The organism is Celeribacter litoreus (genome assembly GCF_020165855.1).
Classification (GTDB): domain Bacteria; phylum Pseudomonadota; class Alphaproteobacteria; order Rhodobacterales; family Rhodobacteraceae; genus Celeribacter; species Celeribacter litoreus.
Window position 1 is genome coordinate 114,152 of the sequence record NZ_JAIUFY010000007.1, and the last position, 57,421, is coordinate 171,572.

Annotated in this window: 52 protein-coding genes and 1 pseudogene (2 of these 53 cut by a window edge); 30 read left to right on the forward strand and 23 right to left on the reverse strand. The window is 60.5% G+C overall.

Annotated features, from left to right (window positions below):
* The 10 genes from LA304_RS07895 to LA304_RS07940 form a co-directional block, all read left to right on the forward strand.
* Positions 1-223 carry the end of a class I adenylate-forming enzyme family protein gene (locus LA304_RS07895; RefSeq protein ID WP_224502596.1) on the forward strand. 1,394 nt of this gene lie to the left of the window's left edge, so 223 of the gene's 1,617 nt are visible here — the last part of the coding sequence; its start codon lies beyond the left edge, outside the window; the stop codon is at positions 221-223.
* Between the two features lie 3 nt (positions 224-226).
* On the forward strand, positions 227-997 hold the full coding sequence (locus LA304_RS07900) for an enoyl-CoA hydratase/isomerase family protein (protein WP_224502597.1): 771 nt from the start codon (positions 227-229) through the stop codon (positions 995-997).
* Positions 990-1,694, forward strand: a complete 705-nt coding sequence (locus tag LA304_RS07905) for an SDR family NAD(P)-dependent oxidoreductase (RefSeq protein ID WP_224502598.1) — start codon at positions 990-992, stop codon at positions 1,692-1,694. The genes LA304_RS07900 and LA304_RS07905 overlap by 8 nt, the downstream gene beginning before the upstream one ends.
* Positions 1,695-1,699: 5 nt before the next feature.
* A complete protein-coding gene (locus tag LA304_RS07910) occupies positions 1,700-2,860 on the forward strand; it encodes an acyl-CoA dehydrogenase family protein (RefSeq protein ID WP_224502599.1) in 1,161 nt (386 codons plus the stop codon).
* A complete protein-coding gene (locus LA304_RS07915) occupies positions 2,857-4,365 on the forward strand; it encodes a 3-hydroxyacyl-CoA dehydrogenase NAD-binding domain-containing protein (RefSeq protein ID WP_224502600.1) in 1,509 nt (502 codons plus the stop codon). Before LA304_RS07910 ends, LA304_RS07915 begins: the two co-directional genes overlap by 4 nt.
* Entirely contained in the window at positions 4,362-5,495 is a 1,134-nt protein-coding gene (locus LA304_RS07920) for a CaiB/BaiF CoA transferase family protein (RefSeq protein ID WP_224502601.1), read from the forward strand. Before LA304_RS07915 ends, LA304_RS07920 begins: the two co-directional genes overlap by 4 nt.
* 12 nt (positions 5,496-5,507) lie before the next feature.
* Entirely contained in the window at positions 5,508-6,512 is a 1,005-nt protein-coding gene (locus tag LA304_RS07925) for an NADPH:quinone oxidoreductase family protein (protein ID WP_224502602.1), read from the forward strand.
* Between the two features lie 6 nt (positions 6,513-6,518).
* The gene (locus LA304_RS17890; RefSeq protein ID WP_224502603.1) at positions 6,519-7,943 is read left to right on the forward strand and encodes a 3-hydroxyacyl-CoA dehydrogenase NAD-binding domain-containing protein; all 1,425 of its coding nucleotides are present in this window, start codon (positions 6,519-6,521) and stop codon (positions 7,941-7,943) included.
* 24 nt (positions 7,944-7,967) lie between these two features.
* Entirely contained in the window at positions 7,968-8,534 is a 567-nt protein-coding gene (locus LA304_RS07935) for a carboxymuconolactone decarboxylase family protein (RefSeq protein ID WP_224502604.1), read from the forward strand.
* A 230-nt stretch (positions 8,535-8,764) separates the two neighbouring features.
* Positions 8,765-10,195 carry an aminotransferase class V-fold PLP-dependent enzyme gene (locus LA304_RS07940; RefSeq protein WP_224502605.1) on the forward strand — a complete coding sequence of 477 codons (1,431 nt, stop codon included), beginning with the start codon at positions 8,765-8,767 and terminating at the stop codon, positions 10,193-10,195.
* A 47-nt stretch (positions 10,196-10,242) separates the two neighbouring features.
* On the opposite strand, the gene LA304_RS07945 is transcribed toward LA304_RS07940, so the two are convergent.
* From LA304_RS07945 to LA304_RS07975, 7 genes are all read right to left on the reverse strand, one after another.
* Positions 10,243-10,704, reverse strand: a complete 462-nt coding sequence (locus tag LA304_RS07945; RefSeq protein WP_224502606.1) for an Lrp/AsnC family transcriptional regulator — start codon at positions 10,702-10,704, stop codon at positions 10,243-10,245.
* 178 nt (positions 10,705-10,882) lie between these two features.
* Positions 10,883-11,674, reverse strand: coding sequence for an ABC transporter permease (locus LA304_RS07950; protein ID WP_224502607.1), 792 nt, complete (start codon positions 11,672-11,674; stop codon positions 10,883-10,885).
* A 1-nt stretch (position 11,675) separates the two neighbouring features.
* Positions 11,676-12,518 (reverse strand): ABC transporter permease, encoded by an 843-nt coding sequence (locus LA304_RS07955; protein ID WP_224502608.1) that lies wholly within the window; start codon positions 12,516-12,518, stop codon positions 11,676-11,678.
* A 53-nt stretch (positions 12,519-12,571) separates the two neighbouring features.
* Positions 12,572-13,612 (reverse strand): ABC transporter substrate-binding protein, encoded by a 1,041-nt coding sequence (locus LA304_RS07960; protein WP_224502609.1) that lies wholly within the window; start codon positions 13,610-13,612, stop codon positions 12,572-12,574.
* Between the two features lie 42 nt (positions 13,613-13,654).
* Positions 13,655-15,646, reverse strand: coding sequence for a hydantoinase B/oxoprolinase family protein (locus LA304_RS07965; RefSeq protein WP_224502610.1), 1,992 nt, complete (start codon positions 15,644-15,646; stop codon positions 13,655-13,657).
* Positions 15,643-17,709: a hydantoinase/oxoprolinase family protein gene (locus LA304_RS07970; RefSeq protein ID WP_224502611.1), complete on the reverse strand. Its 2,067-nt coding sequence runs from the start codon at positions 17,707-17,709 to the stop codon at positions 15,643-15,645. Before LA304_RS07970 ends, LA304_RS07965 begins: the two co-directional genes overlap by 4 nt.
* Positions 17,710-17,727: 18 nt before the next feature.
* A complete protein-coding gene (locus LA304_RS07975) occupies positions 17,728-18,816 on the reverse strand; it encodes an ABC transporter ATP-binding protein (RefSeq protein ID WP_224502612.1) in 1,089 nt (362 codons plus the stop codon).
* A gap of 132 nt (positions 18,817-18,948) precedes the next feature.
* Between LA304_RS07975 and LA304_RS07980 the strand changes: the two genes are divergently transcribed.
* Positions 18,949-19,956: a LacI family DNA-binding transcriptional regulator gene (locus tag LA304_RS07980; RefSeq protein ID WP_224502613.1), complete on the forward strand. Its 1,008-nt coding sequence runs from the start codon at positions 18,949-18,951 to the stop codon at positions 19,954-19,956.
* A gap of 24 nt (positions 19,957-19,980) precedes the next feature.
* Here the strand turns inward: LA304_RS07980 and LA304_RS07985 are convergent, their stop codons facing one another.
* A complete protein-coding gene (locus LA304_RS07985; RefSeq protein WP_224502614.1) occupies positions 19,981-20,934 on the reverse strand; it encodes a LysR family transcriptional regulator in 954 nt (317 codons plus the stop codon).
* 175 nt (positions 20,935-21,109) lie between these two features.
* Here LA304_RS07985 and LA304_RS07990 point away from each other — a divergent pair, with 175 nt between their 5' ends.
* The 9 genes from LA304_RS07990 to LA304_RS08030 all read left to right on the forward strand — a co-directional run bounded on the left by LA304_RS07990 (position 21,110) and on the right by LA304_RS08030 (position 29,324).
* The gene (locus LA304_RS07990; protein WP_224502615.1) at positions 21,110-21,898 is read left to right on the forward strand and encodes a transporter substrate-binding domain-containing protein; all 789 of its coding nucleotides are present in this window, start codon (positions 21,110-21,112) and stop codon (positions 21,896-21,898) included.
* A gap of 80 nt (positions 21,899-21,978) precedes the next feature.
* The gene (locus LA304_RS07995) at positions 21,979-22,626 is read left to right on the forward strand and encodes an amino acid ABC transporter permease (RefSeq protein WP_224502616.1); all 648 of its coding nucleotides are present in this window, start codon (positions 21,979-21,981) and stop codon (positions 22,624-22,626) included.
* Between the two features lie 42 nt (positions 22,627-22,668).
* Positions 22,669-23,325 (forward strand): amino acid ABC transporter permease, encoded by a 657-nt coding sequence (locus tag LA304_RS08000; RefSeq protein WP_224502617.1) that lies wholly within the window; start codon positions 22,669-22,671, stop codon positions 23,323-23,325.
* Between the two features lie 17 nt (positions 23,326-23,342).
* The gene (locus tag LA304_RS08005; protein ID WP_224502618.1) at positions 23,343-24,122 is read left to right on the forward strand and encodes an amino acid ABC transporter ATP-binding protein; all 780 of its coding nucleotides are present in this window, start codon (positions 23,343-23,345) and stop codon (positions 24,120-24,122) included.
* The gene (locus LA304_RS08010) at positions 24,119-25,480 is read left to right on the forward strand and encodes an aminotransferase family protein (RefSeq protein ID WP_224502619.1); all 1,362 of its coding nucleotides are present in this window, start codon (positions 24,119-24,121) and stop codon (positions 25,478-25,480) included. The genes LA304_RS08005 and LA304_RS08010 overlap by 4 nt, the downstream gene beginning before the upstream one ends.
* Positions 25,477-26,169, forward strand: a complete 693-nt coding sequence (locus tag LA304_RS08015) for a CoA transferase subunit A (protein ID WP_224502620.1) — start codon at positions 25,477-25,479, stop codon at positions 26,167-26,169. Before LA304_RS08010 ends, LA304_RS08015 begins: the two co-directional genes overlap by 4 nt.
* Positions 26,150-26,836 (forward strand): 3-oxoacid CoA-transferase subunit B, encoded by a 687-nt coding sequence (locus LA304_RS08020; protein ID WP_224502621.1) that lies wholly within the window; start codon positions 26,150-26,152, stop codon positions 26,834-26,836. Before LA304_RS08015 ends, LA304_RS08020 begins: the two co-directional genes overlap by 20 nt.
* Positions 26,837-26,844: 8 nt before the next feature.
* Positions 26,845-28,137 carry an ArgE/DapE family deacylase gene (locus LA304_RS08025; protein ID WP_224502622.1) on the forward strand — a complete coding sequence of 431 codons (1,293 nt, stop codon included), beginning with the start codon at positions 26,845-26,847 and terminating at the stop codon, positions 28,135-28,137.
* 11 nt (positions 28,138-28,148) lie between these two features.
* Positions 28,149-29,324: an acetyl-CoA C-acyltransferase gene (locus LA304_RS08030; protein ID WP_224502623.1), complete on the forward strand. Its 1,176-nt coding sequence runs from the start codon at positions 28,149-28,151 to the stop codon at positions 29,322-29,324.
* A 396-nt stretch (positions 29,325-29,720) separates the two neighbouring features.
* On the opposite strand, the gene LA304_RS08035 is transcribed toward LA304_RS08030, so the two are convergent.
* From LA304_RS08035 to LA304_RS08045, 3 genes and pseudogenes are all read right to left on the reverse strand, one after another.
* The gene (locus tag LA304_RS08035) at positions 29,721-30,521 is read right to left on the reverse strand and encodes a glycosyltransferase family 32 protein (protein ID WP_224502624.1); all 801 of its coding nucleotides are present in this window, start codon (positions 30,519-30,521) and stop codon (positions 29,721-29,723) included.
* A 147-nt stretch (positions 30,522-30,668) separates the two neighbouring features.
* Positions 30,669-30,803 (reverse strand): annotated as a pseudogene (locus tag LA304_RS08040) (helix-turn-helix domain-containing protein); the annotation flags it as partial.
* Between the two features lie 249 nt (positions 30,804-31,052).
* The gene (locus tag LA304_RS08045; protein ID WP_224502626.1) at positions 31,053-31,985 is read right to left on the reverse strand and encodes a LysR family transcriptional regulator; all 933 of its coding nucleotides are present in this window, start codon (positions 31,983-31,985) and stop codon (positions 31,053-31,055) included.
* A gap of 65 nt (positions 31,986-32,050) precedes the next feature.
* Between LA304_RS08045 and uraD the strand changes: the two genes are divergently transcribed.
* From uraD to LA304_RS08070, 5 genes are read left to right on the forward strand one after another with little or no spacing between them, the layout of a single operon-like run.
* The gene (gene uraD, locus LA304_RS08050) at positions 32,051-32,659 is read left to right on the forward strand and encodes a 2-oxo-4-hydroxy-4-carboxy-5-ureidoimidazoline decarboxylase (protein ID WP_224502627.1); all 609 of its coding nucleotides are present in this window, start codon (positions 32,051-32,053) and stop codon (positions 32,657-32,659) included.
* Complete coding sequence (locus LA304_RS08055) at positions 32,656-33,645, forward strand: TRAP transporter substrate-binding protein (protein WP_224502628.1); 990 nt, start codon at positions 32,656-32,658, stop codon at positions 33,643-33,645. The genes uraD and LA304_RS08055 overlap by 4 nt, the downstream gene beginning before the upstream one ends.
* A 1-nt stretch (position 33,646) precedes the next feature.
* Positions 33,647-34,132, forward strand: a complete 486-nt coding sequence (locus LA304_RS08060) for a TRAP transporter small permease (protein WP_224502629.1) — start codon at positions 33,647-33,649, stop codon at positions 34,130-34,132.
* Positions 34,129-35,409, forward strand: a complete 1,281-nt coding sequence (locus LA304_RS08065) for a TRAP transporter large permease (RefSeq protein WP_224502630.1) — start codon at positions 34,129-34,131, stop codon at positions 35,407-35,409. The genes LA304_RS08060 and LA304_RS08065 overlap by 4 nt, the downstream gene beginning before the upstream one ends.
* Complete coding sequence (locus LA304_RS08070) at positions 35,409-36,164, forward strand: aspartate/glutamate racemase family protein (RefSeq protein WP_224502631.1); 756 nt, start codon at positions 35,409-35,411, stop codon at positions 36,162-36,164. Before LA304_RS08065 ends, LA304_RS08070 begins: the two co-directional genes overlap by 1 nt.
* A gap of 65 nt (positions 36,165-36,229) precedes the next feature.
* Here LA304_RS08070 and LA304_RS08075 read toward each other — a convergent pair whose 3' ends face one another.
* From LA304_RS08075 to LA304_RS08095, 5 genes are all read right to left on the reverse strand, one after another.
* Entirely contained in the window at positions 36,230-37,267 is a 1,038-nt protein-coding gene (locus tag LA304_RS08075; protein ID WP_224502632.1) for a DUF475 domain-containing protein, read from the reverse strand.
* Positions 37,268-37,289: 22 nt separating this feature from the next.
* The gene (locus LA304_RS08080) at positions 37,290-38,912 is read right to left on the reverse strand and encodes an ABC transporter ATP-binding protein (RefSeq protein WP_224502633.1); all 1,623 of its coding nucleotides are present in this window, start codon (positions 38,910-38,912) and stop codon (positions 37,290-37,292) included.
* Positions 38,905-39,846 carry an ABC transporter permease gene (locus LA304_RS08085; protein ID WP_224502634.1) on the reverse strand — a complete coding sequence of 314 codons (942 nt, stop codon included), beginning with the start codon at positions 39,844-39,846 and terminating at the stop codon, positions 38,905-38,907. The genes LA304_RS08080 and LA304_RS08085 overlap by 8 nt, the downstream gene beginning before the upstream one ends.
* A gap of 10 nt (positions 39,847-39,856) precedes the next feature.
* Positions 39,857-40,771 carry an ABC transporter permease gene (locus tag LA304_RS08090; RefSeq protein ID WP_224502635.1) on the reverse strand — a complete coding sequence of 305 codons (915 nt, stop codon included), beginning with the start codon at positions 40,769-40,771 and terminating at the stop codon, positions 39,857-39,859.
* A 69-nt stretch (positions 40,772-40,840) separates the two neighbouring features.
* Complete coding sequence (locus LA304_RS08095) at positions 40,841-42,337, reverse strand: ABC transporter substrate-binding protein (RefSeq protein WP_224502636.1); 1,497 nt, start codon at positions 42,335-42,337, stop codon at positions 40,841-40,843.
* Between the two features lie 324 nt (positions 42,338-42,661).
* Between LA304_RS08095 and LA304_RS08100 the strand changes: the two genes are divergently transcribed.
* Positions 42,662-43,837 (forward strand): sialidase family protein, encoded by a 1,176-nt coding sequence (locus LA304_RS08100; protein WP_224502637.1) that lies wholly within the window; start codon positions 42,662-42,664, stop codon positions 43,835-43,837.
* A gap of 12 nt (positions 43,838-43,849) precedes the next feature.
* Complete coding sequence (locus tag LA304_RS08105) at positions 43,850-44,974, forward strand: iron-containing alcohol dehydrogenase (protein ID WP_224502638.1); 1,125 nt, start codon at positions 43,850-43,852, stop codon at positions 44,972-44,974.
* Positions 44,975-45,046: 72 nt separating this feature from the next.
* Here the strand turns inward: LA304_RS08105 and LA304_RS08110 are convergent, their stop codons facing one another.
* Together LA304_RS08110 and LA304_RS08115 are read right to left on the reverse strand one after the other, a co-directional pair.
* Positions 45,047-45,781 carry a FadR/GntR family transcriptional regulator gene (locus LA304_RS08110; RefSeq protein ID WP_224502639.1) on the reverse strand — a complete coding sequence of 245 codons (735 nt, stop codon included), beginning with the start codon at positions 45,779-45,781 and terminating at the stop codon, positions 45,047-45,049.
* 7 nt (positions 45,782-45,788) lie between these two features.
* Positions 45,789-46,823: a four-carbon acid sugar kinase family protein gene (locus LA304_RS08115; protein WP_224502640.1), complete on the reverse strand. Its 1,035-nt coding sequence runs from the start codon at positions 46,821-46,823 to the stop codon at positions 45,789-45,791.
* A 178-nt stretch (positions 46,824-47,001) separates the two neighbouring features.
* Here LA304_RS08115 and pdxA point away from each other — a divergent pair, with 178 nt between their 5' ends.
* A complete protein-coding gene (gene pdxA, locus LA304_RS08120; protein WP_224502641.1) occupies positions 47,002-47,976 on the forward strand; it encodes a 4-hydroxythreonine-4-phosphate dehydrogenase PdxA in 975 nt (324 codons plus the stop codon).
* Between the two features lie 3 nt (positions 47,977-47,979).
* On the forward strand, positions 47,980-48,864 hold the full coding sequence (locus LA304_RS08125) for a dihydrodipicolinate synthase family protein (RefSeq protein ID WP_224502642.1): 885 nt from the start codon (positions 47,980-47,982) through the stop codon (positions 48,862-48,864).
* Between the two features lie 84 nt (positions 48,865-48,948).
* Here the strand turns inward: LA304_RS08125 and LA304_RS08130 are convergent, their stop codons facing one another.
* The 5 genes from LA304_RS08130 to LA304_RS08150 form a co-directional block, all read right to left on the reverse strand.
* Positions 48,949-50,001, reverse strand: coding sequence for a 2,3-butanediol dehydrogenase (locus LA304_RS08130; protein WP_224502643.1), 1,053 nt, complete (start codon positions 49,999-50,001; stop codon positions 48,949-48,951).
* Between the two features lie 67 nt (positions 50,002-50,068).
* Entirely contained in the window at positions 50,069-51,868 is a 1,800-nt protein-coding gene (locus tag LA304_RS08135; RefSeq protein ID WP_224502644.1) for an NAD(P)/FAD-dependent oxidoreductase, read from the reverse strand.
* A gap of 140 nt (positions 51,869-52,008) precedes the next feature.
* Entirely contained in the window at positions 52,009-53,757 is a 1,749-nt protein-coding gene (locus tag LA304_RS08140) for a sigma-54-dependent Fis family transcriptional regulator (protein WP_224502645.1), read from the reverse strand.
* Positions 53,758-53,845: 88 nt separating this feature from the next.
* Entirely contained in the window at positions 53,846-54,094 is a 249-nt protein-coding gene (locus LA304_RS08145) for a DUF4242 domain-containing protein (RefSeq protein ID WP_224502646.1), read from the reverse strand.
* Between the two features lie 23 nt (positions 54,095-54,117).
* On the reverse strand, positions 54,118-57,099 hold the full coding sequence (locus LA304_RS08150) for an ATP-binding protein (RefSeq protein WP_224502647.1): 2,982 nt from the start codon (positions 57,097-57,099) through the stop codon (positions 54,118-54,120).
* A 101-nt stretch (positions 57,100-57,200) separates the two neighbouring features.
* Here LA304_RS08150 and LA304_RS08155 point away from each other — a divergent pair, with 101 nt between their 5' ends.
* A protein-coding gene (locus LA304_RS08155) for a class I SAM-dependent methyltransferase (protein ID WP_224502648.1) crosses the window boundary here: on the forward strand, positions 57,201-57,421 show its start. 637 nt of this gene lie beyond the right edge of the window; only the first 221 of its 858 coding nucleotides appear in the window; it begins with the start codon at positions 57,201-57,203; its stop codon lies off the right edge, out of view.

A 57,421-nucleotide genomic window follows, 5' to 3' on the forward strand; every position in this document is an offset into this window, starting at 1 on the left:
AAAGGTCTGTCTGGCGGTCATCGGTGACGTCGAGGCAGGGGACATGCTGCGCCACCTCGCGCATGAAGGCCTGTCCAAGTTCGACATGCCGGAATGGTATCTCGCCGTGGATAGCCTGCCGCTCACCGCCAGCGGCAAAATTCTCAAACGCGAACTGACCGAGATGGTCAAACGCGGTGAAATCACGCCCGAGCCGGTGCGTTATGTCGAAGAAAAGGTCTGATTGATGGCAGTTGAACTGACACGGAGCGGCGATTGCGCCGTTCTCACTCTGAACCGTCCCGAGGCGCTCAATGCATTGAGCTTTGCGATCCTGCGCGAAATCGGCGCGGCGATTGACGAAGTGGCGGCCATGACCGACGTGCGGGCGCTGCTCGTGACGGGGGCAGGCGAAAAGGCGTTTTGCGCCGGTGCGGACATCAAAGAACTGCGCAACCGTCCGCTGATGGATCAGCTCCGCGGCGCGGAACTCGGCCAGTCCGTCTTTGCGAAACTCGACACGCTGCCGGTGCCGTCTGTGGCGCTCGTGAACGGGTATGCGTTTGGTGGCGGCTCCGAGTTGGCATTGGCATGCACCTTCCGTCTCGCGGCGCCGAACGCGATTTTCGGCTTGCCGGAGATCAAGCTCGGCCTCATCCCCGGATATGGCGGCACCCAGCGTCTGCCGCGCCTGATCGGTGAGGGCCGTGCGCTCGAAATCATCATGACCGGCCGCAACGTGAAGGCCGACGAAGCGGAACGCATCGGTCTCGTGAACGCGGTCGTCGAGGGCGACCTGATGGAAGCCGGACTGGAATTCGCTGGCAAGTTCACACGCTACAGCCTGCCTGCGCTCGGATTTGCCCGCAGCGCCGTGCAGCGCGCCGCCGATCTGTCGCTGACAGAGGGTCTGCGGGTGGAGGCGGAGCTGTCGACGCTCGCCTACCGGACCGAGGACGCCGAAGAGGGCATGGCGGCCTTTGAAGAGAAACGTAAACCGGAGTTCAAAGATGGCTAACGGGCAGATTATCGTAACAGGCGGCTCCAAAGGGATCGGGGCCGCGATCGCAGAGGAGCTGCAGGGCCGTGGCTTTGACATCGTGTGTCTGTCCCGCTCCGGCGGCGGCAGCATCGGCCACCAGATCGCCTGCGACATGACTGACGAGGCGGCGGTGAAAGCCGCGTTTGAGGAGGCCGCCGCGCGTGGTCCGATCGCGGGTCTCGTGAACAATGCGGGTGTGCATATCGGCGGCTCGATTGCGGATCTGACTGTGGAGAGCTTTGACAAAACCATCGCGCTCAACGCGACCGCCGTCATGGTCGCCGCGCGCGAGGTCTATCCGCACCTGCGCGAAAGCGGCGGAACCATCGTCAATATCGGCTCTTTCTTCGACAAACTCGGCGTGCCCGACAACCTCGCCTACTGCGCCTCCAAGGCGGCGGTGGCGGCGATGACGCGCTGCATGGCGGTCGAATGGGCCCGTGACGGCATCCGCGTGATGAACGTCGCGCCCGGCTACATCGAAACCGATCTCAACCGTGATTTTCTGGCGCGCGAAAAGGTCAAGGCATGGATGGCACAACGCATCCCGACCGGCGCACCAGGCAAGCCTGAAGACGTGTCCAAACTCGTGGCCGCGATCTTTGACGAACAAATCAACTTCCTGACCGGCGAGACAATCTACATCGACGGCGCACAAGGGATGAACCACTGATGAATATGTATGAACGCTTACTGAGCTACCGTAACTGGAGCGACGACGAACAGGCCATTCTCGATCAGGTCCAGCGCATGACCAATGAGGTCATCGCCCCCAACGCAGAACACATCGACGCAACCGGCGAATTTCCGTGGAAGAACGTCGAGGCGATCAACGCGCTCGGCCTCAATGCCGTGTTCGTGCCTGAGGAATATGGTGGGATGCCGATGCGCTTCCGTCTCTACCTCGAGATCGTGTCGATCATCTCCGAGGCCTGCGCCTCCACAGGCATCATCTATGCCACGAACTATCACGGTATGAAGCCGCTGATCGAATACGGCAACGACGAACAGAAAGAGCGCCTGCTGCCCTGCATCGCAGAGGGTGGTCTTGGCGCGCTAGCCATCACGGAGCCGACCGCAGGGTCCGATGCGACGGGCATGAAGACCTCCTTCACGCCGGATGGTGACGACATTATCCTGAAGGGCAACAAGGTCTTTATCTCCAACGGCGATGTGGCCGACCGCTATCTCGTCTTCGGAAAATGGTCCGAGATCGACGACCCAAAACGCGCGATTTCCGCGCTGATCCTCGAAAAAGGGTCCGAAGGGTTCAGCGTCATCAGCAAAGAGAAAAAGATGGGTCACAATGGCTCGTCCACCTGTGCGCTCGCGTTCGACAACGTGCGCGTGCCGCGCAAGAACCTTTTGTGCGAACCGGGCGACGGTCTCAAAATCCTGCTCGGTTCTCTCAACCGCTCGCGTCCGTCTGTCGCGGCCCATGCCCTCGGCATCGCGCGCGCCGCGTTCAAGGACATGGTCGCATACGGCAGCGACCGCGTGCAGAGCCGCAAGAAAGTGCTCGAATTCCAGGGCAACCAATTCACGCTCGCTGACCTCGCGGGTGAATTGCTCATGGCGGAGAAGTGGCTCGATTACGTCGCTGACCTCATTGAAGCGGGTGAAACCGACTTCGGCATGGAAGCCTCTCTCGCGAAACTGCGCGCCTCTGATCTCGCCATGAAGATGGCGACCGAATGCGTCCAGTTCCACGGCGGCTACGGCTACTGCCGCGACTACCGCGCGGAACGGCTCATGCGCGACGCCAAAATCACCCAGATCTGGGAAGGCACCAATCAGGTTCACCGCCAACTCATCGGACGGAGTTTCATTCAAAAATGACCAATATCAAGAAAGTCGCCGTCTGCGGCGCAGGCGGCACCATGGGTGCGGGGATTGCCATCGTGGCGGCACGTGGCGGGTTTGAAACGATCTGCTTTGACATGTCTGCCGAGGGTCTCGCACGCTCGCGCAAGAACGCGGAGAAGTTCTTTGGCAAGTCGGTTGCCAAGGGCCGGATGAGCCAGGAGGACGCCGATGCCGCTCTCGGGCGCATGTCGGATTCCACCGATCTCAACGACCTCGCCGATTGCGACCTGATCATTGAGGCGATCTTTGAGAGCCTTGAGGTCAAAAAGGATCTGTTCGGCAAGTTGAACGGCATCTGCAAAGCCGAGACAATCTTTGCTTCGAACACCTCGACCCTGTCGATCACCGAGATTGCGGGCGGCTCCGGTCGTGACGACCGTGTGGTCGGCATGCACTTCTGTCTGCCAGCGGAGGTGATGAAACTCATCGAGATGTCGCGCGGCATCAACACCTCTGCGGAGACCTTTGACACCGCATGGGCATGGACCGAGGCCTGCAAACAGATTCCGGTGGAAACGCAGGACAAGCCGGGCTTCATCCTCAACGCGCTCTTGGTTCCGTTCAATAACGACGTGATCCGTGCCATCGAGGCGGGCCTTTGCTCTGCCGAGGACATCGACCTCGCGATCAAATCGGGCCTTGGCTACAAGATGGGGCCGTGCACTCTGTTGGACCTGATCGGTCTCGACACGCAGGTGCGTCTGGGGGAAGCGTTCTATCCGATCACGCTCGACACCCGCGCCTCCGTGCCGCCGCTCTGCCGCCGTATGGTGGCTGCCGGTCGTCTGGGCAACAAATCCGGCTCCGGCCTGCTCACCGCACCGGCTGCGGAGAAGGCCACAGAAGCCCCCGCCTATAGCATCGCGTCTGCGGGCGAGAGCCGTTCCTTTGCGGAGGGTGACGCCTTCCTCGGCGGTGCGAGTGATGGGGCGCCTGTCACGATCCACCTCGGCGGTGGGTTTGCGCCGGACGACAGCAAAACCGCCGTTCTGGTCGAACTCGACACCGAATGCCTCGGCGTTCACACGGGTGAGGACATGGGGCGCGAAGGCTCCAATGCAGTGGGCTTTGCCCGCTACCGCAACGGCAATGATGCGCCGTCGAACCTCATTGAACTCGTCAAGCAGCCGAACACCGATGCCGCCGCGCTCGCCGCTGCGCGGGCTGTGTTCGAGGTCGCGGGCTTTGACGTCGTGGTCTGCGCCGACCAACCGGGCCGCATCGTGGACCGCCTTGTCCGTCCGAAATACAACGACGCGCTGCGCTTCCTCGATGAGGGTCTCGCGAGTGCGGCGGATATGGACAAGACCTGCTGCATGGGTCTCGGCTATCCGGACGGTCCGATCGAGCGCGTCGTGCGCGGCGGTCTTGCCCGTCACTTCGACGTGACCACCGCCATCGCGGACATGACCGGCCAGAAGGGCTATGCCCCCGCGCGTGCCGCTGTCGTGGCCAAAGCGCGCGAGGCTGCGGAATGAAAGGGGCTCTCGACGGAATTCGGGTGCTCGATTTCTCGACGCTTTTGCCCGGGCCGATGGCCACGCTGATCCTCGCCGAAGCAGGCGCAGAGGTCATCAAGGTCGAACGCCCCGGTCGCGGCGAAGAGATGCGCAGCTATGTTCCGAAATGGGGCGGGAGTGACAGTTCCAACTTTCACCTCCTGAACCGTGGTAAAAAGAGCATCGCGGTCGACCTGAAAGACCCTAAGTCCCGCGCCAAACTCACGCCGCTGATCGAGAGCGCCGATATCGTGATGGAGCAATTCCGCCCCGGTGTCATGGCGCGTCTCGGCCTGTCCTACGACGACATGCGCGCGATCAATCCGGACATCATCTATTGCTCGATCACCGGCTACGGCCAGACGGGTCCAAAGGCGATGGTCGCGGGTCATGACCTCAACTATCAAGGCGACGCTGGCATGGCCGCGCTGAGCCTCGGCACGCCCGAGGTGCCCGTCATGCCGCCTGCGCTCACCGCCGACATTGCGGGGGGCACGTATCCGGCGCTGGTCAACATCCTCATGGCGCTTTGGCGGCGCGAGAAGACCGGCGAAGGCGCGCAGATCGACATTGCGATGGCCGAAAACCTCTTTCCCTTCCTCTACTGGGCGCAGGGCGAGGGTCAGGTCACGGGCGATTGGCCGGGCAATGGTGATGCGCTCGTCACCGGTGGCACGCCACGCTACCGCCTCTACCCGACGTCTGACGGTCGCTTTGCAGCCATTGCGCCGATTGAGCAGAAGTTCTGGGAAGGGTTCTGCGCCGCGATCGACCTCGATCCCGCGCTCCGCGACGATGCGAAGGATCCGGCGGCAACAACCGCGCGTGTGGCCGAGATTCTGGCCAGCAAACCCGCGAGCCACTGGGCCCCGATCTTTGAGGCGGCTGATTGCTGCTGTTCCATTGTGAACGGTCTCGATGAGGCCATGTCCGACCCGCATTTCCGGGCGCGTGGGGTGTTCGATCATCAGATCACCGGCCCGGACGGATCGCAGATGCCTGCGCTCCCCGTGCCTGTGGCGCCCGCCTTCCGCGCGGCCACTGACGAGGCCCGCTCTGCCCCCGCGCTCGGGGCGGATAACGCGGCCTGTCTCGGATCAACGGACTAAAGGGGGATCGCCATGAAAGCCGTCATCGTCCGCGAATTCACGCCTTTCGATCAGGCGCAGTATGGCGATTTGCCCGATCCGGAACCTGCCGAGGGCGAGGTCGTCGTCGATCTCGCCACGGCGGAAGCAAACTTTCCGGACATCCTCTATATCGAAGGAAAGTATCAGAAAAAGCCGCCATTTCCCTTTTCCCCCGGTCTTGCGGGGGCAGGGGTCGTGTCAAAACTCGGTGCGGGTGTCAGTGATCTGACGGTCGGGCAACGGGTGATGGTTCTGCCCTATTACGGGACTTACGCGGAAAAGATTGCGCTCCCTGCGGGCTACTGTTTTCCGATGCCGGACGAGATGCCGTTCGACGTCGCGGCGGCCTTTGGCCTCGTCTATCAAACCGCGTGGTTCGCGCTCACGGACCGCGGTGCGATGAAGGCGGGGGATACGGTCCTCGTGCTTGGCGCGACGGGCGGGGTCGGCATGGCGGCGGTGCAAATCGCCAAGGCGCTCGGCGCGGGCAAGGTGATCGCAGCCACCCGTGGCGAAGAGGGGGCCAAGACCGCCCTCGGGTTCGGCGCGGATGCGACCATTGATACGAGCGCGGGTGATCTGCGCAGTGAACTGCGCGACCGTGTGAAGGAACTCACCGACGGACAGGGTGCGGATGTTGTCATTGATCCGGTCGGCGGCGATGTGACGGGTGCTGCACTGCGCGCGATGGCGTGGCAGGGGCGGCTCGTGGTTGTGGGCTTTGCCTCCGGCACCATTCCGCAGATCGGAGCCAATTATCTCCTCGTGAAAAACATCTCGGTGGGCGGTGTCCAATGGACCGACTACCGCGCCCGCCAACTCGACCGCGTGCATGACGCGCAAACGCAGATGTTCGACCTTTGGCGCGCGGGCAAACTCGCCCCGCATATCGTCCGGCGTCTGCCGCTCGCCGACTTTGCCGAGGCGCTGCGCGCGCTTCAGCAGGCCAAGGTCGCGGGCAAAATCATTCTGACAATTCAAGAACCAGAGGAGTAAATCCCGGTGACAGCACTCAGCACATCCTGCAGCATTGGCGTGATCGGCGCCGGAACCATGGGCGCAGGGATCGCGCAACTCGCGGCTGCCGCGGGCCATCCGGTCCTGTTGTTCGACGCCATGGACGGCGCCGCCGCGACAGGGAAGGCGAAGATCGGCAAGGGTCTCGAAAAACTCGTCGCACGGGGCAAGATGACCGAAGGTGACGTTGCCGCGCTCCTCGACCGGATTTCTGTCGCAGGGTCGCTGGAGGATTTCGCAGGGGTGTCTCTCGCCGTTGAGGCCATTGTCGAAAACCTCGACATCAAACGCAAAGTGTTCGGCCAGCTCGAAGAGATCATGGCGGAGGATGCGATCCTCGGGACCAACACGTCTTCGATCTCCGTCACCTCCATCGGGCGCGACCTAAAACGTCCGGGGCAGTTGGTCGGCATGCACTTCTTCAACCCCGCGCCGGTGATGAAACTCGTCGAAGTGATTTCCGGCGTGTCCACCGATCCGGCGGTCGCGGAGACCGTGTTTGACACCGCGGAGGCCTGGGGCAAGGTTGCGGTCCATGCGAAATCGACGCCCGGGTTCATCGTGAACCGCGTTGCGCGGCCCTATTATGCAGAGGCGCTGCGTCTCTATGAAGAACAGGTGGCCGATCCCGCCACTCTGGACGCGCTCATGACCGAGGGGGCAGGGTTCCGCATGGGGCCGTTCACGCTCATGGACCTGATCGGGCATGACGTGAACTATGCCGTGAGCACCTCCGTCTTTGACGCCTACTATCAGGAACCGCGCTTCCGCCCGTCGATTGCGCAGCTCGAACTCGTCAACGCGGGCCGTCTCGGTCGCAAGACGGGGCAGGGGTTCTATGACTACCGCGATGGTGCGGAAAAGGGCGAACCGCGCGCCGAAGCTGTGGCGGATGACGTGGACCAATTCGCGGGCTTTACGTTCGAAGCTCCGTTCGATTGCGGCACAGTCATGATCCAGCCCACCGATGGCCGCACGGCAAAAGCCGTCGCGCAGACCACGGGCAAAGCGACCATCGTTTATGACCTCGTGGACAAGGCCTCCGGCAGCACCCGCGTCGCATTCGCCGCCTCTCCCGACGTCGCGCCGGACCAGATCGAGCGCTTTGTCGCCACGATGTATCTACAGGGCCTGACCGCGACCCATCTACCGGACTGGCCGGGTCTCGTGGCGCTGCGCACGGTCGCGATGCTCGCCAACGAAGGCTTCGAAGCCATGCTTCAGGGCGTGGCGGACGAAGACGGGATCGACAAGGCGATGCGCTTTGGTGTGAACTACCCCAAAGGGCCAATCGCATGGGCCAAAGAGATCGGTCTGACCCGCGTGCTCTCTGCCCTTGACGCCCTGCACGATATCACCGGCGACCCGCGCTACCGTGCCTCCATGGCACTGCGCATGGCCGCGAGCTAAGCCAGACGACGAGAGGAGGCGCGCGTGCCCCATCTTCCCTTCCTGCCCGAAAACGCAGGCCCGCCGAATGTGTTCAAACGCTACAAAGAGATCTACGGCCCGTTTTCCGAAATGAGCCAGGCTCTCATGAACGGGCCGTCGCCCCTGACGCCAGCGCAGCGCGAAATCATCCTCGCGTTCGCGGCGGGGGTGTCGGGGAACAACTTTGTTTTCACGGGCCACAGTGCGGTCGCCTATGCCCACGGGGTTGAGGAGGGTCTGTTGGAGGCGCTCGTTGCGGATCTCGACACCGCCAATGTCGCGGATGATTTCCGCGAATTGCTGCGCTTTGTCCGCAAACTGATGCTCACCCCGTCAGAGATGGAACAGGCGGACGCCGATGAGGTATTTGCCGCCGGTTGGGACGAAGACGCCCTCCACAGCGGCATCGCCGTCGCAGGCCGCGCCGCCTTTATGCACCGCCTGATCGCCGGATGCGGCTTTGCCCCCCTCGATCCCGAAGTCGCCGCCAAACACGCCGCGAAACGGGTGCAAAACGGCTACGTCCAGATGTACGGGTTCCTGAAGGACAAGAAAGAGCGGTCGGCTTAAGCTCCGCCGCGTGTCTTGGGCCAACTCTGTAACGCTTTGCGGTGGCCCTTTGGTGCGCACGGTCTCCTCTGACGTGGCATGATATTGCGTGGAAAGGGCTAGCAAATTCTTTCCCGTTTTTCGGGTCCCGCAGAAAATTTTTGCCGAATATCGTGATTGCGTTCGGAAGAACGAAAAAGAGGTGCGCGGTGCTTCGGGTAGAATGGGGCTGACCACTTAGGAAAAGGCCCATGGACGCACAAAACCAACATCCCCTGCTGACCCAATTCCGCGATGCGATGCCCAAAGGGGCGGACCTCGCCGCGCATCTCGTCGGGAAGGGCGCGGAGTTCGACGGGCCGTTCGGCACGAAAAAGATCGTCTATGCAGACTATGTGGCGTCTGGCCGTGCGCTGATGTGTGTTGAGCAATTCATTCTGGAAAACGTGCTGCCTTTCTACGCCAACAGCCACACCGAAGCCTCCCATTGCGGTGGCTTTATGACCCGGTTGAGGAATGCGGCCCGTGCGACGGTTGCGGCGCATTGCGGCGCGGATGAACGTCATGCCGTCGTGTTCGCCGGATCGGGCGCGACCGCCGGTATCAATCGGCTGGTGCGGCTCTTCGAGGCAGATACAGGGCGGGTGAAAGTCATCATTGGCCCGTATGAACATCACTCCAATATTCTTCCGTGGCGCGAGAGCGGGGCGGAGGTGGTCGAGCTGCCCGAAGCTCCGACGGGCGGTCCCGACATGGACGCGCTTGATGCCGAACTGCGAAATGCCGACGCCTATGACCGCGTCATCTGCGCGTTTTCTGCGGCCTCTAACGTGTCGGGCATCATTGCCGATGTTGAACAGATCACCCGCAAAGTCAAAGCGGCGGGGGCCAAGATCATCTGGGATTACGCCGGAGGCGGCCCCTACCTGCCGATGAATATGTCACCGGCGAAGGACGCCGAAATTGATGCGTTGGTCTTCTCTCCGCACAAATTCATCGGCGGGCCGGGCGCGTCCGGTGTGCTTGTCCTGCGTCGCGATGCCGTGATGTCCGACCGCCCGACCTGGGTTGGCGGCGGCACTGTGCGGTTCGTGTCTTCAGAGACGCATGACTACAGCAGCCAGATCGAACACCGTGAAGAAGCCGGAACGCCGAATGTCATTGGCGATATCCGCGCGGGTCTGGCGGTGATTGTCAAAGAGGAGATCGGGCAGGATTTCATGTTTGAGCGCAATCGCCACCTCGCGAAACGTGCGCTCGCCGAGCTTGAGAAATCGCCGATGATCGAACAGCTCGGATTGACCGAGCCTGACCGCCTTCCGATCCTGTCTTTCCGTGTGCGTCATCCGGAGGGTGGCTTCGTCCACCATCAGTTCGTGACCAAATTGCTGAGCGACCGATACGGGGTGCAAGCGCGCGGCGGCTGCGCCTGTGCTGGTCCTTATGTCCTGCGGCTGCTCGGTCTGAGCGATGTTGCTGCGGATTTGCGCGACGAAATCCTCGCAGGGCATGAGATGGAGAAGCCGGGCTTTGTGCGGTTCAATCTCTCCGTGCTGATGAGCGACGCCGAAGTGGCGTTCATTCTGGAAAGCGTGCGCGCCATTTCAGAGGAGGCGCACCGCTTTTCCGACTCCTATTGCGTGGACCCCTCACGGGCGATTTTCACGGCGCAAGCGGCCTAAGACATCGGAACGAAGACACATGGCTGGTCCGCGACCGATCATGTGCTTTAGGCGTAGTCCAGCGGCAGTTCCGTGGAGGATCGGATGGTCTCCATCGCGAACATGGAGGACACGTCGTAAATGTCGACCTTATCAATGAGGCGCTGATACACCATGTCAAAGGTTGCAATGTCCGGCACGACGGCGCGGAGCATGTAGTCAACATCTCCGGCGAGCCGGAACACATCCACGATTTCGGGGATTTGGTTCACCGCATCCACAAAATCCTTTGCCCATTTTTTCGTGTGCTGATTGGTGCGCACCGCCATAAAGACAGAGACGCCGACGTTAAGCTTGGCTTCATCCAGAAGCGCGACGCGCTTTTTGATATACCCTTGCTCCTCGAGCTTTCGGATGCGGCGCCAACAGGGCGTCACGCTCAATCCGATCTCATCGGCGATTTCAGCGACCGATTGCTCGGTACTTCTCTGCAAGAGCATCAAGATCTTTCGATCATAGCTATCAAGCATAGGGGTCTCCTGACTGCCTTGTTCACACCTGACGTTTATGGATTATTTTACCCCGTTTATGCTTAAGCGTGAGAAAAATTTTCTATTATTTCGAAGTCTGGCGCATAACATGCCGCGCTCAACCCGTGTTGTCTAGGGCCGTGTGCGTCCGGCCAGACCTGTCTCAGGGCGCATCTGCTCAGGTGGCGACGGTCATCTTTTCGATCCCGTAGAGCCTGTCTGCCACGACGAGCGCGATCACAGCCAGAGCGAGTTGCAGGGTCGAAAGGGCTGCGATGGAGGGATCAAACTGATGCTCCATGTAGGCCAGCATCACGACCGGAAGCGTGTTGGTCTGCGCAGAGCCGAAGAAGTAGCTGACCGGCAGGTTGTCAAAGGAGGTCAGGAAGGAAAAGAGCGACCCCGCGGCGATACCTGGCCGGATGAGGGGGAGGGTCACCTCCTGAAATGTCCGAAAGCGCGACGCGCCGAGGATCATCGCAGCCTCTTCATAGGCAGGCGGCACGGCGCGGTAGACGGCGGCGACAGTGCGGATGACATAAGGCAGGCAGATCACCGTGTGCACGATGGCGAGTGCGAGGAACGAGATGCCGAAGCCCATCCATGATAGGAAGAAGAGCGAGGCGAACCCGATCACGATCATCGGCATCGACAGGGGCGAGAGCAGGAAGGTGGTGATTGTTGTCGCCCAGCCGGAGCGCGAGCGCGACAGATAGAGCGCCGCCGGAATGCCGAGGACGCAGGAGGCGACGGTGGCCACGACTGCGAGTTTGAGACTGACCCAAAGGCTGTCGATGAAGGGTTCGTATTCAAAGATGCGGGCGAACCACTTGAGCGACCAGCCGGGGATCGGGAAGGCCGCAAAGCCCGCCGAGGTGAAGGAGATCACCACGACAACCGCGATCGGCAGGATCATGAAGATAAAGAAGGCAACGGTGAACAGCCAGAGGGCCCAGTCAGTGAGACGCATGTTACGCTCCTTGTCTGCGCACAAGGCGCAATTGCAGCCAGAGACAGGCCAATGCGATCACCAACAGGATCGTGCTCATCGTTGAGGCCAGTGCGAAGTCGCGCGTGGTGTTGAACTGCTGGTAGATCAGTAGCGGCAGCGTCTGGAACCCGCCGCCCAGAAGAACGAGTGTCACGAAGGACCCGTTCGCGATCATGAATACCAGAATGGCGCCGGTCCCGATGCCGTCCAGCGTGAGGGGCAACGTGACCTCAAAGAACGTGCGGAACCGCGACGCGCCGAGCACAAGTGCGCCTTCTTCCAGCCGCCGGTCAACGCCCTGAAGGACGGAGGCGATGGAGAGGACGGCGAAGGGGACGAGGACGTGAACAAGGGCGGCAATGGCCAAGCCCGGCGTGTTCAGCCAGCGCAGCGGCGTGTCGAGAAGTCCGAGATCGGTCACGAGCCACTGATTGATCAACCCGCGCCGCGCGAACAGCACCTGCCACCCGAAGGTGCGCATGATGATCGAGGTCAGCAGCGGGGCGATCAGCAGGAAGATGATCAATCCGGAAAACCGACCGGCCTTGCGCACCAGCACGTAGGCAACGGGGTAGGCGATGACGACCGAAATCACCGTGACAGCGGCCGAGAGGACCACCGTTTCGAGGATGACGCCCAGATAGAAACTGTCGGTGAGGAAAGCCGTATAGCGGGCGAGGGTGAAACTGCCATCCTCACCAATGAAAGAGCGTGCCGAGTTGTCGACGAGTGGCATAACGAAGAACACCGCGAGGAAGATCAGCGCGGGGGCCAACAGGAGGGCGCGGCGCGTGCGCTCCGAGATTTGTGCGGTCTTCGACATGATCTACCTCATCATAGGGGTCTCCCGCCAGCGAACCGGCGGGAGCACTGGCATTACATGCCGATTTCGCGGTTCCAGCGGTCCACCCACTCGTTGCGGACCCGTGCGATATCCGCGTAGGGCGGCAGGTTCGCTTCGGAGAGCGGCGTCACGCGGCTCGCGAGTTTTTCGCTGTAGACGACTTCGGTGTTGGTCACGCCGTAGTTCAGAATCTCTGCGAACTTCGACTGGTTCTCGGGGGCGAGCACCTCGTTGAGGTAGTCCCATGCGAGATCAGAGGCGTTCTTCGGCTTCTGGATCGCGACGGCGGTCATCGCACCACCTTCTTCCGGGTTGATGAAGTCGATCCAGTCGATGCCCTGATCGACGTGGTTCCATGTGCGGCCGTCGAAGTAGATGCCGAGATCCGCTTCGCCGGAGGCCAGATGGTTGAAGAAGTCGTTCGGGCCAGCCCAGAACACGAGGTTGTCTTTCATCTTCGCCATAGCTTCGAAGAACGGATCCACGTTGTCGACGGTTCCGCCGAGCGCATTGTTCAGAGCCCAGATAAAGAAGACAGGGGTGACGCCATACTGGATCGACGGCACGGAGGCGACGAACTCGCCCGAGGCGACACGATCCACGAAAGCGGCAAAGCTTTTCGGAGCGTCGGATACAACCTGTTTGTTGTAGGTGATGCCGCCGACGCCGTAGTCGAAATAGGTGCCTTTGCCGAGGCAGGCGTCGGTGAACTCCTGCGGGATGTTGGCGAGGTTCGGCAGTTTCTCAACCGTGAAGTCGTCCATCAGATCGCCTTCGGCGGCGATCACGGCGAGGTCGGGCGTCATGATGAGGACGTCGAGCGGCGGGTTTTCGGGGTTGGCTTCGACTTGGGCCAGCCATTGAGCCGGTCCGCCGAGCGACACGGTCGCGGTTGCGCCGGTCTTGGCCTCGAAGGGAGCGACGAAGCAATCGCGGATTGCTTGTTCCCAGACGCCGCCATAGGCGGTGACATTGAGAGTATTCTGCTGTGCGCGCAGAGGCATGCCGTTCAGGCCGATCAGGCCTGCGGCGGCAGCGCCGGTGCCGAGGAATTTACGTCTGTTCAGTGTCATTGTGGTCTCTCCATTGGGGTTGTGCCGTTTCCCGGTTCTTACTCAGATGTTGCTCAGGGCGCGTTCGAGGCGACGGATGGCCGTCTCGCGCTGGGTGTCGTTGGCGGGGCTTCGGGGGAAACTCGACGGGAGATCCTCCAGCACCGTTTCAAAGATTTCCCGACGTTTGCTTTGGCGGTGCGACACGGGGACTGTGAGGAGCGCGGCGTTCAGGCGATCCATCAAGGCGGGGGCGAAGATGCTGTCCCATGTGTCGCGTTCGGGGCCAAAGACCGTCCCGACATTCTTGCCCGCCGCGGTGCGAAGCGCGGACGTAGCGTCATGATCGACGCGACCGTCACACAGGACGACACCGTAGGCGCGCCGCGCATGGTCTGCCGTGACAAAGCCCGCTTCGACATCCGCCAGAACGGCCTCAGGGTCACGGAGCATCGGATCACCCCATCCACCTGCTCCCGGAGTGCGGAAGGTCACGATGTCACCTGCACGAACTTCGAGGACGTCGATCTTGCCGAGGCGGTGCTCACGCGGGTGGCCTTCGTTGATCACGAGAGAGCCCGGTTCGCCGGGTTGTCCGCCTGCCTGCCCCCACGGGCGGAACAGCAGACGTTCCATACCGCGTCCGAGAACATGGGAGCCATCGGTCAGCACGCGGAAGGACAGGACCATCCCACAGCCGCCGCGCCACTGGCCCGCACCGCCGGAGTCAGGGCGCAAACCGTAGTGCAGCACTTCAACGCCCAGTTCGGCCTCAACCGTTTCGACAGGGTTGTTGGCGAGGTTGGAGATACCGCTGTCGCGTCCGTCCACGCCATCGTGTCCGCGTCGTGCGCCGGTGCCGCCGATGAGGGGTTCGATCACCTGAACCATACGCCCGCCGGTGGGGCTTGGTTCGCTCATCACGATCGGGATCACGGTGCCGGAGGCCGCAGCCGGAAGGACGTCGGGGAGGGCGAGGCCGAACGCGCCGTTCAGCACATCGTTCACGCGGATCGCAGCGGCGTGTCGCACACCGGTTGCGGCAGGTTCCTCAGGGTTCACCAAAGAGCCGAGCGGGGTGTTGATGCTCAACGGGCGGAGCAATCCGGCATTGAGCGGCGCAGAGTGGTCAATCGTCTGGACAAGGGCCAGCATCCGCAGCGTCAACCACGCGTGAGGGCGCCCGCAGGACGGGATGTTCATCGCGGTGGCAACCTGAGGGTCGGTGCCGGTGAAGTCGAGGTGAACGCGACCGTCCTTGATTTCCACCGTCACAGAGAGGCGGACGGGCAGGCGGCTCGCGGCATCGTCATCGAGGTAATCCGAGAAGCTGTATTTGCCCTCGGGCATCTGGCGCAGCACCGCTTCGGCCTTGCCTGCGGCGTAGCTCATCAGGGCTTCCTGCGCGCTGACCAGTTCGGCAGAGCCATGCTGACCCAACATCTGCGCCACGCGGCGGCGGCCGGTGGCCAGTGAGGCGAGCATCGCGCGAATGTCACCCATGTTGGCCTCGGGTGTCCGCGAGTTCGCATCGAGGAAAAGGCGCACTTCAGGGGACATCTCGCCTTTGCGCATCAGCTTGACGGGGGGGATGCGAAGGCCTTCCTGGAAGATCTCTGTATTCACAGGCGAGATCGACGAGGGAACGCGCCCGCCCACGTCGGAGCAGTGCACAAAGCACCAGCCATAGGCGATGATTTCACCGTCATGGAAATACGGCTCGATCATGTGCAGGTCCGGCAGGTGCGTGGCCAGACCCGTCGAGCGGTAAGGATCGTTGGTCAGGATCACGTCGCCGGGTTCGAGCGCACCTTGGGTGGCGATGACAGATTCGATAGCGGGCAGACATTCCAAGCCGACAAACCCCGAGACGCCGATGGAGCGCGGGTAGGCGAAAAAGCGACCGTCCAGTCCGGCAAGTGCGCAGGCGAAGTCCGCGGTTTCTTTCACATAGAGGGTGCGGCCCGTGCGTTGCAGCGTCAGGCACATCTCTTCGGTGACAGAGGCAAACTTGTTGCCGAGGATTTCCAGCAGGACGGGATCGAGGGTGCTCATGCCGGGCTCCTTTCAATGATCAGGTTCCCGAGCTCGTCCACCGTGGCGGTCCAGTCGGGCAGAATGATGGTCGTCGTTTCGGCCTGTTCGACGACGGCAGGGCCGGACAGGATCGCATCCTTGCCGAGCGTGGTCCGGTCGTAGACGGCGGCTTCGTGCCATGCACCCTTGTGGAAGATGTTCCGGCGGGTGCGAACGGGGGCGCCGTCACCCGTGGCTTTGGAGGCAGACAGCGGTTGCCCGACGCCGATCATGGCGAGCCGGATGGTGCCGATTTCGACCAGTGCCTCGGCATCGCGGAAGCCGTAGATGCGCTCGTGCTCCTGGTGGAAGGCTTCGGCGTAGCTCGCGGCATCTGCGCCCGCGTCCAAGGTCACGCGCAGCTCGTAGGCTTGCCCAGTATAGCGCATATCGGCGGACCGTTCGACTCGGCGGTCCGCAATGTCCGGCAATTCGTTGTCCAGCCAGGCATCGCCTTCGGCCTGAAGTGCCACAAAGGTGCTTTCGGCGGCGGCTGCACTTTCTTCTGTGAGTTCAACGCGGAGAGAACGGACGAAATCGCGGCGGAGGTCCGCGCCTGCGGCGCCCATTGCGCAATAGGCACCGGCGGCTTGCGGGACGAGAATGCGGGCGATGCCGATCTCTTCGGCCAACAGGTTGGCATGGGTTGGTCCCGCGCCACCGAAGGGCAGGAGCACGAAGTCACGGGGATCAAGCCCGCGTTCGGCCATCGTGCGGAAGAGCGAGCCAGCCATTTCCGCAGAGGCCACGGCGAGCGCGCCTTCAGCCAAACGGACAGCGCGGTCGTCGCCCTCGATGCCGACTTGCGTGGCGACCGTATCGAGCGCGGCGCGCGCAGCGTCGCCGTCGAGCGGCATCGAGCCACCGCCAAAGTTGGCCGGATCAATGAAGCCGCACGCGATGAAGCAATCCGTCACGGCAGGTTCCGTTCCGCCGCGCCCGTAGGAGACGGGGCCGGGGTGGGCGCCGGCGCTGTGGGGGCCGACCTTGAGCACACCTTGGGCGTCGCCCCAGATGATAGACCCGCCGCCCGCACCAATGGCGTTCACGTCAACCACCGGCAGGACGAGCGGCAGCCCGCCAATGTCGGTGCGTGTCGCGATCCCTGCGGTGCCGCCGGTCGCGACGGCCATGTCGGAGGAGGTGCCGCCCATGTCGAAGGTGATGATGTTTTCCATGCCCGACTGGCTCGCCTGACGCACAGCAGCCATCACGCCGGAGGCCGGTCCCGACAGGATCGTTTCGACCGGACGCGCAACAGCGGACCCGACGGATAGAGAGCCACCATTCGAGGCGGTCACCAAGAGCGGCGCGTGCACGCCGATCCGTTCCAGCCCCGTCAAAAGGCGTGCGAAGTAGGTGTCCATCAGCGGCTGGATATACGCATTGAGGCAGGCCACCAGCGTGCGTTCATATTCGCGGATTTCCGGCCAGATTGTTGCCGCAGAGGAGATCGCGAAGGACTCGAGCCGTGCGGAGAGGGCGGCGGCGATCTCACCTTCTGCTTCCGGATTTGCGTAGCCGTTGATGAGCATGAGTGCAGCCGCATCAAGGTTCAGCGCGGCCAGCTCACGCGCCACGCGGTCCAGCTCTGCCTCATCCGGTTCGGAGGTCAGTTTTCCGTTGCGGTCAAAGCGCGCATCGATCTCGATCACGCAGGATCGGGGGACCAGAGGCACTTCTTTCTCTGCGTGCAAATCGAACGAGGACGGCATCCGGCACCGCGCGATTTCGAGAATGTCGCGGTATCCCTTCGTGACGATCAGGCCGATACGGGCGCCGCGGCGCTGGATGATCGCGTTGAGGCCAATGGTCGTGCCGTGCATCAACCCGCCAACATCCTGAGGGGCCATGCCTTCACGGGCCAGAAATTTGTCCAGCCCTTCGATCAGCGCGCGTGACGGGTCGTCAGGGGTGGATGGCTCTTTGTAGAGCGTGATCTTGCCGGTTTCGGCGTCGGCCATCACAAAGTCCGTAAACGTCCCGCCGACATCAATGCCGATACGCAGTCGTCCGGTGGAACCCTGGGTGAAATCTTTCATGTCTGTCTCCTGACCCGATCAGTTCCGGGTGTCCTGAGGTGCCACGACGACGCCGTGTTCGACGGGCCAGCCCACGGGGACCCTGTCGCCCAACACAAGACTCGTTTGTCCCAACGATGCGTCGGCCTGACGGTAGGCGGTGAGCTCCACGTCGGTGCCATCGAGCGCAATACGATAGGCGGCATAGGAGCCGCGGAACGACGCCGCGACGATGCGGCCCATGAGACCTTGGCTCAGCGGGCCTGCGGCCTCGCCCAAGACGATCCGTTCGGGGCGCACAGAGAGGGTCGCGCGTGTGCCGGGGGTGGCTTTCGTCGGAAGTGTCAGCGTGCCGGCCTCTGTCTTCAGCATCCCGTCCGGCGTGACATCTCCGTCAAACAGGTTCGATGTGCCAAGGAAGGTCGCAACAAATGCCGTTTCCGGATGGTCGTAGATGTGGTTCGGCGCACCAAGTTGAAGAATTTTCCCGCCCTGCATCACGGCGATCTGGTCCGACATGGACATCGCTTCTTCCTGATCGTGCGTGACGAGGAGCGTGGTGATTTCCAGCCGCTGCTGCATTTCACGGATCTCGAATTGCATCGACTCTCGGAGGGCTTTGTCGAGCGCACCGAGCGGTTCATCCAGGAGCAGCACGCGTGGATTGACGACGAGGGCACGTGCCAATGCCACGCGTTGCTGCTGGCCGCCAGAGAGTTGGGAGGGGAACATCTCCTCGCGGCCTTGCAGATGGACCATGTCGAGCATACGCCGCACTTCGTCCAACTGCGTTTGTTTCGAAGCACCGAGCATCCGCAGCCCGAAGGCCACGTTTTCCGCCACGGTGCGATGCGGGAACAGGGAATAGCTCTGGAACACCATGCCAAGCCCGCGCTTGTTGGGCGGCAGGTGGGTCACGTCATCGTTGCCGATCCGGATTTCCCCGCTGTCGGGCGTCTCAAAGCCCGCGACCATGCGCAATGTCGTGGTTTTCCCGCAACCGGAGGGCCCGAGAAGCGACACGAGAGAACCGGGTTCGACCTGCAAATCGAGGTTGTCCACGGCCAAGAGGTCCCCGAACCGCTTGCGGATTGTCGTGAGACTCAAGTTGGAAGGGGTGTCGTTCATGGCAACTCCGATCTGTTAAGACTAGAATTGTAGCGCTACAATTATTTGTAAAGAAGAAATTACATTTTATGGCGTGCCGCTTGCCAAACCTTAAAAAGCAGGCCATTTTTTTCGAGAGCCAAGAGAGCGATTATGAGCGAACCGGACCGAATCTCCTCGAAGAACCTGACAATGCAGGACATTGCGAAGGCGGCCGGCGTGTCTCCGATGACGGTTTCGAATTGCTTTCGCTATCCTGACCGTGTGCGCCCCAAAACCCGCGAAACAGTGATGAACGTCGCCGCACAGCTCGGGTATGTGCCGAACATGTCGGCCGGACTGCTTGCTGCCGGATCGAGCCAGGTGATCGGTGCGGTGTTGCCCTCCATCCGGAACTCGGCGTTCTACCGATATGTCGCGGGCCTGCGACAGGCGGCGACTGAGCGCGGGCACGAACTCATCACCATGATCGCAGAAACGCCGGAAGAAGAGCTGTCCGCCGTGCAAACTCTGTTGGGCTTACGGGTCGCGGGGATTGCATTGGTCGCCGGCCCTCATGTCGCTGACCTGAGGCAGTTGCTCGCCCTCTCCGGCACCCCTGTTGTCGAAAGCTGGGGCGGAGAGGACGCGATAGGATGCGGTGTCGCCTACGATGTCGGTGCCGCCAGCCGTGAGTTGACCCAACACCTGATCAAACAGGGCCGTAGGCGGATCGGTTTCGTTCAGGTTCTGGGCGGCGGGGAACAACGTTATACAATGCGGTTTCCCGGTTTTCAGAAGGTGATGTTTGATGCGGGACTAGCCGACAATCTCGTTTTGACGGTCCGTGCCGCAGACGGGTTCGGGTCCGGCGCGCGGATTCTCAACGAGTTTCTGAGCTTGGAGCCGCGACTGGATGCGATCCTGTGCCCGACCGACGTTGTCGCGGCGGGGGCACTGTTTGAATGTCAGCGGCGTGGCTTGGACATCCCCGGTGACATCGCGATTGCGGGATGGGGGGACTATGATATCGGTCGCCAACTCAGCCCGACCCTGACAACTATCACGCCTTTCTCTTTCGACATTGGGGCGGGGGCCGTGAAGATGCTGCTCGAAGGTGGCGCTGAACGGCCCAATTCGCTACTCACACCCTATGCGTTGGAGGTGCGGGAGAGCACCTAAACTTGCCTCCGAGGGTGGGCGCGATCAGGCGTAAGTGCGCTGCTCGATGTCGACGGTTTTCACCATCTCGTCGAGTTGAGAGAGAAACGCGGCTTCCGCCTCGGACAGTTTTCGTTTCGGGTTGTTCAACAGATAGATGTTGATGAGCGGAAGCTCGTTGTACGGCGGCAGTTGCCGTAGGAGGCCGAGGCCCGTATCACGTTTGGCGACGTGAAGGGGCAGGGCGCCGATGCCGATATTCGTCACAATCATGCGCCGCAATTCCAACAGGTTCGACGACACGCCCCGCCAATTGGTCGCCATCTTGGCGCGCAGGCGCAGCTTGGTCACGGGTTCAAGGGCGCCGCCTTCTGTCTCTGTCTGGAACGAGACGGAGGGTTCGCCCTCCAGTTCGGATAGAGACACCGAGTCGCGGTGGAACAGTCGGTGTTTCGGCCCGCAAAACAGGCCGAATTTTTCGCGATAGAGCACAGTTGCTTTCAGGTCTGACGGAATTTTATGCAGAAGGCAGAGGCCCAAAGAGGCTCTATTCTGCGCAACGCGGGTGACAACGTCGTCACTTTCAGCAACAGCCACGGAAAAACTGACCTTCGGATGCGCCTCCGCGAAGGTGTTGAGAACGTCATCAAAATGCTCTGAAATCACGTGGGACGTGGTCACAATCGTGATGTGCCCGCGCAGTTCCGAGCCACCTTCTTCGAGCAGCGAAGGCAGTTGAGAGACCGCGCCGAAAATCGAGGAACACTCGGAATAGAGCCTCTGTCCGGCGCGGGTGACTTTGAATTCATTAGGTTTTCGTATAATCAACTGATGACCTGTCGTGTCCTCAAGGCGTTTGAGCGCTGAGGAAATGGTCGGCTGTTTCAGGCCGAGAAAACTCGCCGCACGGGAAATGCCGCGCTGTTCGACGACGACCATGAAGGTGCGGAGCAGGTTCCAGTCGAGATTCCACGGGAACCGTTGTTCGTAAGGTTTCATTATAGACCAAACCTATGATGGAAATTCTTATTATTTATTTGCGTGATGCATGGGTGCATGCAAGCCTTTTGTGAGAGGGGGATTTGAGCGCCAGTTTGCGAACGCCCGAACCACCCAAGAAAAATCAGAACATTTGCGCCGCCCGAGAGGAGGCGCGCCATCAGGAGAGAGACTTATGACCGAACGCAGAAGCCTGCTTAAAATGTCCATCGCTGCCGCCAGCCTTGCCTTGACCGGCATGACGATTGCCGTGCCCGTGGCGGCAGAGGAACTTGATACGCTGAAGGAAAAGGGCGTGATGCGCATTGCCATGTCTGGCGCCTATCCTCCGTTCAACTTCGTGAACGACAAAAACGAGGTCGTGGGCTTTGACCCCGCCATCGGTGAGGAGATCGCAGAGCGTATGGGCCTTGAGGTCGAGATCATCACCACCGCATGGGACGGTATCATCGGCGGTCTGCTCGCCAACAAATACGACGCTATTGTCGGGTCGATGTCGATTACGGACGAGCGCAAGGAAGTCGTGGATTTCGTCGGGCCGTATTACCGCATGAGCCGCGGGATTTTCGTCACAGAGGACACGGAAATCACCTCTCTCGACGATCTGAAAGAGGCGACACTCGGTGTCACCCTCGGCGAAACGCATGAACAGTGGGCGCGCGACGAGGGCTACAAAGTCCGCACCTACAAAGGCCTGCCTGAACTCATGCTCGAACTGGAAAACGGTCGTGTGGACGCTATCGTGAACGACGACATTCCGGTGCTTCTCGCGATTGGATCCAAAGATGTGCCGATCAAGCAGCTCGATGTTGATCTGCCTGGCGTCGCAGACGAGGCCGGTATCGCCATTCGCAAAGGCAACCCGGAGCTGATGGCCGCGATGCAAGAGGCGCTCGACGCTATGCAGGAAGACGGCACCTATCTCGAGATTGCCAAGGAGTGGGTCGGCGGCGACATCCGCTAAGACTTTCCCTGTCACCGGCTGCGGCATGAGGCGGCGGCCGGTGGATTGCTTTGCACGTTTTTAGAACGGGGCGTAACGCCATGGACATAGATCTCATTCTGAGGGTCTATCCCTATTTTCTCGAAGCTGCCGTCGTGACGGTCGAACTGTCCGTTCTGACGATCCTGCTCGGGCTCATCTGCGGCGCTCTTGGCGCAGCGGCGCGCCTGTCACGCTTTTCTTTTGTTCGCTTTCTCGGGGCGGCCTATGTCAGTGTCTTTCGCGGCACGCCGGCCCTGATCCAGTTGTTCATTTTGTATTTTGGCGGGCCACAGATCGGCATCCAACTCGATGCTTTCGAAGCCGGTGTCATTGGGTTGGGCGTCAACATCGGGGCCTATATGACCGAGACGATGCGCGGCGCGATTATATCCGTCGATCACGGGCAGGCCGAAGCGGCCCGCACTCTCGGACTGTCGCGGGTGCAGGCCTTTCAGAAAGTCGTTCTGCCGCAGGCGATGCGCCTCATGATCCGTCCGCTCGGTGTGAACATCAACGCGCAGATCAAGGGCACCGCCCTCGTCGCGGCGATCTCTGTGGTGGAGCTGACCTATACGGCGCAACGCTACATCGGATCGACCTACAAACCGTTCGAAATGTTCCTGCTCGCAGGGGTGCTCTACCTCATCATCATCACGATCACGGGCAAGTTCATCTCCTATCTCGACCGCCGGGTGCGTCTGCCATGAGCTGTTATCTGTCCGTTCTCCCGAACCTGAAAGGCGTGTGTCATGGGTCTTGATTTCTCAGTTGTCCCCTCTTACGCCGACGCGCTTTTGCTGGGCGTGATCTGGACCATCGCGATCACCGTCGCCTCTGCTGTTCTGAGCTTTTTCGGCGGCATCCTTTTCGCGGTCATCGCGCTCTACGCGCCGCTCGTGCTGCGCCTGCCGTTCCGCTTTTTTGCTTGGCTGTTCATGGGCACGCCGCTGCTGTTGCAGCTGTTCCTTATCTATTTCGGGCTTGTCGAACTGGGCATCGATCTGCCGGCCTTCGTCGCGGGGGTGATCGGCCTCGGCCTGCACTTTGCGGTCTATAATTCGGAGCTCATCCAGACCGCGATCCTCGCTGTGGACAAGGGCCAGATGGAGGCCGCGCGCACGCTCGGTCTGTCACGGGGTCAGGCGCTCGTGCGTGTGGTCATTCCGCAGGCCGTGCGCGATGTGATCCCTCCCATCGGCAACAACATGATCGCCCTTCTCAAAGACTCCGCACTCGTGTCCGTCATCGGGGTCTCGGAACTGACCCTGTCCGCGCAGCTCGCGATCGGGCGCACCTATCGTCCGTTCGAATTCTACGCCGTCGCCGCTGTTCTCTACTACGTTATCAACCTCGGGATGGAAGCGGTCTTGCGTCGCATCGAACGCCGCACCCAGCTCTCCCGCTAATCCGACAAGGATCTGACATGACCGATACGCCATTCGTTCAAATCCGCCATGCCCAAAAGGCCTATGGTGAGCTTGAGGTTCTCAAGGACATTTCCCTGACCGTCGAGCGCGGCGAGATTGTCGCCATCATCGGCCCGTCGGGGTCCGGCAAATCCACTTTGCTCCGCGCGATCAACGATCTCGATCCGCTGACATCGGGGGAGGTGATCCTCGAGGGTGTTCAGGTCAACAAACAGTTGCCGCATCGCCAGTATGAAAAGCATATCAACGAAATGCGTCAGCAGATCGGCATGGTGTTCCAGCACTTCAACCTCTTCCCGCATCTGACCGTGCGTGAGAACGTCACCATGGCGCCGAAGCTGTTGAAGGGGTTGTCCTCCGCCGACGCAGACAAACTCGCCGAAGAGCAACTGGCCCACGTCGGCATGTCGGAGCGGATCGATTATTATCCCTCGCAGCTTTCGGGCGGCCAGAAACAGCGTGTCGCCATCGCCCGTGCTCTGGCGATGAAACCCAAGCTCATGCTCTTTGATGAGGCGACCTCCGCCCTCGATCCCGAACTGGTCGAAGAGGTGAACCTCGTGATGAAGAAGCTCGCCGAAGAGCACATGACGATGATCATCGTGACGCACGAAATGGACTTCGCGGCCTCCGTTTGTGACCGCGTGATCTTTATGGACGGCGGTGTGGTGGTCGAAGAAGGCCCGCCCTCCGTCGTGTTCCAGAATCCGACGCAGGAGCGGACACAGAATTTCCTGCGCAAACATCTCGCTCAATACGCTGAAGGTGCAAAATGACGACCGGGCAGTCCCATCTGTTCTACCAATCCCGCCAACCCCGTCCGTTTCTGGAGCGTGGTGAAGGGATCTATCTCTATGATGAAAGCGGCAAGCGCTACATCGACGGCTCGTCCGGTGCGATGGTGTCCAATATCGGTCACTCCAATCCGACCGTTCTGGCCAAGATGAAAGCGCAGATGGACAAGGCCACCTTCGGCTACCGTCTGCATTTCAGCACGCATCCCTCCGAAGATCTCGCAGCGAAGCTCGCAGGGCTGATGCCCGAGGGGTTGGACCGGATCTTTTTTGTCTCCGGTGGATCGGAGGCGGTCGAAACCGCTGAAAAGCTCGCGCGTCAATATGCCATGACACAGGGGCAGGAGAGCCGTTGGAAAGTCATTTCCCGCACACCCGCCTATCACGGCGGGACGCTCGGGGCACTGGCGCTGACTGGCGGGAAACTCTTTGCCGGACCGTTTTCGCCGATGTTTCAAGAGATGCCGCATGTGAAAGCGCCGCAGACCTATCTCGACCGTGACAATCTCAGCGAAGAAGAGCGCGGGATCAAATACGCCGAAATGCTGCGCGAACGGATTGAGGCCGAGGGACCGGAGACGGTTTTGGCCTTTATCATGGAGCCTGTTGGCGGCGCGTCGACCGGGGCGCTGGTCGCGCCGGACAGCTACTACAAACGCATCCGCGAGATTTGCGACGAATACGGTGTTCTGTTGATCTTTGACGAGGTGATGACGGGCGCCGGACGCACCGGCACTTTCCTCGCCTGCGAGCACTGGGGCATCACGCCTGACATCATCGCCATGTCGAAAGGGCTCGGCGCGGGCTATGCGCCCTTGGGTGCGGTTGCGGCGCGGTCCGATATGGTTGAGGCGCTGCTGGATGCCGGTGGGTTCCTGCATGGGTTTACCTACGCGGGCAATCCTCTGTCCTGCGCGGCGGGTCTCGCCGTGATTGAGGAAATGGAAGAACATGACATCATCGGCAACTGCGCCCGAATGGGTGAGGTTCTGATCGCGCGGCTCGAAGGGCTGATGGAGCGCTATCCCTTTGTCGGCCATGTCCGCGGCAAGGGGCTTTTGACTGCGTTCGAACTGGTCTCTGATCGCGAGACCATGGCGCCCCTGCCGAAAGAGATGAACGCCTTCTCGGAACTGGTCGAACTCGCCTATGAGCGCGGTTTGATCATCTATTCGCGGCGTACCCGTGGCGGGGTTGAGGGCGATCACTTCCTCGTCTGTCCGCCTCTGATCATCACAGAGGCACAGATCGATGAGATCATGGCCATCCTGACCGATGCGCTCGACACCTTCGCGGCCAATCACGATCTGCCCGTGTTTGAAAGCGCAGGTGTGGAATGAGCCTGCCGGATAAAACCACACCAATGGAAGAGGCGGTCGCGGCCATCTCCGACGGGGCTGTTGTGATGGTCGGCGGCTTCGGTGTGCCGGGCACGCCCTTCACCCTCATTCATGAGTTGGTGCGGCAGGGCAAACGCGATCTCACTGTGATCAAGAACGACGCCAACGAAGCAGGCATGGGGATTGATCATCTGATCTCCGCGGGCCTCGTGCGCAAGCTCGTCGTCACCCATCTGGGCCTCAACGCGAATGCCATCTCCGCGATGAACGAGGGCCGGATGGAGGTCGAATTCTGCGCGCAGGGTATCCTCGCCGAACGCATCCGCGCGGGTGGCGCAGGGCTTCAGGCGATCCTCACCGACATCGGTCTCGACACTGAACTGGCGGCGGGAAAGCAAGTCATCGAAATGGATGGCAAGCGCCTCTTGGTCGAGCCTGCGATCCGTGCCGATGTGGCGCTGATCCATGCGGATCAGGCCGATCCCTTTGGAAACCTGACCTATCTGGCGACAGCGCGGAATTTTAACCCGATCATGGCCATGGCGGCGGATCGCGTGATTGTCGAGCCCGAACAGATCGTGCCGCTGGGAGGCATCGACCCCAATGCGGTCGAAACGCCTGGCGTTTTTGTCGATCAGGTCTGTCCACTCGTGTCGATAGGGGAGGAGTATGGCGTTGTTAGACGATAATTCCGGCGGTAAATCCCAAGACCCCCGCACCCGCATGGTGGCCCGTGCCGCCCAAGAGATCGCGCCCGGTATGGTGGTGAATCTCGGCATCGGCCTGCCGACCAAGGTGATTGACCACTTGCCCGCCGGTTTTCCGGTCTGTCTGCACACAGAGAACGGCATGACCGGCATCGGGCCGACGCTCCCGTTCGAGGACGCGGACCGCAATCTGATCGACGCGGGTGGCGCCTATGTGTCCCCGCTGCCCGGCACGGCGTATTTCGACAGTGCGGTGAGTTTTGCGCTTGTGCGGTCCGGTCGGCTCGATCTCACGATGCTCGGCGCATTCGAGGTGGCCGAGAACGGCGATCTCGCGAACTGGAAAATCCCCGGCAAGTTTTCCCCCGGCGCGGGCGGCGCGATCGAACTGGCGCAAAAGGCGCGGCGCGTTGTGGTGCTGACCACGCATACCGACCGCAAAGGCAATCCGAAACTCTTGCAGTCCTGCACTTTGCCGCTCACCGCGACGGGGCGCGTGGCGCGTATCTTCACCGACATGGCTGTCGTCGACGTGACACCGTGCGGGTTCGCGTTGGTCGAACTGATCGACGGCGTCACGGTGAAAGAAGTGCAAGAGGCCACGGGGGCCACATTGCATCTGCCAGACCACGACATCCCCACGTTTTGAGGCCCTCCATGGATCAAGAACTTTCCACCCGCATCCTGTCTGCGGTCGATGACCTGTTTGACCGCGAGATCGACTTTTTATCGGAGCTGACATCGCATCCCTCGACGCGGGGTCAGGAGCAAAGCGCGCAGGCCTTTATGGCGGGCGCCCTGTCGGAGCGCGGTTTGGAGGTCGATCAATGGCAGATCGACGTGGACGAGATCCGCAACCTGCCCGGCTTTTCTCCGGTCATCGGCGATTACGAAGACGCGCAGAATGTCGTCGGCACCCATCACCCACGCACGACCAAAGGTCGCTCCCTGATCCTGAACGGTCACATAGATGTGGTTCCTGCCGGTCCGCTCGACATGTGGGACGCGCCGCCGTTTGAGCCGCATGTGGCGGACGGCTGGCTCTATGGGCGCGGAGGCGGTGACATGAAGGCGGGCTTGGTGTCGAACCTTTTCGCCCTCGACGCGCTCCGCCACATTGGGTTGGCGCCTGCCGCGACGGTCCATTATCAATCCGTCGTCGAAGAGGAATGCACCGGCAACGGCGCGTTGGCCTGTCTTGCCCGCGGCTATAAGGCGGACGCTGCCCTAATCCCGGAGCCATTCGAGGAGAAACTCGTCACCTCCCAGATCGGCGTGATCTGGTTTCAGGTGCATCTCAAGGGGCTACCTACCCATGTGGCCTATGCCGGACAGGGCGCAAATGCCATTGAGGCGGCGATCCCGCTCATTGCGGCGCTGCACGAGATGGAACACCGCTGGAACGCGCCGGAAAACCGACACACGGATTTCGCGCATCACGAGCACGCACTAAATCTCAATGTGGGCAAAATTCAGGGTGGCGACTGGACGAGTTCGGTGCCCGCGTGGTCCGTGCTCGATCTCCGCATGGCGATCTTTCCGGGGCAGGACATTGAGGCCGCGAAGGCGGAGATCGAACAGGTGATCTATGACGCCGCACGAGAGAACGCCTTCTTGAAGAATGCTCTGCCCGAGGTGGTCTATCACGGCTTTCTCGCCGAAGGATACGCGCTGTCAGAAGACTCCTCCGCGACCGCCAAAGCCGCCATTGGCGCCTTGGATCAAGCACATCTGGCGACGACAGGCGAGGCGCTCGACCGTATGGCGATCACGGCGACGACCGACGCGCGGTTCTTCGGGCTGTATGCGGACACGCCCGCGCTCGTTTATGGGCCACGGGCCGAGGCAATTCACGGGTTCAACGAACGTGTCGAGCTCGAAAGTGTCCGCCGCATCACCCAATCCACCGCCTTGTTCATCGCCGATTGGTGCGGTGTCGAAACTCTCTGAGGACCATTCCTATGCGTGACGCCGTTATCGTCTCCACCGCCCGCACGCCGATTGGCAAAGCCTATCGCGGTGCGTTCAACAATCTCGAAGGCCCCGCCTTGGCCGCCCATGCGGTGCGCGCCGCTGTGGCGCGTGCCGGTCTCGAAGGTGGAGAGATCGAAGAGGCCGTGTTCGGCTCTGCCCTGACCCAAGGGTCGACCGGCATCAATGTCGCCCGTCACATCGCCCTCGCATCGGGTTTGCCGAACTCGGTTGCAGGCGTGACGCTCGACCGGCAATGCGCCTCCGGCCTCAACGCCATCGCCTCCGCAGCGCATATGGTCATGGCGGAGGGCGTCGATGTGGCGTTGGCCGGTGGGTTGGACAGTATTTCCCTCGTCCAGAACACGCACTGGAACGGCTATCGTTACAAATCACCCGGCGTGCCGGACGCATATTACATGTCGATGATCGAAACAGCCGAGGTGGTCGCCGAGCGCTACGGTGTCAGCCGCGCCGTGCAGGATGCCTATGCACTTCAGAGCCAGCAGCGCACCGCCCGCGCGCAAGAGGCCGGACTGTTCGCGGATGAGATCGTTCCGGTTGATGCGGTGAAAACCGTCACCGACAAAGCGACGGGCGAGAGCCATGAAGAAGAGGTGCGCCTTGAGGCGGACGAATGCAATCGCCCCGCGACAACGCTCGAAGGTCTTTCAGGTCTCAAAGCTGTGCTCGGCCCCGACAAATGCGTCACGGCAGGCAACGCAAGCCAGCTTTCCGATGGAGCCTCCGCCTGTATCTTGATGTCTGCGGAAGAGGCGTCCCGAAGCGGTCTCACCCCGCTTGGCGCCTTCCGTGGTTTTGCTGTTGCGGGTGTCGCGCCCGAGGAAATGGGGATCGGTCCGGTATTTGCCATCCCGCGCCTGTTAGAGCGTGCGGGATTGACCATCGACGATATTGACCTCTGGGAAATCAACGAAGCCTTCGCCGCGCAGCTTTTGTATTGCCGCGACCGGCTCGGCATTCCGGAGGACAAGCTCAACGTCAACGGCGGCGCCATCTCGATCGGCCATCCCTATGGCATGTCGGGCGCACGCATGGCGGGACACCTTCTCCTCGAAGGCAAACGCCGCGGCGCACGCTATGGCGTGGTGTCGATGTGTATCGGCGGCGGACAGGGGGCTGCGGGGCTGTTTGAAATTTTGTGACGGCGCGCCTCTTGATAACCACGCTGGGGTCAATGGTCTGGCCCCAGCGTGTTGCTCGGCTGTGCTGTTCAATTGCCTATAGGAGCCATACACGGCACGATTTCCGCTTAGACAACCGCCTAGATTCTAATAGGAGTCGCAGTTCAAAGTAGCGCCCGCCGAGTTGTTCTATAATTCCGGTAATTATTATTATTTCTAACGCCACGAATGTTGCGCCAGACATTAGAGATGGGAAGACCAGCGGGGCATCTGCCGCATTAGATAATATATCGACTGCGCCATGTAGAATACTTTTCCGAATATCTTTTATTTGAATATAGTTAGCCAGAAATATCTACAAACTTCCCACTGGAACAGAGCAAAGAGTATAAAAGATAGAATTTGCGATCAATCTTGCTAGCCAAATTTTCTTTTCATTGCTCCAATTAACGAATGCCGTCTGAATTCAGATTGTCCGGACTCGCGCATCGCCTTCCGCAACGGTCCACCATAAAGGTGAACGCCGACTACCTCTTCATCTAATTTCAAGGGGTGCTTCATTGGCCTCAACGTATTCGCTACGATCCGGCTGTGAGGAAACGGATAAAACGTATGGTTTCCCATTGTTTTCCCGAATTCCTCATGAATGAGAGCAAAGTAGGTCAAAGCATGGGGTCCGATGGTTGCATAGGGGAGATCAATGATTTTCTGCGCAACCCCCGACATTGCCAAAAGCGCCGCCTGCCTCTGATCGGCACTCGCACCGCCCACCAGATGATAGCGCCAATTTGTAGGCAGAGTTATCTCGTCTTGATCTGTTAACTTGATCAAAGATAGCAACGTTTTGCTTTCCGGAGGCAAGTACAACACTGCATTACCTACCTTTTTCCTTGTTTCTCTCGCCCAAATCCATTCCGTTTGCGGTAGAGATTTGAGAAGAACGACATCGGTGTCAAGCCATGCCAAACCAGTGCTTGCGATCATACGATATCGAAAAATGTCAGCCAATTGAGCGTATTTTTTTGCCTCAAGATAAACATTCGCTCTGACTACTGGCAAAATCTCGTTGGCATCTCGCCGTTCGATCCCGGCGGGTAATTCTGCGATACTCTCATAAGAATAAAGGACAACAGAGTGCCCCGCCGCCGTCATAGACTTAAGGCAGGTCATTTCCAATTTCCCCAATGATTCCCCGACCCAAAAAGTCCCAATATCCATCAGAAATTCCTTATCTCAATCATCGAACTAATCAGCCAAATCTGGCATCGGTCACGTTGCATGTAATCAGCTATAGTGATCAGCCCCACCTAAGCGGTCGAGTTTGAATGTTAGTCCAATATTGGCCCGGGTTCCATCGATCAATTAGTTTCGCTTCAATTCGCGGTAGAGCGTCGCTTTCGAACGCTTCAACACACGCGCCATCTCCCGAACCGGCACCTTTGCGTTCAACATGTCTTCGATCGCGCGTTTTTCACGCAAACTCAGTTCTGTGTGGGTCATGTCCGTTCTCCTTGCTTTTCAGCAAGATAGGGGATTTTTCGCAACCCGATTCAGAATATGCTCCAGCTACAGATATTCGACTGATAATTTGTCTTATGTTAATTATTTGCTTAATCGAACATTCGCATCGCATTTGATTTTCTGGCGTTAGTTTTCGGCCCAGAACCGACCTTAAGTAAGAAAGTAGATGCCGTAGTTACAGCAAGCCCAAATGTGGGTAATATCTGTCCATTCCAGCCGCATCATCGGTCAAAGTCTACGCGCTCTCAGTCGGTCGAGCATCTCCCCCGATTGCGTTGCGAGATTGCCCGCGAGGATAGATGCAATTCTTGGCAGGCTCTGGCGCGCGTTGACGGCGAGCGCGATGGACTGTGCGGCGATATTAGTGCCGACCACAGGGATCGCCTGCATCTGTCCCGACAACAATTCCGGCGCGGCGTCCATTTCCGAGGTGAGCGCCACGTGATCGCCCGAGACAACGAGCTGTTTCAAAAGCTGGAGCGAGTTCGTGACCACCGGCGGCGGGCCGTTTTCGAACATCCAGGAATGCCGTGCCTCCAACATCCGGCGGATGGCGAGCGCGCGGCTCTGCACCGCGATGGCATAGGGGCGCACGTCCTGCAATGTCACCTGACTTTGAACGGCGAGCGGATGATCGGGGGCGACGACACAATAGAGCGGGAGCTCGGCGCTCCACAAAACGTGCAGATCGCGGCCCGGTCGCAGGTTGAAACAGAGCGCCATGTCGCAATCGCCGCGCTCTAACATTTCGGCTGCTCCATCGGGTGTGGCGACATCCACATCCACGCGCACGCGGGGATAATCCTGCGCCACCGATTTGAGGAACTGCGGCACCAAGCCGTTGACCAGACTGTCCATTGCGACCAGCCGGACGTGACCAAAATCGACGCCCTGCATCTGACGGACTTCGGACAAGAGCTGCGTCTCATCCTCCTGCCAACGCCGCGCCATCAGGACAAACATCTCGCCCGCGCTAGTGAGGGTCATGCCCGTCGTCTGACGGTCGAACAACTGCGTCCCGAGTCGCGCCTCGATCAGTTTGATTTGCCGGTCAATGGCCGATGCAGCGATCCGGATAGCCCGCGCGGCGGCCTGAATGGACCCGTGATCTGCGACCGCTTCGACATAAAGCAATGACTTTGGAACGAGATAGAGCGACATGGGGCCTCCGCAATTTCCATTCTAATTTATAGAACGAATGATTGCCTCTTATATCATGGATTGCAATGCCGAGTGAGTCGTATGGTCAGTTCAACAACCGAAACCGAACCACTGGACGCCTCATGACCCACCCGCTCTACACCCTCAACCACGGCCGCCCCGAGACGGCGCTCGCGCTGTTGGCGCCGTTGGTGGAACGCTCTGACTGGGTGGCCGAGGCCACCTTGGGTCGGCGTCCGTTCCATGATGACGAAGCCGTCGCAGGGGCTTTGGTCGAAACGATTTTGCAGGCAGGGCCCGACCGCCGCCTAACCCTGTTTCAGGCGCATCCGGAACTCGCCGGTCGCGAAGCCATTGCAGGCGAGATGACCGTTGAGTCTCAGGGCGAGCAAGGCCGCCTCGGTCTCATGGCGCTCGACCACGCCACGGCAACGCGTTTGCGCGAATTGAATGCGGCCTATCGCGCCCGCTTTTCCCATCCCTTCATTATTGCTCTGCATCGGGTGCCTGACCTTGACACCCTGTTCACGAGCTTCGAACGTCGTCTTACGGCGACGCCTCTTGAAGAACACATCTCGACCCTGGCCGAGATTGCCTCTGTGATCCGCGCCCGCGCGGCCACTGCCTTCGGAAAGTCTCTCTCATCCTCTTACTCTCAGGAGCACGTCCTATGAACACTGCAAAAACACTTCTCACCGCCTCCGCCTTCGCCCTGATCGCAGGCGTTGCCCACGCCGAAAAGATCCGCGTCGCGGGCAACTTTGCGTCCGAACACTCCTCGTCCCTCGCCATGGCGAAATTCGAAGAAGAACTCGAACGCCTCTCCGGTGGAGAAATCGACGTCGACATCTTCCCCGCGCAACAGCTCGGCGGCGCAGCCGAGAACGTCCAAGCCGTCAAAGTCGGTGCGATTGAACTGATGTGGGTCGGCACCGCCTATCTGACCCGCACCGTGCCGGAACTCGAAGTTGTCGGTCTGCCGTTCCAGTTCCCTGACCGCGAAACTGCATTCGAGATCGTGGACGGTCCGGTTGGTGTGGCTCTCGACGAGAAAATGGCCGACGCTGGCATGACTTCCATGGGTTATATGGAGCTCGGGTTCCGCCAACTCACGAACAACGCCCGCCCGATTGAAACGCTGGCCGATATCGAAGGTCTGAAAATTCGCCTTCAGCCGAACGAAACCCACCTCGCCACCTTCCGCGCCCTTGGTGCGAACCCTGTCGCGATGGATGTGAAAGAACTCTACTCCGCGCTGGAACAGGGCGTGATCGACGGTCAGGAAAACCCCTTCGCGATCATCAATGTCGCTGGCTACGCCGAAGTGCAGAAATACGTGTCCAACACCGGCCACTTCTTTGACTTCATCTCCGTCGTTGGCAACAAAAAGTGGTTCGACGGTCTGGATGCCGACACGCAGGCAATGGTGGAAGAAGCCATGGCGACCGCCGTTGAGTATCAACGTGACCTCGCCGCAGAGCAGGACGCCGCAGGCCTCGCGCTGCTCGAAGAAAAGGGCATGACCTACACGCCGGTTTCTGCCGAGCTTGCCGCCGACCTGCGCGCCACGACCGCCGGCATCGCAGCCGAAACCAAGGCCCGTCTCGATCCGGAACTGGTAAAGCTTCTGGACGCTGAAAGCGCCAAGCTCGGAATGTAAGATGAGCTTGGATCGCATCATGACCGCTATCCTGACGCGTGCCGATACTGGCGCGCGTCTCTTCGTCATCACCGGCGCGGCGGCGATGGTTGTCATCGTCTCGGTTCAGGTCGTGATGCGGTACGTCTTTAACGGGTCCTTTGACTGGGCGGATGAGTTCAGCCGCATTGCCTTTGTCTGGACCATGTTTCTCGCCATTCCTCTGGGCATTCGCGACGGCACCCATGTCGGTATCGACCTATTGGTCACGCGCTTTCCCGCCTCCCTGCGCAGATTGCTCGCCCGTATCATGAGCGCGCTCGCCGCTCTGATGATGATCGTGGTGTTCGGGACGTCGATCTCGGTCGCGATCTCGACGTGGTCGGAGCGGTTGGGGTCGGTCGATCTCACGTCCTCCGTCTTTTTCATCCCCGTCATTATCGGCGCGCTGCACAGCGCCCTGCACCTCATCCATCTGGCCCTCGTGCCCGAGGAGATTTCCTCATGAGCCTGTTTGTCATCATAACCTTCCTCGTGCTGGCCATTCTCGGGATGCCGCTCGCGTTTTCGCTCGGGGTGTCTGCGCTCTTCGGCCTTTGGTTCTCGGGGATTGATCTCCTGATGTTGCCGCCGCGACTGATGAACTCGGTCAACTCCTTCCCTCTGATGTCGATCCCGCTGTTCATGATTGCGGGGGAACTGATGCTCAAAGGCGGGATTATGGAGCGGCTGATTGATTTTGCGAACGCCTTCATCGGGCGGATGCGGGGCGGGTTGGCTCAGGTTGCGATCATCTCCGGCGCGGGGCTTGCCTCCGTCTCCGGCGCGGCTGTGGCCGATGCCTCGGCTCTGTCCTCGACCCTCGTGCCCTCGCTCAAAAAGCAATACGGCCTCGGCTTTTCCACCGGTGTCGTCGCGGCGGCGGCGAACCTCGGGCCGATCATCCCGCCGTCTGGCGCCATGATTGTCTATGCCTTCATGGCCGGATCGTCGGTGAGTGTCGGCGGCATGTTCATGTCCGGCGTCGTGCCGGGGCTGATCCTGTTCTCTGTCTTCATGGTGCTCTGCTGGTTCATCGCGTGGAAACGGGATTACCCGCTCGCCGGAAATCCGTTCTCGCTCGGCCTCGTCTGGCGCGAGTTGCGCCGGAGCTTTGTCGTCTTCCTGATGCCCGTCATCGTCATCGGCGGGATCGTCATCGGGGCCTTCACCCCAACCGAAGGCGCGGCCATCGGTGTCTGCTACGCGCTGTTTCTGGGCTTCTTTGTCACCCGCCAGCTCAAACTCTCCGACCTGCCCGACGTCTTGCTGACAGCGGCGAAGACCTCTGCCCTCGTGGCCGCGATGATCGCCTTTGCCTCGACGGTGACCTTCCTCTTCACCATCGACATGCTGCCCTACAAACTCGCAGGTCTGCTGCAAGGGATCACGGATAGCCCCTTTGTCTTTCTCTGCCTCGTCGCGGTGATGCTCCTCGTGGTCGGAATGTTTCTGGAGTCAAACGCCGCCTACATCATGCTCGTCCCGCTGTTTCACCCGATTGCGGTCAGCTACGGGATTGATCCGCTCCACTTCGGCTTTCTCTTCGTCCTGAACCTCGTGATCGGGATGCTGACGCCGCCCGTGGGTGTCGTGCTCTTCGTCGTCACAGGGATCACCGGCGTCAAAATGGGGGAGTTGGTGCGTGAAAGCTGGCCCTTTATTGCGGCGATGTATGCGGTGCTCATCCTGTGCATGCTCGTCCCGGGCGTGGTGACGTGGCTCCCGAATATGCTGGGCTACTGATGCGACTTCTGCTTTTGAACCCCAATACGAGCGAGGCGCTGACAGAGCGTCTCGCAACCTCGGCGAGAACCGTCCTTCCCGCGGGCGTCACCCTCCAGACCGTGACAGCCAAACGCGGGTTTCCGTATATTTCGAGCCGCTCAGAAGCGCAGGTCGCCGGTGCGATTGTCCTGGAAACTTTGGCCGACTGTGGCGACAGTTGGGACGGGGCCATCGTGGCAGCCTTCGGCGATCCCGGCCTCTTGGCGGCGCGCGAATTGTTTGATCGTCCCGTCGTCGGCATGTCCGAAGCCGCCATGATCACCGCCCTGTCCCTCGGCCAACGGTTTGCATTCGTGACTTTCACGCCGCGCATGGTGCCGTGGTATGAAGAGCAAGTGCGCCTCGCCGGTCTGACCGGGCGCTTTGCCGGAACCTTCCTGCCCGATGCAGAGATGGGCGACGTCACCCGCGTTGCGGAGGATATGGCGACGCCCCTAACACTCACCTGTCAAAGAGCCGCGCAACACGCCGATGTCATCATCCTCGCGGGTGCGCCGATCGCAGGTCTTGCTCCGGTCATTCAGGACGACGTTCCCGCCATCCTGCTCGACCCGATCCGCGCGGCACTTTTGCAATGTGTCACCAACGTAACGCTGTCACCGTTCGGCGCGTGGGCTGGGTCCATGGCCACCCCACCCGGCAAAGACAGCACAGGGTTGCCGGAGGCACTCGCTTCGCAGTTTCTCAAAGGCGCACAGGGACTGGCTGACTGATCATTCACCAGAGAATTCCCTTTCCCCGCCGCAAATCAGTTCCGCCAGATAGCGCCTGCCGCGGCCTAAGTCTCCGACCGGCCGTTGAACCGCAGGGAGGAGACAAAGGACAGCGCAATGATCGTGGCGCCGAGAAGACCGGTGACGACCTCCGAGATGTGAACTAGGCTCTGCGCGAACATGATCACCGCGAGGGCAAGGATCGAATAGAACGCACCGTGTTCGAGAAAGCGGAACTGGTTCAGCGTTTCTTTCTCCACCAGCATGATCGTCATAGACCGCACATACATCGCGCCGATCCCGAGCCCGATGGCGATGAGGAACAGGTTGTTGGTGAGAGCGAACGCACCAATGACGCCATCAAAGCTGAACGAGGCATCGAGGACTTCGAGATAGAGGAACGCCCCAAGCCCCCCTGCCCGTGCAGCACTTTGAATTTCAGACTCCGCATCAAGGACATGGCTGAGCGTCTCGACGCACATGAACACCACCAGCCCCATGATCGCGGCTTTGAAGAATGTCGCCTGATCTTCTGTGCCCAGAAACAGGCCGAAACCGAGCACCAGCAAAAGGACCGTGCCATAGGTCACGCCCTTGATGGTCCCCATGGAGCGCAGCTTGCGTTCAATCCGGTGAATCCAGTCAATCTCCTTGGCCTCGTCCATGAAGAAGGACAAAGCCACCATCCCGAGGAAGGCCCCGCCGAACGCGGCGATGGAAAGGTGGCTCTCGGCCATAATGCGCGCGTATTCCTGCGGCTCGCTAACCGACAGACGCACGGCCTCGATCGGCCCGACCCGCGCGGCGATTGCCACGATGGCCAAAGGAAAGACAATCCGCATGCCGAAGACGGCGATCAGGATGCCCCAAGTCAGAAACCGCTGCCGCCAGACCGGTGTCATCGTTTTGAGCTTGTTGGCGTTGACGATTGCGTTGTCGAACGAAAGCGAAATTTCCAACACGGCCAGGACTGAGCCGATCAACAGAAACGATAGGGCTGCGCCGAGCGTCCCGTCGAACCGATAGCCGAGCCAAAAGGTCGCCACGAGGCCCAAGACGGTCACGAGGATCGCCCATTTGAAATAGTGAAGTAGCGTTTTCATATCGTCCTCTCGGATAGTCGTCTCAGGCGTCCGCAAGAGCCAGACGCGCGTGTCGGCGTTCGGCCTGAACATCGGGATCGGAATCGAGACCCGCCGCCAGAAGGCGTTGCGTGTAGCCCTGTTTGGGGGCTTCGAAAATCTGGCGCACTGGTCCTTGTTCCACGATCTCGCCACGCTTCATGACGAGCACACGGTCGGCAAAGTCGCGGACCACGGGCAGGTCGTGGGCAATAAAGATGAACGCAATGCCGAGACGATCCCGAAGCTCTCCCAGAAGCGCGATGACTTGCGCCTGAATGGACACGTCGAGCGCAGAGACTGCCTCGTCACAGATGATCAGATCGGGTTCGAGCGCCAGCGCCCGCGCAATCGCGATCCTCTGACGTTGACCGCCCGAGAACTGGTGCGGATAGCGCAGCGCGTGCTCTGGCTGAAGCCCGACCTGCTCGAGCAGTTCTTCCACGCGCGCCCGCCATTTCGCTTTCGGCAGGATATCGGGGTGGATCACCCACGCCTCGGAGATGATGTCATAGACCGACATATGCGGATTGAGCGACTGGGTCGGATCCTGGAACACCATCTGCAACTGGCGGCGCAGTTTGCCCATCTCTTTCGGCGATTTCGTGAGGATATCCTCACCCTTCCACGCGACGGTGCCGCCGGAGGCCTCTTCCAGACGGAGCATCAGTCGCGCGATCGTGGACTTGCCGGAGCCAGACTCGCCCACCACCGCGAGCGTTTCACCCGCATGCAGGTCGAAATTCGCGCCTTTGAGAGCATCGAATACGCCGTAGCTCTTTTTGAGATCCCGAACCTCGAGAATGGGGGCGGACGTTTGAGCCCCCTCCCGCATCTCACCCTTGCCGGGCGCTGCCGCGAGGAGTTTGCGCGTATAGGGATGCTGTGCGTTGTGGTAGAGATCGCGCGGTGTGCCGCTCTCAACAATCCGCCCGCCTTCCATAACCACGGCGCGGTCGGCGGCTTCGGCAACAACCCCGAGATCGTGGGTGATGAGCAAAAGGCCCATGCCTGTCTCTTCCTGCAATTCCTCCAGCAAGGACAGAACTTCGGCCTGAACCGTCACATCGAGCGCCGTCGTGGGCTCATCCGCGATCAGGATATCGGGCTTGAGCACCAGAGCCATGGCAATCATCAGGCGTTGCCGCTGACCGCCCGAAAACTCATGCGGGTATTTCCCCATCGACGCCTTGGCGTCGGGGATCCCCACCCGTTCCATCAACTGCAACGCGCGCTCATAGGCCTCAGTCTTGGAACGCCCATGCGCCATCGCGGTTTCGGCGATTTGCCAGCCGACCGGATAGACCGGATTGAGATGGCCCAACGGGTCTTGGAAAATCATCGATATGCGTTTTCCGTTCAGGCGACGTCGGTCCTCCTCGGAGGCTTTCAGCAGGTCCTGACCGTCGAACAGGATTTCTCCGCTGGTGATCTCGCCGGGTGGCATGTCGATCAGGTTCATGATTGCCGAGGCCGAAACCGATTTGCCCGATCCGCTTTCGCCCAGAATGGCGAGCGTTTCGCCCCGATCAAGGTGCCACGAGATACCGTTCACCGCATTGACCATGCCGTTGACGGTGTGAAAGCGGACAGAAAGGTCACGGACTTCGAGAAGATGATCAGCCATTCTTTTTCCCTCCGATTTCGAGGCGCCAGCGTTGGGTCGGATTGAGCGCAACGCGCATCCAGCTCGACAGCAGGTTCAGGGACATAGTGGTCAGGATAATCGCCAGACCCGGCCAGAACGCGAGCCACCATGCGTTTGTGAGGTATTGGCGACCTTGGCTCACCATGAGACCCCATGTGATCTCCGGTGCCTGAATGCCGATCCCGAGGAAGGACAGCGCGGATTCAGCCAGCATGACAAAGGCAAAATCGAGCGTCGCGATGGTCAGAAGCGTGGGCAGGATCACCGGCAGGATATGTTTGAACACGATCCGGCGGTTCGACGCCCCCATGACTTTTGCCGCCTGCACGAACATCCGCTCCCGGACTTCGAGCACTTCGGCACGGGTCGTCCGCAGATAGATCGGGATGCGCGTGATCGCGAGCACGAGCACGAGGTTCCCTATGGAAGGCTCTAGCATATAGAGCACGATCACGGCCAAAAGGAGCGACGGGAAAGACATGATCACATCGGCAAGACGCATGATCACCTCTCCGGTCCAGCGCCCAGCATAGCCCGCAATCAGCCCGAGGGTCGATCCGACAACGAGAGAGCCGAGAACAGCCCCCGCCGCAATCACCATGGTGTTTTGCGAGGCAACGATGATCCGCGCGAGCAGCGGACGCCCGAGGGCATCTCCACCGAGGATGTAGAAAAAGCCGCGCGTCAGCTCAAAAGGCGGCGCATTGCGTGCCCGCAGATTGGTTTTTGCAGCCATATCTTCGAGAAACATCGGCCCGACGACAGCGGACAGGAGCACGACCAGCAAAAACAGGATCGCGACAAAGGCCAGCTTGTCGGCCCAGAGCATTCTGAACAGGCGGCGTAGGCCGGACGCGCCTTTTGGCGCGGTGCCGGGCGTTGCGACGGTGGTATCGGTGGTGGTCCCGCTCATGAGTCCCTCCTCAGGCCCGGATACGCGGATCGAGCAGCGCGTAGGCAATGTCGATCAGGATGTTCATGATGAAGATCGCGATAGCCGTCACCATGATGGCGGCAAGGATCACGTTGAAGTCACGCTGGAGGATCGAGTCGATCATCAGTTTGCCCACACCCGGGAACCCGAAGATCGTTTCAACCACGACAGCACCGTTCAAGAGAGCCGCAGCTTGGTCGCCGATGACCGTGATGACCGGCAACATCGCGTTGCGAAGGGTGTGCACGAAGATCACAGGGCGGTTTTTCACGCCTTTGGCGCGTGCGGTTTTGACATAGGGTGATCCAAGCGCATTGATCATGGAGCCGCGCACGATCTGGAGGATCAAACCGAACGGGCGGATGAACAGCACGCAGATCGGCAGGATCCAGTGCCATACCGTTCCGGTGCCAGAGGTTGGCAACCACCCGAAGTTCACAGAGAACAGAACGATGCCGACAATCGCGATCCAGAAATCGGGCGCAGAGGCCCCGATCAGGGACAGCACGGAGGCAAAGCGGTCAAAGGGACGTCCCACATTGAAAGCAGCAATGGAGCCGACAATGATGGCCGCAACAGTCACCAGCGCCATGGTGATCAGAGCGAGCTGAAGCGTCCAGACAAACGACTCGAGAACCACGTCGATGGCAGGCCGTGCCTTACGCAGACTGTCGCCGAAGTCGAGTTGGACGAGATCGGAGAGATAGCGACCGAATTGAACAAGAACCGGGTCGTTGAGCCCGTGGATTTCTCGGAAATTCTCCCGCATCGCTTCAGAGGCATCCACCGGCAGATAGAGTGCGGCAGGATCACCGGTCAGGCGCGAGAGGAAGAACACGAGGACGATCAGGACCATCAGCGAGACGAAGCTCGACACAGCCCGTTTTCCCAGCATCTTTTTCATGGAACTCTCCGTCAGAGGTTCGAAACACGCACGAGCGACATGGCCCGTGCGTGTTCCGGGAGGTAGGACTTACTTCAGACCGATCTCAGACAGCTGAAGCTGGCTGTTGGTCGCGATGGTCGGGGTGAAGTCGACATTTTCACCCACGCGGGCATGGCCCACCATGTGGAACAAAAGCACATCCGCGACGAGATCGTCATGCAGGTAGCCGAACAGTTCGGACCAGAGCGCAACACGCTCGTCACCGGTCGCAGCCGTTGCGCGTTCGATCAGATCGTCGGCTTTGGCATCTGCGATACCCGCCTGACGGCCATCGGAGTGGTACTTGAAGTACATCGAGAAGACCGGATCGCCGCGCGAGTTGTCATGCTGGGCACCGACGAGAATCGGTTGGTCCTGCACGTAGGGTTTGGAGTAGTACTGTTCGTGCTCGGCCACTTCGACCATTTGCAGACGGACATTGAACCCAACCTCGGAGAGCATGGACTGGATCGCCTCATAGGTCTCTGTCGCGCCGGGGAAGTTCGCGGTGCGACCAACGAGAAGGATCTCGGTGTCAACCGGCACGCCATCTGCTTTGGCCTCTTCCAACAGCGCCTTTGCGCGGTCCGGATCATAAGCCCGGGCTTCGGTGTCCGGATTCCAACCCAGTGTCGTCGGGACGTTGATTGCCGTTGCGATCTGGGTGCCATCGGCGAGGATCGTGCCAACGAATGCCTCACGGTCGATCCCGAGGTTCAGAGCCTCACGCACCCGCTTGTCGTCGAGCGGTGCTACGCTGTGGTCGATCCGGAGATAGGTGGTCTCCGAGTTCGGATAGGAGCGGTCCATATCGGTCGTTGCATCAATCGCGGAGATCGAAGGCGCAATGTCTGCTTCGCCGGTTTGCACCATTGCCGCGCGCACGGACGGATCAGAACGGAACGCATACGTGGCCGAGGCCACTGCAGGCTGCGCGCCCCAGTAATCGTCACGCCGCTCAAGCGTGATGCTCTGGCCCGGTTCCCAGCTGGACAGGACATAAGGACCCGTGCCCACAGGCTCACGGGTGAATTCGATCGGCGTCTCGGATGGCACGATTGTCAGCAGCGACATGAGAAGCGGCAGGATCGGCTGGGCCGGATCGGTCTTGAAGTCGATGGTCAGATCATCAACCACGCTCGGCGTGATCGAGATGCCTTCGTAATAGCGTGAGATTTCACAGGTGATCTGGTCGCTACCGGCGCGCTCGAAAGAATGCTTCACATCGGCCGCGTCAAACGCAGTGCCGTCGGAGAAGGTCACACCCTCACGCAAATGGAAGCGCCAGGTGGTGTCATCCACGAGCTCCCAGCTCTCAGCCAGGCGCGGTTTGAGGCCCTCGTCGCCGCGCACATCAAGCTCGGTCAGGGTTTCGCTGATGTTGCCAAGGACGATGCGACCAATGTTGGAGCGCGTCGCCATACAGGGCTCGACGAGATCAGGCTCTTCGCCAAGCACAATGGTCACGCCGGAATCCTGCGCAAAAGCCGGACTCAAAGCTGAGGTCGCGAGCAGCACCCCCGCAAGAAGTGTGGTCTGTTTCATATTTCCTCCCTGAAAGCTGATTGCTTTCCAAAACTGCAGAGCGCTCCCACGCTCGTTCACTTGTGGGCGCTTTTCGCGCCTCGTTGCGTCATCGCCTCCCAGCATGATGGACGCATCCCTAATATTGGTAAAGTTGGAAACTAAAGTCAAACACTCAATTTTTCAGATTCGGTAAATTCGATTTAGTATTTGTTTTTTATAGTTTTATTTTCATAAAATCAAAACCCGCAAATCCAATATTGATACCGATATCCTTTCTAAACTTGACAAGTTGTATACTAATCTGATCACTTGTCAGTCAGACCATCAGGGGAGGAGACCCGTATGACGCCGGATGAAATCGCTGAAAACATGGATGGAATGCTATCGCCACGACCGGATGGCGCGTGGGCGATTCTCCCTGCGGATACGATCCAGAACCATGCTGCCTTTTTGGCGCGCCTGCCCGACGGGGCGCTGGCCTGCGCTTGGTTTGGCGGCACGCTTGAGGGCAAGTCCGATATCTCCATCTATGCGACAATTCTGGACGAAGGCACCTCCCAATGGGGCCCTGTTGCACGCCTGACAGATGACCCTGATCGCTCGGAGCAAAACCCCGTCCTCTTTACCGCACCCGATGGCAACATCTGGCTCTTCAACACGGCGCAACCCGCAGGAAACCAAGATGAATCGCGTGTGTTCATTCGCCCTGTGACGCGCGCGGGAGATCGCCTCACCTCCGGCGAAAAACGCGACATCGGCCTGCCCAACGGCACATTCATCCGCGCCCGTCCGTTTGTTCGCGAGGATGGTGCCTGGGTTCTCCCCCTCTTCTGCTGCAACCCGCGCGATGGAATCCGATGGACCGGCGCCTTTGACACTGCCGCCGTCGCAGTCAGCACGGATAACGGCAACAGCTGGACAGTGACAGATGTCCCCGATTCTCCAGGGGCCGTGCACATGACACCCGTATCGCTTGGCGGTGACGAGATGGCTGCCTTCTATCGCCGTCGCCAATCGGACTTTGTGCATCGCTCTGAAAGCCGTGACGGCGGGCGGAGCTGGAGCGCACCCGCCCCGACGGATGTCCCGAACAACAACAGCTCCATCGGGGTCGCCCCCCTGACCGACACAGTTCTTGGCATGGTCTGCAACCCGATTTCGGCGGCAGAATCCTCATCCCGTCGTGCGTCTCTCTATGACGAACTCGAAGAGACCGACGACCGGCCGGAGGGCGAGGGCTGTCATCCCATCTGGGGCGTCGAGCGCGCACCACTCGCGCTGTGCCTCTCTGCAGACGGCGGGAAGTCCTTTCCCGTCCGCTACACCGTCGAGACGAGCGCAGGCACATGCCTGTCGAACAACTCCATCGACGGACACAACAAGGAACTCTCCTACCCCGTCCTGCTACCACGTGAAGATGGCGGGCTGGACATTGCCTACACGCTCTATCGCCGCGCCATCCGGCACGTGCGCCTGAGCGCCGACACCGTGGCCGACCTCGTCGCCAAAACCGTTTGAAAGGAGCGCCTCATGTCTACTATGGATCGCCTCATCACCATTCATCAGCCCAAGCGCCTCGAAATCGGCGTTGGAGCCGCCGCGAAGGTCGGGAACTGGGCTGTCTTCGCCAAGAGACCGCTCGTCATCGCCTCCGGTCCAACCGCACAATATGTGGAAAAACTTGGCCTCTCGGGTGACATCGCTGTCATTGCAGATGTGCCGCCCGAACCGAACCTCCCCGCCTTCGAAGAGGTGCTCGCGCAGGCCCGCGCCCACGAGCCCGACCTCATTGTCGGCCTTGGCGGTGGATCGGTTCTCGACATCGCAAAACTGGTCGCTGCGCTCTGGAACGGGGATCAAACGCTCCCTGAGGTAGTCGGCCCAAATAAGGTCGCTGGACGCACGACCCCTCTCGTTCAGGTCGCAACGACCGCCGGAACCGGATCAGAGGCAGGAATTCGCGCCCTCGTGACCGACCCGGAGACGAAATCAAAACTTGCCGTCGAGAGCCCGCATCTGATCGCTGATCTCGCCGTGCTCGATCCAGAGCTCACCTACTCCGTCCCGTCCGCAGTGACCGCTGCGACCGGCGTGGATGCGATGGCGCATTGCGTCGAGGCCTTTACCAACATCAAGGCCCACGATCTGATCGACGGCTATGCCCGCATGGGCTTTGGCCTCGTCGGGAAATACCTCAAGCGTGCGGTCGAGGATGGTTCCGACAGCGAGGCGCGCGCAGGCATGATGCTGGCGTCCTACTACGGCGGCATCTGTCTTGGACCGGTCAACACGGCGGCGGGTCACGCCCTCGCCTATCCGCTCGGCACGCGGCTGTCGCTCCCGCACGGGCTGGCCAACGCGATCATCTTTCCGCATGTTCTGGCCTTCAACCAACCCGTCGCGCCGGAAAAATCCGCCGAAGTGGCAAACGCGCTCGGCCTCAAGAATGCGGGTAGCCAGGATGCGCTCAAAGCAGCGGCGTTTGAATTCTGTCGCGATCTCGGGATCGAGATGCATCTCAAAGCGCATGGGGCAAACGAGGCCGACCTTGGTGCCTGGGCCGAGGAAGCGCATGCAATTCGTCGCCTGATGGACAACAATCCACGCGAGATGAGTGTCGATCAGGTCCACGCCATCTACCGCGACGCCTTCTGAACGCGGCACACGACACGAAAAAGGCGCGCCCCACTCAGGAGCGCGCCTTTTTCATGCAAACATTTCTGTCGCTTACATCGACAAATCGAGCATCCCACCGCCAAACAACCGTTCGCGTGAATGGATGATATGGGTGCGCATGACCTCACGGGCGCGCTCCGCATCGCGGTCTCGGATCGCCTCGTAAATTCCACGGTGCTCGCCCAGAACATGTTCAAGCGCCGCCGCCCCGTCAGACATGAGCGCATCCCCGTGCATTTTCATGCCGACATAAACGTGGTCGCGCAACGCCTTGAGTGTTTCGGCGTAATATTGGTTGTTTGAGGCCCGTGCGATCGCGAGGTGAAAGGTAAAATCCGCGTCCTCACGGTGCAAACGCGAGCCCGTCGCATCGGACAACAGATCCAACGCGCGCACCATCTCGTTCAGGCTCTCGTCATTGCGCCGTTGCGCAGCGAGTCCGGCGGCATCGACCTCAACCGTCAGGCGGAATTCATAACAGCGCTGGATATCCGCGATGGTTTCGACCGGCGTATACCCGAGCGCCGGCTCCCGTTTGACGCGCACGAAGTTTCCGGCACCTTGGCGGGAGACAATCAACCCTTCCTCACGCAACTGCTCTAACGCAACGCGCAGCACGGGGCGCGAGACGCCAAACTGACCGGAGAGATCCTTTTCCGCAGGGAGCTTTTCATTCGCGCCGTAATCGCCACGGGTGATGCGATTTTTCAGGGCCGTGTAGACCTTTTCCGAGAGGGGCGGACGAGAACTCCGAGAGGAAGTATTGTCTGGGTTTTGTTGGTCCATTTCGCCCTCACCGGCAGTTATTCGTTTCCGCGACAAGCCCGGCCAAAAGATCCGGCACACCAAAACCGCCCGACTTCGTGACGATCTGCATTTTGCCCCAACTCACCTGCACCTCACAAAGGGGCAAGCCCGGTCGCAACTCGGCAGTCACTTGTAAACTGTTTACATCCAACCGGTCCAGTATTGCTTGTGCCGATTCACCGCCGCAGACGAGCAACGCGGCCGGCTTCTTCCGTTCCGCATATCGCACGACACTCTCGGCAAAGCGGCGCGCTGCCTCCTGCCCCGTCACAGCCTCTCCGCCATCAGAGATCGAGAGAACAAACGGACCTTCAGGAATATCAGCGTCCGGCGCGTGCCCATCGGGAGCCTCCAGAACAGCAATATCAGATGGCAGAGCAGCAATCTGTGCACGCGTAACAGGGTCCCGAGATCCGTTGGCGATCATCAAAGGCGCCCGAAGACTTGCCTGCCCTGGGGCTTTAACGCCCGCACGTCGCGCCAGCGCAAAGGAAAGCCCCCGCGCACCGATCCAGAGCACCGGCTCATCAGTTCCTCCGATAAGCCGGTCGAGATCGACATCCGCTTTACAATCAGGCACCTCAACCGGCCCGTCAAAACAGGCCGCCACAGGGATCGGCGTCGCAACGCCTTCTCCGACCAGCGCCCCCGCCTCAACCCGCCGTCCCATCTCAGGAATTGCAGGACACGCGATCGCGCGGGGCGACCCGCACCAAGCCGCCATCGCAGCTGTCTCAGCGGCGACGTTGCCCTTCAGCCGGGAATCGACCTTTTTCATCATTGTTTTGAAAGCTTTGGGCGTCATCGCCTCCAGCGCTGCGGAGACGCGCGCCGCCGCGTCCGCCGGAGCGATTTCGCGGCTGGCGGTATTCACGGCCAGGACATCTGGTGCCATTGCGAGCGCTTCTGACACCGCCTCAGGGCTTCGCGCCACGACAACCTTGTGTCGCGCATCCGAAAATCCGACCGCCGAGTCGAGAGCGCCAGTCAAATCATCCGCCAAGATTAGCGCTTCCGTCATGATATTTTACCAATTTTACACATCTTACAAAGCAGCATACACGAAAATATGAAGGATTATCTACTTATAATTTAGATGGTTAAGCTAAAAATAAATTGAGGAGCCGCCAAGTCATTGAAACATATTTACCTATAGGTTATTTGTTGTCACAAGATCGCCATCCTGAGGAGGACCGAAAATGAGCGAACCAGTTGTCATCACCATGGGAGACCCCTCCGGCGTCGGAGCGGAGGTGACGGTCAAAGCCCTCGCCGATCGCGATGCAAACATGCGCGCTCAAACCATCGTCATTGGCGATCGCGACACGATGGAACGCGCCGCGAAAGTTTGTGGCGTGTCGCTTCCGATCCTGTCGCCTGACGACAACGGGGATGGCATTCGTGTGGAGCATGTCGCCGTCGAGGGGCTTCCCGGCGAGTTCGGCGTCCTGTCGCCCGCCTGTGGCGAAGCCTCGTTTCGCTACATCGAACGGGCCGTCGAGATGACCATGGGCGGACAGGCCGCGTGCATCGTAACGGCGCCCATCAACAAAGAGGCGCTGAACGCGGCGGGGCATCATTACGATGGACACACGGGCATGCTCGCGCATCTCACGGGATCGAAATCCTCTTGGATGCTTCTGGCGTCTGAACGACTGAACGTCGTCCACGTTTCAACTCACGTGTCGCTCAAAGACGCGATCACCCGTGCGACGACAGAGCGGGTTCTGGAAACGATCCGCACGGGTCACAAACACCTCAAACGCATGGGGCTTGAGGCTCCGCGCATTGCCGTTGCTGGGATCAACCCGCATTGCGGTGAGAACGGGTTGTTCGGTAACGAGGATGACGTGAGCATCGCGCCCGCCGTTGAGGCCGCCCGCGCCGAAGGGATCGACGTTCAAGGCCCGATTTCCGCGGACACCGTCTATCACCGTGCGTATCAGGGTGCCTTTGATCTGGTCATCGCGCAGTATCATGATCAGGGTCACATCCCGATCAAACTCGTCGCCTTTGATACGGCGGTGAATGTGTCGCTCGGCTTGCCGATTGACCGTTGCTCTGTCGATCACGGGACCGCTTTCGACATCGCAGGCACCGGCATTGCAAAGCATGACAATATGCTCTGCGCCCTCGACTACGCGGCCAAAATGGCCGCCGCCAAAAGGACCTGAGCCATGAGTGACCAAAAAGAAGCCTTCGTCGCGCTTGTGACCTGTTTCAACGATGACGAGACCATCAATTTTGAGGCCACCCGCGCACAGGTCCGCCGCCAGATCGAGGCGGGCAACAACATCATGTGTGCAGGCACGAATGGTGATTTCTCTGCATTGACCTATGACGAGAAAGTCCGCCTGTGCGGCGAAGTCGTGGACGAGGTTGGCGGCAAAGCCAAGGTGATCGTCAACGCGGGCATGCCCGCCACGTTTGAGACTATCCTCCTCGCCCGCGAATTCGACCGGATTGGCGTCGACGGGATTGCCGTCATCACGCCGTTCTTCATCGCCTGCACACAGGACGGCCTGATCCGCCACTTCACCTCCGTCGCGGATGCGGTCGACACGCCCATCTACCTCTATGACATTCCGGCACGGACCCAGAACCACATCGAACCGGAGACCGCGCGCACGCTGGCAAGCCACGGAAATATCGCGGGGATCAAGGATTCCGGCGGCGCGCAGGACACATTGGAAGCCTACATGGCTGTCGGGCGCGAGATTGACGGCTTTGACGTCTACTCCGGACCGGACCAGTTGGTGCATTGGTCTCTGACCAACGGGGCAAAAGGATGTATTTCGGGGCTTGGGAACGTGCTGCCGGATGTGCTTGCTCAGATCGTCTCTTGTGTGAATGCCGGGGATGAAGCGGGCGCCGCAGCAGCGCAGGACATCTACACGGCCTTCCGCACTGATCTGTACAAACTCGGCTTCCCGCCCGCTTTGGTCAAACGCGCGCTCTATCTGCGCGACCCCTCCGTCGGCGCCTCGCGCCAGCCCGCACTCTTGCCCGACCCCGCGCAGGATGCGGAGATCGATGCGATCCTGAAAAAATACGGTCGATAAAGCCAGAGAAATGGCAAACGCCAAACGCACTCATTCCGGCCGCCGTTTGAAAAATGGGCGGCCGGATTTATTTCAAATGTGATGTTAGTTCGGAGCCTCGACGAGAATCTTCACATGGGACTTCTCTGCGACAAGCGCTTCAAACCCTTCGGCAACAATGTCATCCAGAGCGATCCGCTTTGTCACCAACTGCTCCGCACTGAAATATCCCTGACTCATCAGGGCCATGACGGCGGGATAGACATTGCGATAGGCGATCGTGCCCTGCAACTGACGCTCTTTGAGCACGACTGTGTTCGGCTGGAAAGACGCTTCTTTTTCCCAGATCGAGACGACGAGCACCTGCCCCTCATGGCGGGTGGCATCGATGCACTGCGGCAGAACCTGCGGCACGCCGGTCACTTCGAAAGCCACATGAACCCCGTCAGACGCCGCGCGGATCTCTTCGACAGCATCCGTGGCGGTCGGGTCGATCACTGTGGTCGCCCCCAGATCCAGTGCTTTCTGCCGCCGCACCTCGGAGGGTTCAACGACGTAGATTTCGGACGCGCCCGCGACACGCAGCGCTTCTACAACCAATAGCCCGATCGGACCCGCGCCGAAGACGGCAGCCTTGTCGCCAGCCTTGATTTTGGACAGACGCACCGCGTGCAGGGCGACGGCCGCCGGTTCGACCAAGGCGCCCTGTTCCATCGACAGACCGTCAGGCATCTTGTGAACCATGCGCGCAGGGACAACACTGTGCGTCGCAAAGCCCCCATGCCCGCCGGATAGCCCGACGAACCCGAGAGAGTCGCAGAGGTTGTATTTACCCTCAAGACAGGCGGCACATTCTCCGCAGGCAAAGATCGGCTCGATCGCGACACGATCGCCGACGCTTAGGCCAGTCACGCCCTCACCGAGTTCTTCGACGACACCACAATATTCGTGCCCCATCGTGATCGGGGCCTTGTCTTGGCTCAGAGGGTGCTCTTCGTCCACGGGCACGAAAATCGGCCCGGCGAGATATTCGTGCAGGTCGCTGCCGCAAATCCCGGTCCAGGCCACCTTGACCTTCACCTCGCCCGCGGAGGGAGAAGGCTCGGGAATGTCCTCGACGCGGATATCTTTGACGCCATGCCAGCGTGCTGCTTTCATTATCATTCTCCTTGGTTCGTAAAGTTTGCGTCCGGGCCGGGAAGAAAGCCCGGACGCGCCATGTGCATCACGACAGGTGATGCACCTCCTGAAGGCCGTAGACAGGGGTTTCGATCCCCTCCAAACGGGCTTTCAATTGCAGGGCGAGATAGAGCGAGTAGTGCCGCGACTGGTGCAGGTTGCCGCCGTGGAACCAGAGGTTGTCCTGCTGGGTCGGCTTCCACATGTTGCGCTGTTCGCCCTCCCACGGGCCGGGGTCTTTGGTCGTATCGGACCCGAGGCCCCAGACCTTGCCAACCTTGTCCGCGACTTCCTGATTGATCAGGTCCGCAGCCCAGCCGTTCATGGAACCATAGCCCGTCGCCATAACCACGAGATCGGCATCGAGATGCGTGCCGTCGCTCAGGACCACGCCCGTCTCGTCGAAGCGGTCGACCTGACCTTTCACCAACTTCACCTCGCCATCAATGATGAGCTGGCTCGCGCCGACGTCGATGTAGTAACCGGAGCCGCGGCGCAGGTATTTCATAAACAGGCCAGATCCGTCGTCACCCCAGTCGAGCTCAAACCCCGCTTTTTCGAGACCGGCATAGAATTCGGCGTCACGCTCCTTCATCTGGTCGTAGAGCGGGATCTGGAACTCGTGCATGATCCGGTAGGGGAGCGAGGCAAAGACCATATCGGCCTTTTCCGTGGTCATGCCACTCGCGACGGCCTCTTCGGAGTAAAGCGCGCCGAGACCGATATCCATCAAGGTGTCCGAACGCACGATATGGGTGGACGACCGCTGGACCATTGTCACATCGGCATCCGCTTCCCAAAGTGCGGCACAGATGTCGTGGGCGGAATTGTTCGACCCCACCACGACCACCTTTTTGCCAGTCCAGGCATCCGGACCTTCGTGTTGCGAACTGTGCTGAATGGTCCCTTTGAAGATGTCCATTCCCGGGAACTTGGGAACGTTCGGTTTCCCCGACATCCCCGTGGCCAGCACCAACTGCGTCGGTCTTAGCGTGACCTTTTCGCCGTCGCGGTTCACCTTCACCGTCCAGGTTCCGGTGTCCTCGTCGTATTGGGCGCTCTCGACCTCGGAACGGGACCAGTAGTTGATCTCCATGACCTTGGTATACATCTCGAGCCAGTCGCCCACCTTGTCCTTCGGGGTGAAGACCGGCCAGTTGTCCGGGAACTTGATATAGGGCAGGTGGTCGTACCAGATCGGATCGTGCAGGCAGAGCGACTTGTACCGCGACCGCCACTGGTCGCCGGGTCGGTCGTGTTTGTCCAGAACGATGGTCGGCACGCCAAGCTGGCGCAGACGCGCGCCAAGGGCGATACCGCCCTGCCCGCCGCCGATGATCACAGTGTAGGGCTGGGTGGTGTAGCCGAGTTCGACCGCCTCTTCCTCTCGCTTTTCCTTCCATGATTTGCGGTTCTTGGCGGCACCGTGTTCGGCGCCCATCGGGCGACGCTTGCCACGGTTCTCCTCGAACCCCTTCAGTTCCTGAAGCGCAGTCAGCAATGTCCAGATGCGCCCGTCTTTCAGCCGCATCAAGCCCCATCCACGACCCACGGCCGTCTCGAACGTGACCCATGCCGTGATGACGCCGCCGTCCTCGACGGGAATTTCACCGGCCTGAATGGCGAAGCCCTGCGGCTTCGTATGTTTGAGCTGCGCGTTGAGCATGTCCTGAACGGCTGCAGACCCCTCCACGGTCTTCAGGTTCCAGGTCACTGCGACCAGATCGCGCCAATAGCTGTCGGTGGCAAAGAGTGCGCTCGCGGCCTGTGCATTGCCCTCCTCCAGGGCTGTGTTCAGGCTATCGAGCGTTTCCTGCACCTCGGCGGCAACAGTTGAGTCAAGCATTGCATTTCCTCCTCATGGGCAATGTGATGAGGAGAGTGTGACGAAGAGATTGGCCTCCGAGACACAGGAAACTGGCGAATATGATCGTCTTTCTGGTTGCGGCGACGCAGCATGTTGCACACGCAACGCCGCGCAACATGTCAGTCGGGGACACGCAACCCCGCTTTGCGAACGCGGCGCAAAACCGTCGACCGGTTAACCCCCAAACGCCGTGCAGCGCGGGCCATGTTCCAGTTGCATGCGTCGAGAACGGCTTCGAGGTCGAGATTTTCTCTGGTCTCTTCTGGCGCGGCGGGAAGATCAGGCAGATCAATCACGGTCGTCTCCGCCAGGGCGCAGGCGACGTCCAACACATTGCCGAGCTCGCGCAAGTTCCCCGGCCAGTCGCGCGCCAGCAACTCGGCCCGCGCCGAGGGGGTCAGGCGCATCTCTCCCCCGCTGCCGCGCCGGAGCAAACGGTCGATCAACCAGCCCAGATCCTGCCTTTCGCGCAGCGGCGGCAGTTCGAGGACAGCGCCCGCGAGTCTGAAGTAGAGGGCAGAGGGGATGTTCTCCTGCGCCATCAGATCAGTCCGCGCGAGGCCGGAGGTCGATATCGGGCGCAGGTCAGGATGCAGATCGAGATAGCCCGCCAGACTGCGGGCAACGTCGGGATGAAGGTCTTCAATCCGGCGCAGGAGGAGCGTGCCCTGTCCCGACTGACTGGAGAGCGCGTCACGCAAATCCCCGTCTCCAAGTCCTGCGCAGTCAAGGGCAAGGAAACCTCCGCGCCGCGATGCCATGTGAATGGCGCGGGCGAGTTTGGTCTTTCCGCATCCGCTCTCACCGCAGATCATCAGGGGGACTTGCGTTTGGGCAAGCCGCTCCGCCTGCGTCAACACGCGAGACAGGGCCGGGTCCCCACCAGTCAGAGTTGCGAGAACCCCGCCATATGCGTTCTTTCTTGTGCGGGTGGCACCGGCGTGCGCCCGACGAGGGGCCTGTGGCGCGATCGCATGACCAAACAAGGCGCCACCATCCTCCAGAGCAACAACCCGCTCTTCCGTAGGGCGATCGCGCATCAGGTCCGGTAGATCGTCAACACTCAACCCGAGCAGGCTATCAATCTGGGTTCCGATCAGGCTCTCGCCCGCTGACAACATTCGCATGGCGGCGCGCGTCGCACCGATGACCCTGCCCGATCCATCGAGCGAGATTGCCGCCTCAGGGTCCACATCGAGAAACTCAGGACTGGATGAGAGCCGCAGCACCCATTCGCGACGGCTGGTGGCCATGAGGTTCGCCATCTCGACCCGCCGCGCCGATGCCGTCGCCAAAGACATGGCAAGGTTCTGACTACTTTTGGGGCCCGGAGAGCGGAGCAGCGAAATGTCGAGGACGGCTGCAAGCTGTCCAAGACTGTCGTAGATCGGCGCAGATGTGCAGGACAGCGCCGTATGCGCGTTCCCGAAGTGGTCGTCCTGATGCACGGTGACAGGCTCACCCGTCACAATGCAAGCTCCGACTCCGCAGGTTCCGGCAATATCTTCGGACCAGTTGGAGCCGAGATACAGTCCCGCCCCGCGCAATTCATCGACGAACAACTCGTCACCGAAAAAGTCCACGCAAACCCCTTTGGCGTCCGTCAGCAAGAGAACGTAATTCTGTCCCGCAACCTGACGGAACAGGCTCTGCAGGCTTGAGCGCGCCGCGCCGATCATCCAGTCGGCTTGCTCTCGGTGGGCGCGGAATTCGCTCTCGGTGACGATGTGAGCGGGCTCATTCCGAGTTGGGTCCATGCCATAGAGTTCAACACATCTCCGCCAAGACGCATCTACGTAACTGTCCCGACCGGTCGCGCGTCCCTCCAGAACCCGCGCGATTTCCTCGACGTGATGAATTTCCGCCATGACAAAATCCTCCCGACCATGATGTTACATCGAAGGTCAGTGCTCGCGGCTTTCGACTTTAGTCGCAAGTTGAAAACCCAAGTTTTCCCTACTCTAGCAGATCGGCCATCCACACGCGTTCGAACTTCGCGCCGGCTTCCCGCTGAACATTCCGAACAGACTCGGAGTCCCGTGCTTCGTATTCGCAGATCATGCGCTTTCGGTCCTCGCTCCAATAGCTTCGCAGCCATGTGACATCGTATAGATCGAGACAGGGCGCCATCCGCTCTTCGGTTGCGGACAGGTCTTCCTGACTGAGTGGCGGCTCGAAATTCCGCTCGACAATGAACTTGGGCATGACGTGGTCCTTTCCGTTGGTTGCTAACTGTCGTGTCGTGCAGCGCGGGACAGGATATGTCGGACCCGTGCCGTAAAGGCTGGAGAAGAAGCGTCACTGGGCCATTCCAGAACGGCTTTCGGGTCGCCCACTGTCTCGCCGAGCAAATGCGCCTGCGCTTGGGCGAGCGCGCGTTCGTTGCTGTTGTCGATTGCATCGGCAACTGCATAGGCCCGTGTCGCCAATTCGACCGCGCGGCTCCTGTTCCCCTGACGGGCCTCTTTCTCCGCTGCGAGGTTGAGGGCGTAGGCGAGGTGGAACTTGTCATCGGCGCGTTCCAGAGAAATCAACGCAACATCAAGCGCCTCTGAATCGTCATGCGCCAATGCGAGGAATGTCTCTGCGAGCGGCGCCATCGCCCCTTCACCGATCTTGTCGGCGAGGGTCCGAAGATCCTCGGCAAACGCAATCGCGGACGGCGGCAGATCCCGCTCCAGAGCGATCATCGCGGCCCATGTCAGGCATTTGCATTCCCGCCAGCGATCTTCGTTGTCCCGAGCGAGGGCGAGGGCCGTGTCGAGCTTGTCCGCCGCCTTGGCGAGATCGCCCTGCCAATAGGCGAGCAGGCCCTGACTCCAGATGACTTCCACATCGGCAATCCCCTCTTCCTCGGCGAAGGCCCGCGCATCGCGGCAGAGTTCCTCGGCTTTCGGGACGTCCCGTCCAAGCTCGAGGAGACAGCGCGCGGAATTGGCCAGTTGTCGAACCCTCTTTTGAGCCTTCATCCGGCTGGCGGCGGAGGCCGCGCGCGCGGTGGCCCGGCTCGCCGCCTCCAGATCGCCAAGCTCCTGATAGAGAACGGACAGCAGATATTCTCCCTCCGCCACCTCGGGCGCCATGGCATGCTGGCTCGCCAACGATATCTGCGTCTCTAGTTCGGCCACCAGCTTTGGGAATTTTTCGGTCGAAGACCCTGACAACGCCAAAACCCGGCATCTGTAGAGCTGGATGAGGAGCGATATTCGCGCAGGTCCGGGGCCGAGTTTGCCCGCGTGAAAGAGCCCTTTGAGAGCGATTTCGGCAGCTTCCGCATTGGCGAGGGCGCGCAACGCGTGATCGCCCGCCAGCACGGCGGCCCGCGCGGCGAGTTCGTGACGATCGGACATCGCGGCGTGATGCATCACCTGCACGCTCTGATCTGGGGCCGTCTCCATGTCGCGGGCGAGCAGGTCGGCAATCCGGCCATGCATGAGCCTGCGCCTCGAGTGAGACAGCCGCTCATAGGTTGCATCGCGGATGAGATCGTGGGTGAACTCACAGGTTCCCCCGTCGAGCGACCGCGTGATCTCGTGGCGCTCCAACTCCTCGATCAGATCGAGCGCGGTTGAGACCTCAAGCCCTGATGCCTCGACCGCCTGTTCCATGGGAATACTGCGCCCGAAGACCGATGCCCAAGAGGCCAAATTGATGGCCGGTTGCGACAGGCGTTCGATACGGTTGGACAAGGCCTCATCCAGTGACGCCGATGTTGTCAAAACCGCATCCCGTTGCGACAGGACCCTGAGATAGAGGGGATTCCCCTGCGCTCTGCGCACGCATTCCTCAACCTCGCCCGTCATTTGCAAGCTACGCGCGAGCGTCAGAGCGTCATCCATCGAAAGCCCCGTCAGAGACAGGCGTCGAATACGATCCCCGAGGCCTGACAGGAGCGACTGCACGGCGTCGTTGTCATCAATCTCCCCCGCTCTGGCAGAGAGGCAGAACCGCACCGGCGCGGTTTTCAGGTTTCGAATGAGATAACTCAGCAACGCGCAAGACGACGGCTCCATCCATTGCAGGTCGTCCAGTGTGACCAAGACAGGACCGGTTGCGGCGAGTGCAGACAAGAACGCGCGGAATGGCTCGAAATGCTGTTCTTCGCTCCGGACCGTAGCCGTTTCGACGCGGTTCGCGAGCAGGTCTCGCAAGGCGTCTCTCAGGGTCGGGTCAATGTCATCCATCGACAGCGCGCGCAGGGCATCGCGCCAGAGGCCAAGTGGACGCAGACGCTCGACCTCGACCGCCCGCGCAGAGAGCCGCAGCGCTCCGGACTGCCGCCCGACTTCGGACAAAAGGGCCGATTTTCCGATCCCCGGCGCCCCGACGATCAAAACGATCTCCGCTGGCTCTCTTTCCAGAGCGTCCCTGATGAGCGCGAGTTCTTCCTGCCGCCCGACGAAACCGGTCGGCGCAGCGCGCTTTGACGGCGCAGCGCTGACCTCCCGCCCCTTTGGCGTCGCGGGGCGAATTGTGACTGGCGCGCGACACGCCTGATCCAGCGCCGAGGACGGTTCAATGCCCAACTCTGTGCGAAAAATTTTGCGACATTGCGCGGCCTGCGCAGCCGCATCCGCCGCGCGCCCGAGCGCCAATTGCAACTCGATCACACGAATATGGGCCGCCTCGTCGAAAGGGTTCAAACCGACCAGCTTGTGCGCGAACTCGAGCGCTTGTTGCGGGTCGTGGCGCGTTCGGGACAGGAGCGTTGTCAGGAGTTGCTCGTGGAGCCGCCCCAAACGCGAGCGCTCGGCCTGACACCATTCATGGAAGCCGTAGCATTGGGGCAGGTCGAGCCCGTTGAGAAACTCGCCCCGCAAGAGCGCCTGTGTTCGCATCAGCTCATCTGTCGGGGCGCTGTCGAATTGGTTCGAGACCGCTTCGACCATCGCGACGTCGGTCGCGATCATATCCCGTCGCAATGCCACGGTATTGCGATCCGCGACCAACCGCTCCGGTCCGAGTGCCGTGCGTATCTTGCTCAGGCTCCAGCGCAACGCGGCGCGCGGGTCCTCTGCATCTTCCCACAAAAGATCGCATAACTCGCTGCGCGACTGCGCCCGCTCGCTCGACAGCAGATAGCCCAAGAGGCCGCGCGTCTTTTTCGACGCGGGAAGCGCGATGTCCCGACCGTCATCCGAAACGCGCAGGTGACCAAACAACTCTGCCCGAAGCACGACCGTTTGAACGTTTTCCCCCGCAATCGGCAAATTCCCCGTCCTTTCAAACGCTGGTTCAAACGATCCGCTGAGATGGTGAATGCGTCAACAACGAAGTCGTTTGGCCTCTGGCCTCAACAAGGAGACCCACTATGACCATAACCCAATTCGACCCCGTCGCCTACAAACGCGCAACCACCCGCCAGTGGCAGAACGCTGCCAAAGCGTGGAGCGGCTGGGGCGAAACGCTCCGCGAATGGCTTGGCCCCGCGACTGAAATCATGATCGACAGCGCCGAAATTCGCGAAGGTGCGAGCGTGTTGGACGTGGCTGCCGGTGCGGGCGATCAGTCCATGCAAGTGGCCGACCGGGT

Excerpts from the sequence above, each read along its gene's own strand:
- LA304_RS07900 (WP_224502597.1), top strand. The coding sequence starts at position 227 with ATGGCAGTTGAACTGACACGGAGCGGCGATTGCGCCGTTCTCACTCTG.
- LA304_RS07905 (WP_224502598.1), top strand. The coding sequence starts at position 990 with ATGGCTAACGGGCAGATTATCGTAACAGGCGGCTCCAAAGGGATCGGG.
- LA304_RS07910 (WP_224502599.1), top strand. The coding sequence starts at position 1,700 with ATGTATGAACGCTTACTGAGCTACCGTAACTGGAGCGACGACGAACAG.
- LA304_RS07915 (WP_224502600.1), top strand. The coding sequence starts at position 2,857 with ATGACCAATATCAAGAAAGTCGCCGTCTGCGGCGCAGGCGGCACCATG.
- LA304_RS07920 (WP_224502601.1), top strand. The coding sequence starts at position 4,362 with ATGAAAGGGGCTCTCGACGGAATTCGGGTGCTCGATTTCTCGACGCTT.
- LA304_RS07925 (WP_224502602.1), top strand. The coding sequence starts at position 5,508 with ATGAAAGCCGTCATCGTCCGCGAATTCACGCCTTTCGATCAGGCGCAG.
- LA304_RS07940 (WP_224502605.1), top strand. The coding sequence starts at position 8,765 with ATGGACGCACAAAACCAACATCCCCTGCTGACCCAATTCCGCGATGCG.
- LA304_RS07945 (WP_224502606.1), bottom strand. The coding sequence starts at position 10,704 with ATGCTTGATAGCTATGATCGAAAGATCTTGATGCTCTTGCAGAGAAGT.
- LA304_RS07950 (WP_224502607.1), bottom strand. The coding sequence starts at position 11,674 with ATGCGTCTCACTGACTGGGCCCTCTGGCTGTTCACCGTTGCCTTCTTT.
- LA304_RS07955 (WP_224502608.1), bottom strand. The coding sequence starts at position 12,518 with ATGTCGAAGACCGCACAAATCTCGGAGCGCACGCGCCGCGCCCTCCTG.
- LA304_RS07960 (WP_224502609.1), bottom strand. The coding sequence starts at position 13,612 with ATGACACTGAACAGACGTAAATTCCTCGGCACCGGCGCTGCCGCCGCA.
- LA304_RS07965 (WP_224502610.1), bottom strand. The coding sequence starts at position 15,646 with ATGAGCACCCTCGATCCCGTCCTGCTGGAAATCCTCGGCAACAAGTTT.
- LA304_RS07970 (WP_224502611.1), bottom strand. The coding sequence starts at position 17,709 with ATGAAAGATTTCACCCAGGGTTCCACCGGACGACTGCGTATCGGCATT.
- LA304_RS07975 (WP_224502612.1), bottom strand. The coding sequence starts at position 18,816 with ATGAACGACACCCCTTCCAACTTGAGTCTCACGACAATCCGCAAGCGG.
- LA304_RS07980 (WP_224502613.1), top strand. The coding sequence starts at position 18,949 with ATGAGCGAACCGGACCGAATCTCCTCGAAGAACCTGACAATGCAGGAC.
- LA304_RS07985 (WP_224502614.1), bottom strand. The coding sequence starts at position 20,934 with ATGAAACCTTACGAACAACGGTTCCCGTGGAATCTCGACTGGAACCTG.
- LA304_RS07990 (WP_224502615.1), top strand. The coding sequence starts at position 21,110 with ATGACCGAACGCAGAAGCCTGCTTAAAATGTCCATCGCTGCCGCCAGC.
- LA304_RS07995 (WP_224502616.1), top strand. The coding sequence starts at position 21,979 with ATGGACATAGATCTCATTCTGAGGGTCTATCCCTATTTTCTCGAAGCT.
- LA304_RS08000 (WP_224502617.1), top strand. The coding sequence starts at position 22,669 with ATGGGTCTTGATTTCTCAGTTGTCCCCTCTTACGCCGACGCGCTTTTG.
- LA304_RS08005 (WP_224502618.1), top strand. The coding sequence starts at position 23,343 with ATGACCGATACGCCATTCGTTCAAATCCGCCATGCCCAAAAGGCCTAT.
- LA304_RS08010 (WP_224502619.1), top strand. The coding sequence starts at position 24,119 with ATGACGACCGGGCAGTCCCATCTGTTCTACCAATCCCGCCAACCCCGT.
- LA304_RS08015 (WP_224502620.1), top strand. The coding sequence starts at position 25,477 with ATGAGCCTGCCGGATAAAACCACACCAATGGAAGAGGCGGTCGCGGCC.
- LA304_RS08020 (WP_224502621.1), top strand. The coding sequence starts at position 26,150 with ATGGCGTTGTTAGACGATAATTCCGGCGGTAAATCCCAAGACCCCCGC.
- LA304_RS08025 (WP_224502622.1), top strand. The coding sequence starts at position 26,845 with ATGGATCAAGAACTTTCCACCCGCATCCTGTCTGCGGTCGATGACCTG.
- LA304_RS08030 (WP_224502623.1), top strand. The coding sequence starts at position 28,149 with ATGCGTGACGCCGTTATCGTCTCCACCGCCCGCACGCCGATTGGCAAA.
- LA304_RS08035 (WP_224502624.1), bottom strand. The coding sequence starts at position 30,521 with ATGGATATTGGGACTTTTTGGGTCGGGGAATCATTGGGGAAATTGGAA.
- LA304_RS08045 (WP_224502626.1), bottom strand. The coding sequence starts at position 31,985 with ATGTCGCTCTATCTCGTTCCAAAGTCATTGCTTTATGTCGAAGCGGTC.
- uraD (WP_224502627.1), top strand. The coding sequence starts at position 32,051 with ATGCCGAGTGAGTCGTATGGTCAGTTCAACAACCGAAACCGAACCACT.
- LA304_RS08055 (WP_224502628.1), top strand. The coding sequence starts at position 32,656 with ATGAACACTGCAAAAACACTTCTCACCGCCTCCGCCTTCGCCCTGATC.
- LA304_RS08060 (WP_224502629.1), top strand. The coding sequence starts at position 33,647 with ATGAGCTTGGATCGCATCATGACCGCTATCCTGACGCGTGCCGATACT.
- LA304_RS08065 (WP_224502630.1), top strand. The coding sequence starts at position 34,129 with ATGAGCCTGTTTGTCATCATAACCTTCCTCGTGCTGGCCATTCTCGGG.
- LA304_RS08070 (WP_224502631.1), top strand. The coding sequence starts at position 35,409 with ATGCGACTTCTGCTTTTGAACCCCAATACGAGCGAGGCGCTGACAGAG.
- LA304_RS08075 (WP_224502632.1), bottom strand. The coding sequence starts at position 37,267 with ATGAAAACGCTACTTCACTATTTCAAATGGGCGATCCTCGTGACCGTC.
- LA304_RS08080 (WP_224502633.1), bottom strand. The coding sequence starts at position 38,912 with ATGGCTGATCATCTTCTCGAAGTCCGTGACCTTTCTGTCCGCTTTCAC.
- LA304_RS08085 (WP_224502634.1), bottom strand. The coding sequence starts at position 39,846 with ATGAGCGGGACCACCACCGATACCACCGTCGCAACGCCCGGCACCGCG.
- LA304_RS08090 (WP_224502635.1), bottom strand. The coding sequence starts at position 40,771 with ATGAAAAAGATGCTGGGAAAACGGGCTGTGTCGAGCTTCGTCTCGCTG.
- LA304_RS08095 (WP_224502636.1), bottom strand. The coding sequence starts at position 42,337 with ATGAAACAGACCACACTTCTTGCGGGGGTGCTGCTCGCGACCTCAGCT.
- LA304_RS08100 (WP_224502637.1), top strand. The coding sequence starts at position 42,662 with ATGACGCCGGATGAAATCGCTGAAAACATGGATGGAATGCTATCGCCA.
- LA304_RS08105 (WP_224502638.1), top strand. The coding sequence starts at position 43,850 with ATGTCTACTATGGATCGCCTCATCACCATTCATCAGCCCAAGCGCCTC.
- LA304_RS08110 (WP_224502639.1), bottom strand. The coding sequence starts at position 45,781 with ATGGACCAACAAAACCCAGACAATACTTCCTCTCGGAGTTCTCGTCCG.
- LA304_RS08115 (WP_224502640.1), bottom strand. The coding sequence starts at position 46,823 with ATGACGGAAGCGCTAATCTTGGCGGATGATTTGACTGGCGCTCTCGAC.
- pdxA (WP_224502641.1), top strand. The coding sequence starts at position 47,002 with ATGAGCGAACCAGTTGTCATCACCATGGGAGACCCCTCCGGCGTCGGA.
- LA304_RS08125 (WP_224502642.1), top strand. The coding sequence starts at position 47,980 with ATGAGTGACCAAAAAGAAGCCTTCGTCGCGCTTGTGACCTGTTTCAAC.
- LA304_RS08130 (WP_224502643.1), bottom strand. The coding sequence starts at position 50,001 with ATGAAAGCAGCACGCTGGCATGGCGTCAAAGATATCCGCGTCGAGGAC.
- LA304_RS08135 (WP_224502644.1), bottom strand. The coding sequence starts at position 51,868 with ATGCTTGACTCAACTGTTGCCGCCGAGGTGCAGGAAACGCTCGATAGC.
- LA304_RS08140 (WP_224502645.1), bottom strand. The coding sequence starts at position 53,757 with ATGGCGGAAATTCATCACGTCGAGGAAATCGCGCGGGTTCTGGAGGGA.
- LA304_RS08145 (WP_224502646.1), bottom strand. The coding sequence starts at position 54,094 with ATGCCCAAGTTCATTGTCGAGCGGAATTTCGAGCCGCCACTCAGTCAG.